Source organism: Desulfosalsimonas sp., assembly GCF_055149105.1.
In genome coordinates, this window is sequence record NZ_JBSRLA010000008.1 from 1 (window position 1) to 57,671 (window position 57,671).

Genomic DNA, 57,671 nt, shown 5'->3' on the forward strand with positions numbered 1-57,671 from the left:
CTTCTAAGTAACTTCGTTCAAGGTTCAAAGTTCAAGGTTCAAGGTTCAAAAGAATAAAATCAAAGCTTTTAAGCATGCGGCAAAAAGTTATTTGCAGTGTTCGGTCCTGGCTGCGGCCCGGGGGGAACACTTCTAAATAACTTCAAAAAAGTTGCTGTTCGTGCTTGGCTCTAAAATTTTCGCATGATGCCGACCCGGTGGCGGTTTGCTCCCTGCTGACCGCTTGCGCGCTCAATGCGACTCGCAACCCACCCCCGGGCCGGCATCATGGCCGACTGTGTGCAAAGTTTCACACCAAGGAGGTCCGGAGCAACACATATAAACAACTTCAGAAAAAGTTACTGGTATAGCCCGGCCGCAGGGTTTCCTTCCTGTCAGCTCACGGTGACGGCAATGCCGTTTAACACGGCTGTGGCAGACAGGGGATCCACTGCCCCCGGCACAATGCGGTTGGTGTTGACACCCGGATTTGCCCCGGCCACCTGCATCTGCATTCCTTCCATGTCATGGCCCCATCCGTGGGGCAGGCTCACCACCCCTTCCATGACCCGGTCTGTGATTTCCACCGGCGCGCTCACGCTGCCGGCATCTGATGTGATCTGTGCTGTCTGCCCGTTTTGGAGTCCCAGCCGGGCGGCATCTTCGGGGTTGACCTGCAGGGTGCACGGGTTTTTTGCCGATAAAGCCGGTATGTTGTGCATCCAGGAATTGTTGGTGCGCAAATGCCGACGCCCGATCAGGCGCAGGGGCCGGCCCGTGTCTGAACTGGTTTCCTCCGGATTTCCCAGATCTGCCATGGCCTTTTGAAACACGTCAGCAAGCAAATGGATTTTTCCGTCCGGGTTGGAAACAGCGCTGTCAATCCAGGATTCAAGGGGGCCCAGGTCCACGCCCCTGGGGCTGGCAAGCAGTTTGTCCAGGCTCAGCCCGTCTGGCTTAAGACCGAAATTGTCTCCGTAAGGGCCGATGCGCAAAAGCAGGTCCAAAACCCGTTCCGGTCCCCTGCGGCCGGAAAGCATGCCAATCAGGGAGTCCGGGCTGACCCCGGCTTTTTGCTCTCCGCCCATGGCCGAAATCACGCCGGCTGCCAGCTGGCTGACCATGGCATCGGCAATTTCTCCCGGATCGGCCGACGCCCCCCGGCCCTGGCCGATCAGGGCCAGGTGGGCCAGAATTTCCCATTTGTCTTTTTCTTCCGGCCCTTTTTCAAATATCGGCGGGCAATAGGCTGCAAAATTGCGCACAGACAGGCCGTGGAAGAAAACATCGTAATGGCCGTGGCTCAAAATTGAAGCCGGCGGCAGGATTACATCGGCCCTGCGGGTGGACTCGTTAATGTAGTAATCTACGCTGACCATGAAATCAAGCCCGGCCATGGCCGCATCCAGGCGGTCGCTTTCAGGCACGGCCACCACCGGATTGCCGGCCACTGTGACAAGAGCCCGGATTTGCCCGTCTCCCGGGGTCTCCATTTCTTCGGCCATCAGTGCCGCCGGCAGTTCCCCGCAGACTTCCGGTGCATCCGACACCCTTGAGCGCCACCGGCCGGTGGCAAAGCCCTTTCTGGCAATGCTGCCGTCAGGCACGTGGGGGGCTTTGGGAAAACCCGTGCCGCCTTTGGCATCCAGGTTGCCGGTGAGGATGTTGATGACCTCGATGAGCCAGGAGCAAAGGGTTCCAAAGGCGGCGGTGCAGGTTCCCATGCGGCCGTAGACCGCACATTTATCAGCCTGGCCGATTTTTTCAGCCAGGAGGGTGATCTCATCTTCGGCCACCCCGCACAGGGGTGCAGCCGCCTGGGGGGTCCAGGGGGAAACCGCTTCCTTGAGGGCGGAAATGTCTGCGGGACCCAGAAAATCAGATAGATGCCCGGGTTTGACCATATCCCGGGCAAACAGCACGTTGACAATGGCACACAGCATGTACACATCTGTTCCCGGCCGGATAAACAAATGCTGGTCTGCGGCCTCTGCGGTTCGGGTTCTGGCCGGGTCGATGACAATCATTTTGCCGCCCCGGCTCTGCAGGTCCCGGACCCGGCCCGGCATGTCCGGGGCGGTCATGAGACTGCCGTTGGAAACATACGGGTTGGCCCCGAAGACCACAAACAAATCCGTGCGGTCGATATCCGGCACAGGGATTCGGCCCGGGTGCCCGTAGAGCCATCCGCAGGCGGCCATCTTGGGCATCTGGTCCACCGTGGAGGCGGAGTAGAAGTTTTTGGTTTTAAATGCCTTTGCCATGGGGCGGACAAACATGCCGCCGGCCATGGTGTGGGTATTGGGGTTGCCCAGGTATATGGCCACGCTGTCGTTTCCATGGGCCTTTCGGATGCGGGTGAGGTTTTCTTCCACCAGGGCCAGGGCCTCGTCCCAGCCCGCCTTTCGAAATTGGCCGTTTTCCCGGATCATGGGAGAGGTCAGACGGTCCGGGTCTTCGTGGAGGTCTTTTAGGGCAATGCCCTTTGGGCAGCAAAATCCCTTGCTCATGGGATGCTGCTGATCTCCCCGGATTTTTTCCACGCGGTTTTCCGACAGGGTGATTTCCAGGCCGCAGCCGGCCTCGCACAGGGGACAGGTCCGAAAAGCAGTGGTTTGGGTCATTTTTGCTCCTGCAAAAGAAGTAGATGGTTGGCAATGGATTGCTGGCAATAGCGCCTGATGCAAACGAAACAAAAAAAATCATACCACGTCAAAAGTGAAAATCAAAAGCGGAAAAAGGTCTCTTCCAGGTTTTTCGCAAGGGCAGGAATGGGGGCGGGTTTGTTTGCCTGCGGATCGCTTTGGCCGATTGTCCCGGGGCTTTGGCTGGAATTTTAAAAACTCGGGCTGATCGCCCTCAGACAGTTTAAAATTCCGGACGCCAAAGCCCCGGGACAATCTTTTGGCCAAACCGCTCCAATGCAGTCAAACAAACCCGCCCCCACCCCTGCCCATGAACAACTCAAAGTAAGCTTGAAAAAATGCATTGTTGTGATGGCCTGTCAAATTGGATGGTTTCGTAAAAAAGTAAGTTTTTAGATGGCGCTGGAAAAAGATTACAGCAGAAGATATACAGTGGTTTCCAGGTTGGGCATATACTCAGCGCTGCCAGGCAAGTCCGCGGGCGGGGGCGGTTTGTAAGCGACATTGAGCGTTTCCGGGATACACTCAGCCAATGCCGAAGCGAGTAAATTTCAAATTGTCCGGGGCTGGATGGATGAAACCCGGAAACGGTCAGGAGCAAAAAAACCGGCCCCGACTGCGGGCTTGCCTCCCTTAGATTGCGGGATTCTGTGTCGGCCCGGACTTCGCGATAGCTTCCCCCGAACGTTGCGTTTTGGAAAGGGGCGTATTATGATGCCTTGGGGTTTTTGGGATTAAATTGCAACCGGGTGTGGTGGATCAACATGCGTTTTTTCAGGGACGGAAATCTGCTGATCCTGCTTGCGGTGGTCATGTTTGCGGTCACCGGCGGCAGCCTTGTGGGCCCGATTCTGCCGGAGATGATCAACCTGGAGGGGGCCACGGGCAGAAACGTGGGCCTGGCCCTGAGCGCCTACACCTTTGCCGCCATGGTGGCTACCCCGCTTCTGGGACCGGTGGCTGACCGGTTTGGCAGAAAAAAGGTGATTGTTCCCTCGGTGATGCTGTTTGGGGCGGCCGGACTGCTGATCACCTTTACCCGGTCGTTCTGGGTTGTGCTGGTATGGCGGGCCCTTCAGGGAATCGCCGTGGGGGGCATGATGAATACCGTGGTGGCGGCCATCGGGGATATGTATGAGGAGCCGGACCGGACCCGGGCCATGGGATACCGGATAACGGTGCAGGGGCTGACAAACGCCACCGTGCCGTTTGTCTCCGGGGCCATTGCCGTGTTTGCCTGGTTTCTGCCCTTTTACATCCACGCCGCGGCCATGGTGCTTGCAATTGTTGCGGGTTTTCGGCTAAAGGAGCCGGGCAGAAGCGCCCGGACCCCGGGATACATGATCAAGGCCCTGGCCGCCATTGCCAACACCCGGGCGGTCTGGCTGTTTTTTTCAAATTTTATGGGATTTGTTCTGCTCTACGGCATTGTGGTCTACATGCCGATTCTCGTGGTGCGCGACTTCGGGCTCACCACCCTGCATTCCGGGCTGGCCATATCCGCTGCCGCCGGAGTGTCGGGCCTGGTGGCCTCCCGGGCCGGGGCCGTGAGCCGGCATTTTTGCGAGCAAACCCGGGTGATTTGGGGATTTGCCTGCTGCGGGATAAGCCACCTGCTCACGGGCTTTGCCGGAAGTTATCCGCTTCTGCTGGTGTTTATGGGGGTGTGGGGCCTGGGATTCGGGGTTCTGATGCCCACGCTCAATTCCGCTGCCGCCGGTCTGGTGGCAACTGAGCTGCGCGCCGGGGTGCTGTCGGTGTTCACCCTGCTGATTTACCTGGGCCAGACCGTATCCCCGCTGTTTCTTGCCTTGTTTGTAACAGATACCGCCGTACGGGGCGCATTTTTTGCCGGAAGCGCAATTGCGGTGATTCCGTTTTTGTTTGCCGTTTATATGCGCATGTTCGGCTCCCTGCCGGCCCGCAGCCCCTAAAGGCCTTCTACGGCACCGGCATGACCGCAAAGATAAATGTGCTCCAGATGCAGTGGGAGATGATCACCGGGGACAGATCCTTGAACCGCCAGTACATAATCCCCCAGAAGGCCCCGGCAACACCGGCTGCGGCCGTGAGCATGAAGTTGCCCGAGCTGATATGCACGCCCGCGTAACAAAGGGTTGCCAGAAGCCATCCGCCTGCCCCGCCAAAGCGCACCATGAGCTGGCGCTGCAGATAGCCCCGCCAGTAAATTTCCTCGCACGGTCCGGTAATGAAAAAAAGCAAAAGAATGATGAGCCATTGGGGCGTGCCTTCGCCTTTGTCGTAAATGGCCCCGATCTGGTCGCCGGCAAAGGGCAGCAGGGCCGTTGAAAGGGTTTTTCCGGCCCAGAAAAGCAGATACAGCAAAGCCGCAGATACCAGACCGATGGCAATACTGCGCCAGTTAATGCGAAAATCCATGAGCCGGGCGGGCTGGAGGAAAAACGAGAGCACGGCCAGGACAAAAGCGGAAAACGCGATTTTAAACCAGAACACCCCGAACTGCAGGTAAAAGGTCATCCACCACAGCAGGGCGGCAAGGACCACGGTTGCGGCCACGGGTTTCCAGGCAAAGCGGTACTGATTCATAAAAGGGCCTCGGCAATCAGAGAGATCAGCAGCAGCACGCCAAACACCGTGTCGAGCCGGGCTGTGCGCGCATCTGCGTCCTTGGGGATTGTTTCCGACATGATCCGCAGGATGCTGACGGCAATGGGTATGGAGAAAAACACCATCAAAGACCACCACGAGAGAATCCCGGCGAGAATCATCACCAGAATGCTGAGGTAAGCTGCGGCAATCAGGGCGGCATACAGGTAAAAACCCTTTTGCGCCCCCAGCACGATGGCGATTGTGCGGATGCGGCGGCTTTTGTCATGGGCGATATCGCGCAGATTATTGGCCAGCAGCACCAGGGCCACGATGGTGCCAAAGGGGATGCTGATCCACAATGCATGGGCGCTGAATTGCTGATGCTGGACATAATAGGTGCCCTCCACCATGAGCGGTCCCCACATGAGAAACACCGAAAATTCGCCCAGGGCGATGTACTTGTAGCTCACTGGCGGGGCCGTGTAGGCCAGGCTGGCCAGCACGCCCACAACACCGATGGTCAGAATCGGCCAGCCCCTTTCGGCAGCCAGCCACAGGCCAATGCCCGCGCCAATGGCAAAAAGCAGACAGGATGCGGCCAGCACGCTTTTGGGCCGCAGTTTTCCCTCCACCAGCGGGTGCGGCCGGTACTGGGCAGTGGCGGCCGCAACCGTGTCCACGCCCTTTTGCACGTCATAATAGTCATTGATCAGGTTTGTGGCGGCATGCAGAAAAACCGCACCCAGCAGAGTGGCGGCAAAAAGCGTCCAGGAAAAAGGCCCGTCAATGGCCGCCACAGCTCCTCCCACGCCGATGGAAATAGCGGTCATGATAAACGACCAGGGGCGGCTGGCCAGAAACCAGTTGCGGTAAAGTTCCGTCACTTGCAAAAAAACCTGTTGTTTGGCGTCAATCCGGCAACATCCGGAAATCCCCGGATTTTTGATAAACAGGAAACATACGCCAAGTACACCCGGGCGTCAAGCGCAAAAATCCCGATACCCGGAAGCCTGCCGGCAGCTTCTGTGCTGCATCCGGCGGAAAACCCCCTTTCATAGGCAGTTTCTATGATTGTGAAAAGTTTGATCGAAATTAGCGATTTGACACATAAATAATCTTGATCATAGATATATCTTAAAACTCAGAGGAGCTGCGCACGCGGCCAAACAGGAGTGATGTGTCTTAACCGAGCGCCGGAAAAGGGGTGACTGAATGAAAAATGTTTTTGCCACAAGATGGGGGATCATCGCTGTGGGCGCGGTGATCGGAGCGGGGGCCGCGATGCTTCAGTATCTTGGAAATCCGGGCAACATGGGCATTTGCGTTGCCTGCTTTGAAAGAGATATTGCCGGGGCCGTGGGTTTTCACAGGGCTGCTGTGGTGCAATATATGCGTCCGGAAATCATCGGTTTCGTGCTGGGGTCTCTGGCTGCGGCCCTGGCTTTTAGAGAATTCCGGCCGCGGGGTGGATCAGCGCCCATTGTCCGGTTTTTTCTGGGCGTGTTTGCCATGATCGGAGCTCTGGTGTTTCTGGGATGTCCGTGGCGGGCCATGCTTCGGCTGGCCGGCGGGGACGGAAATGCCATTTTGGGACTCATCGGGCTGATTGCCGGCATTTGGATCGGCACGCGGTTTTTGAAAAAAGGCTACAGTCTGGGCCGGACCCAGAAGCTTGCTCCTGGGGCGGGCTGGGTGCTGCCGGCTGTTTTTGCCGCTCTTTTTGTGCTCATGCTGATCTATCCCCGGGCAGAGGGCGCGGAGAAAACCGGGATTTTGTTTTACAGCGTCAAGGGCCCGGGTGCCATGTACGCCCCCCTGGCGGTTTCTGTTATCGCCGGCCTGGTTATCGGTTTTATCGCCCAGAGAAGCCGGTTTTGCACCATGGGTGCCTTCCGGGACCTGATTTTGTTTAAGCAGGTGCATCTGTTCTCCGGGGTGGTGGCCCTGGTGATCTCCGCCGGGCTCGTCAACCTGATCCTCGGCCAGTTTCAACCGGGTTTTGCCGGCCAGCCCGTGGCCCATACCCAGCATGTATGGAACGCCATGGGCATGGTGCTGGCGGGTCTGGCCTTTGCTTTGGCGGGGGGGTGTCCGGGCCGGCAGTTGTTTTTGTCCGGTGAGGGCGACGGGGATGCGGCCATATTCGTGCTGGGCATGATCGTGGGCGCGGCTGTCTCCCACAATTTCGGCCTGGCCAGTTCACCGGCCGGCGTGGGGCCCCACGGGATTGCCGCGGTTGTCATCGGCCTGGCTGTCTGCCTGGTCATCGGGTTTACCATGAAACAGCCCCAAACAGGAGGCGCAAGATGAGTCAAACAGTGGATGCACGGGGACTTTCCTGCCCCCAGCCGGTTTTGATGGCCCTGGATGCCATCAAAAAATCACAGGAGACGGAAATGGAGGTGTTCGTGGATACCGAGGCCTCCCGGGAAAACGTCAGCCGGGCCGTTGAAAGCCAGGGATGGAAAGTGGAAAGCATTGCCACCGAAGGGGAAACCTTTCGCCTGGAAATCCGGAAAGCCGCAAAATAAGGAATCCATATTTGGGACTGTTGTCCTTTTTTCGCAAAGAGAACAAACAGCCTCCGGTCTCTCTGCGGGACAGGGGGATTCTGGTGTTTGAAAACACCAGTGAGGTGATCGGCGCGGAAAATGTTCTGAAAAAGGGAGGCTGGCGCATCCGGGTCATGGGGCCGCCCCCGGAAATCCGCACCGGCTGCGATCTGGTCATCGAGTTTCCCCTGGTTTCGGAGCTGGAAATCGTCCGCACCCTGGAAGAAGCCGAAATCACGCCCCTGCAGGTGGTTGCCGTGTCAGACGGGCTGCTTGAACCGGTCAATGTTTTTTTTACCACTGATTACGGCGAGTTTGTGATGGTTCAGGCCGCCAACATGAAAATCACCGTGGACAAGCGGGATTTGACAGTTGTCAATATCTCGGGCGGGGGTTGTCCGGACGTGCCGTATTTAGCTGCGCAAATGGTGGGCCGACGGCTTGACCAGGCTCCGGAGCCGCGCAGCATCGGCCACACCCTGTGCGGATATGCCCTGCAGCTGGCCTTTGAGGAGATCACGCGAAAATGTTTGCCATAGTGGGCACCGTGCCCGAGCAAGACTTTCCCCTGGTTTGCGGGCAGGCCCGGGTATCGGAACAAAACCTGTTTATTGACAATCATTGCGTTGCGGTCAATCGGGGGACACCGGCACTTTTGGCAACCGCGGCAAAGGCGTGCGCCTTTTTTGGCGCAGATCCGCCCATGGCTTACCTGGCCGGGGATATCGGCAGGGGCGGGGGAAGCCGTAAGGTCTATGCGTATCTGGAGCAAAGCCTCGGCCAATGCCGCTATGAAAGCATAACGTTTCATTACATCCAGCCGGATGTGGACTGGCACAACAGGGTTTTGTTTGCTGTTGAAAACATGCATCCGCGCCCGGTGCTGATCGCGGATGCCGGGTTTATGTATGCAGCCAAGATGAGCGGACAGGCGGCCGCTTATGACGTGTTCACCCCGGATATGGGGGAACTGGCTTTTCTGGCGGATCCGGAAGCCCCTCACCCTTTTTATACACGGGGATTTATCTTTCATGAACCGTACAGGGCAAAGGAACTGATTGCATCAGCCTATGCGCACCGCAATGCATCCAGGTATCTTCTGGTCAAGGGGAAAACCGATATTGCCGCAGATGAAAACGGCATTCTTGACACTGTCAGCCAGCCTGTGGTGCCTGCCATGGAGGCCATCGGCGGCACCGGCGATATCATTACCGGCCTGATCGCGGCTTTTACCGGCCTGGGAAAAGATCCCCTGACAGCATGCATTCAGGCATCGGCTGTCAGCCGCCTGGCCGGAAAACTGGCAAATCCGGATCCCGGAACCCGGGTCATGGACATCATTGAGCAAATACCCGCCGCACTGAAGCGGTTTTTTGAAGAAAAATGAATAGGTTGGACAAATCTGTAAAAATCACCCCGCAGATGACCGTGCTTGACGTGGTCAGCCATTACCGAAAGGCAGAAGCCGTTTTTAAGCGCTACGATGCTGCGGCCGGAGAATGCATCTGCTGCAATGCCCTTTTTGACTCCCTGGGCGATGTGGCAGACAAATATTGTCTGGATCTTGCCCGGCTGATCACGGATCTGGAGCAGGCCGTCCGGGAGGATTGAAGAAATCGACTTTTCTTCTAAGCAACATCAGAAAGGAGTTTTTTTATGTTCCGCAGAATCTTTTTTGTTTTTCTCTGTTTGTGCACGGCTGTTTTCAGCCTCCAGCCGGTATGGGCCGGGTCATCTGATTTATCGGCATTTGACGGGTTGTCCGGCAGGTTGACCATTGCCGGCGGCACGGCGCATATCCCGGTGATGAAACAGGCCGCCCGGCAGATCATGGAGCATAATCCGGATATCGCCATCACCGTGGCCGGCGGCGGCTCCGGGGTGGGGGTCCAGAAAGTCGGTGCCGGTCTGGTGGATATCGGAAACACCGGACGGGCCTTAAGCGAGAAGGAGCGCGACAAGTTCGGGCTCAAATCCTATGCTTTTGCCGTGGACGGTGTCGGCCTTGCTGTTCATCCGGACAATCCCGTAAACAATTTGAGCAAAGACCAGGTTAAAGGCATTTTTGCCGGCGAGATTGGTTCCTGGAAGCAAGTTGGGGGAGCTGATCGGCAGATCAACCTGTATACCCGGGATGAGGCCAGCGGAACCCGGAGCGTTTTCTGGAAAAAAGCCCTGGACAAGGGCCCGGTGGCTGTGGAGGCCAATGTGATCCAGTCCAACGGGGCCATGAAAGTGGCGATCTCCAGGGACCCTGATGCCATCGGCTATCTCAGCATCGGTCACATGGACGACTCGGTTTCCGGGGTGGCCATCGACGGTGTTTCCCCTACCCGGGAAAACGCTAAAGAAGGGTCTTATCCGGTGGTGCGGAAGCTGTACATGAATACAAAGGGCGAGCCCGGCAAGCTGGCCAGGACGTTTATTGATTACCTGCAGGGTCCCCGGGGCGCGCATATCGTTTCTGAAAACGGCTTTATTCCCGCCGGGCAATAGGGTTTCCATAACATCAGGATTGGGTTTGGCGTGCATTTTTCGGAAACCTTCAGCCGCATGCTGCTTTATACAGCCGCAATTGTCAGCTTGGCCTGCGTGATGGCGGTATTTGCTTTTCTGGTGTATTTTGCCTGGCCGGTCTTGGCCGGGGGTGAATGGAAGGACCTGCTCAGCTTGAACTGGCGGCCTTTCCAGGGTCACTACGGGATCCTTCCCATGATCCTGGGATCAATGTATCTCACCGTACTGGCCATGCTGGTGGCATGCCCCCTGGCCGCCGGGGTCTGTCTGTTTTGCTCCGGGCTCGGGCCGGGGCCGGCGGCAGGGGCGGTCAAAGCCCTGGTGCGCTTTATGTCCGGCATCCCCACGGTTGTTTACGGGTTTGTTGCCGCCTTTACCCTGGTACCGTTTCTGCGCAGTCATTTTTCAGGCAGTACGGGCTACTGCCTGCTTGCTGCAGGCCTGATCCTGGGTTTTCTCATATTGCCCACCATCGTGCTCATCGGGTTAAGCGCCCTGGAGCGGGTGGATCAGGAACTGTCTCTGACCTGCAGCGCCCTGGGGCTGTCCAGGGTGCAATCGCTGATTCATGTGATTTTTCCGGCTGCGTGGCCCGGGCTTTTGGCTGCGGTGCTGCTTGGCTTTGCCCGGGCGGTGGGAGACACCCTGATTGCCCTGATGCTGGCCGGAAATGCGCCCCAGCTTCCCGGTTCCCTGTTTGATTCCATCCGGACCCTCACCGCCCATATTGCCCTGGTGGTGGCCACCGACAGCCAAAGCCAGGCCTACCGCTCGGTTTTTGCTGCCGGATGCCTGCTGTTTTTCATTGCAGCAGCGGTCAATATCACGGTTTTCCGGGTGCAGCAAAAATTCGGGGGGCTTTCGCGTGACGGGTAAAGACAGGCTGATTTATTTTTTAGCCTGGAGTTGTGCCCTGGTGACAACAACCGTGGTCTGCGGCCTGCTGGGCTTTATCGCCTGGCAGGGCGGGGCTGTGCTTGGCCCGGCGCTGTTTTTCGGAGATGCGCCGGCATGGCCGGCCATTTCCGGCCAGGTACCGGTGTGGGACGGAATATGGCCGGCATGCGTGGGAACGCTTGTTCTGGTTCTGCTGGCCGCATCCCTGGCCCTTCCCTTTGGCCTGGGCTGCGGACTGTATCTGGCGATTCTGGCAAAGGGCCGGAAAAAGGCGTTCTGCAGCCTTTGCATCAATCAGCTGGCCGGCACACCGTCCATTGTCATGGGCCTTTTCGGCTTTGCCATGATTCTTTTTCTGCGGCGGACCTTTGTGCCCGGGGCCAATACCTGTCTTTTGCTTGCAGGAGTTTGCCTGGCGGTTTTGATTCTGCCGTATATCGTGCGCGCCACCCAGAATGCCGTGGAAGCCATCCCTCTGACCCAGCGGCTCATCGGCCCGTCTCTGGGCCTGACCCTGTGGCAGAACATGGTTTACAGTATACTGCCCCAGGCCTCCAGGGGGATTTTGGGAGGTGTGATTCTGGCCGTGGGCCGGGCGGCCGAGGATACAGCCGTGATTCTTTTAACCGGTGTTGTGGCCAATGCCGGACTTCCCCGGGGAGTGCTGGGGCCTTTTGAGGCCCTGCCGTTTACCATTTATTATCTGGCGGCTGAATACCGGAGTCAGTCTGAACTGCAGACGGGCTTTGGCGCCTGCCTTGAGCTTTTGATCCTGACCGCTTTGCTTTTTGTGTCTGCACGATGGATTCAGCGGAAAATCGAAAATACATGGTATTAAAAACAAAAAAGCCGTTTCTGGAGACAAAGGACCTGACTGTCGGCTTTGGCGGGCAGGTGGTGCTTGACGGAGTCAGCCTGGCTGCGGATGCCGGGGGAATCGTCTGTCTGCTGGGCCGTTCAGGTTCCGGAAAAACCACGTTTCTGCGCACATTAAACCGGCTCAACGATGAAATGGGCGCTGTCACCAAAGGATCGGTGAATCTTTTTATGGACGGCAGGTGGTGTAATATCCTCGCACCCCGCACCGACCTGCTCAATCTCCGGCGCAAGGTGGGCATGGTGTTTCAAACGCCCAACCTGATGCCGGTTTCCATTGCCAAAAATATTCTTGTTCCCCTCAGGCTTACCTCCGGGCTTGGTAAAAAGCAGTGCCGTGCCCGGATGCACAAGGTGCTGGAACAAACACAGCTTTGGCAGGAGGTCAGCCACCGGCTCGATGAGCCGGCCCTTTCCCTTTCCGGCGGCCAGCAGCAGCGTCTTTGCCTGGCCCGCTGCCTGGCCCTGGAGCCGCAGATTCTGCTTTTGGATGAACCCACGGCATCTCTTGATTTCAAAGCCGGCCGGCGCATCGAGGAACTGCTGATCCACCTGGCCAAATCCTATCCCATGCTGGTGGTCTCCCACAGTCCGGCCCAGGCAGAACGTCTGGCCCAAGCCGCCTTTGTTTTTGACTCCGGCAAAGTGGTGCACAAACTGGACAAATCAAGCATTCACCGGCATCTGCTCGAAGAATGCATCACCGGCTCTGCGAAATGAGCCTGTCCGGTGAGATTGTCCTGCCCTTCGGTTTCCCGGCCTTTCTGCTTTTACAAGGTTTTCAAGTGTAATTAAAAATTTGCTGTTTCGTCATAAAGGTGAAACATGCAGGTGCGATTTTGAGAATCGAAAATATCGCGGCAGCGATAAAACACCGTAAAAACGTAAACCTGGAATTTCACGCAGGCAGTTTCATCGCCCTTCTGGGCAAATCCGGTGCAGGGAAATCCACGCTCCTGCGCTGCTTAAACCATCTAAACCAGCCTTCCACCGGCTTTCTGGAAACACAGGGTGTTGGAAGGGTCAACAATCGCAGTCTTTTGCGCAGGCACCGCCGCCAGACCTCAATGATTTTTCAGCAGCACCAGCTCATTGCCCGGCACACAGCCCTGAAAAACGTGCTTACAGCCCGCGTTAGCAGGTATTCATGGATCAGGGGAATGGCTCCTTTTCCCCGGGCCGACAGGCTATTTGCCTGCCAGTGCCTTGAACGTGTTGGTCTGCTTTCCAAGGCCATGGAAAGAGTTGACAATCTTTCAGGCGGCCAGCAGCAGCGGGTGGGCATTGCCCGCGCCCTTGCACAGGAACCCCGTATTATTCTGGCAGACGAGCCTGTTGCCAGTCTGGATCCCGGCTCTTCCAGGGCCGTGCTTTCCCAGCTTCGTAGAATATGCCGGGAAGACGGTCTGTTGATGGTGGTAAGCCTTCACCAGGTGGAACTGGCATGTGAGTATGCAGATCGGATCATCGCCCTTTCAGATGGTCATATTGTTTTTGACGGCTCTGCCAACTGCCTGGATCAAAACCGGCTTGAGCAGATTTACGGGTGCAGTGATATTGCCGCAACCGAATCCTGGACAGAACAGAGGGCAGAAAATCTTATCGCCGCCTGAAGATACCCATGGCGGTAATCCCAGGTTTTTGATCACAAAAAAGCACAAGGAGAAACATCATGAATTATCGCACCCTCTCAATTGGTTTGATTATTGTTTTCTTTGCCCTGACAGCCCTTACGGGGGCCAGCGCCGGAGAGGCCAATCCTGAAAAATTAAGAGTCGCCCTTCTGCCAGATGAAAATGCCTCTGAGGTGATCAAGAAAAACAAACCGTTAAAAGCGTATCTGGAAAAAACAATCGGAAAAAAAATTGAACTGGTGGTGACCACGGACTACTCCTCCATGATTGAAGCCATGCGCCACGGCCGGCTTGAGCTGGCTTATTTCGGGCCCCTGTCCTATGTTCTTGCCCGTTCAAAAAGCAATATAGAAGCATTTGCAGCTCTGAGCAAAAAAGGATCCACCACTTATCATGCAGTTGTCATAGGCAATATCGAAAAGGGTGTAAACTCAATTGAAGATATTCGTGGAAAGGACATGGCCTATGGCGATCCGGCATCCACCTCCAGCCATCTGATCCCCAAATCCATGCTTGAAGACAAGGGCCTTTCCGCCCGGAACGATTACAAGGAGCATTTTCTCGGGGCCCATGACGCTGTGGCCTTAAGTGTCCAGAACGGCCGGGCCCAGGCCGGGGGGCTGTCAAAGCCCATTTTTGAGACCCTGGTTCGCAATGGGAAAATCGACAAAAGCAAAGTCAAGGTACTGGCCGTGTCCAAACCTTTTCCCCAATACCCCTGGACCATGCGGTCAGACCTGGCCCCGGGCCTGAAAGAAAAAATCAGAAATACTTTCTGGAATCTCAGTGATCCTGAAGTTTTGGCGGGATTTAAGGGTGCTACGGAATTCGGTCAAATGAGCGATGAAGACTATGATGTTGTCCGCGAACTGGCCAGTGTTCTCAATCTGGACCTTGACCGAATGTAGGATCTAAACTGAGCGATTTTTAAATTTGGCGCAGGCAGCCGGTGGCTAAAACGGCCTGCTGCCTGCGGCATATCAGATAAGGACTATTTTCAATGTCTTCAGACACTGCCTATGGCACCATAGTGGAACAGGAGCAGAAACAATGGAACCGTGCCATGCTAAACATCGGCATGGTGGTTATTGCCGTGACAGGCTCGCTATTCTATACGGGAATGCTGGACATGGGACGGCTCGCCGACGGGGTTCCAAGCATTGTTTCCCTCGTGCTCGAAGGCCTGCCCCCGGATTTCAGCAACTGGCGCGACTGGCTGGTTCCTCTTGCCGAAACCTTTGCAATGAGCATGGCCGGAACCGCCATCGCAGTTATTCTTTCCGTGCCGCTTGGGCTCCTGGCCGCGCGGAACATAGCCCCGCACCCGGTTATTCGCTCTGCGGCGCGCGGGATGCTAAACATTCTGCGCTCCATTCCGGAACTTATCATGGGCATTATTTTTGTTGCAGCAGTGGGCTTCGGCCCGTTGCCCGGCGTGCTGGCCCTGGGCCTTCATTCCGTGGGAATGGTGGGCAAATTTTTTGCCGAATCCATAGAACACGTTGCCGAGGAACCCGTGGAAGCAGTGCGCGCAACAGGCGCCGGGGCTTTGCAGGTGGTTTTTCACGGGGTGATGCCCCAGGTCATTCCCCAGATGATGGATGTTTCCATCTATCGCTGGGAATACAATTTTCGCGCTTCAACGGTAATGGGTATGGTGGGAGCGGGCGGCATAGGCTTTGAATTAATGGCGTCCCTGCGCATCATGCTCTATCAGGAAGTCCTCGCCATCCTGATGGTTATTCTTCTGATGGTGACCCTGGTGGATTGGTTTGGCACCTTTTTGCGAAAGCGTTTCAAATAGGAAAAGACATGTCCCGGCAAACAAATAACAAACCCATTGTCGTTCTCACCCACTGGGTGCACCCCGAAGTGATCGGGTTTCTGGCTGAAAAATGCACGGTAATTGCCAATCAGAGCTCTGAGTCCCTGCCATTCCCCGAACTCATGGATCGTCTTCGTTCCGCGGCCGGAGTGATGGTCTTTATGCCTGACTCAGTGAATCAGGAATTTTTGGAGGCATGCCCTGATCTTCAAATAGTGGCGGCAGCCCTGAAAGGCTATGACAATTTTGATGTAAACGCCTGTACCCGGAAAGGAGTTTGGTTCAGCATTGTTCCTGACCTGCTCACCGTCCCCACCGCAGAGCTTGCCCTGGGCCTGGCCCTGGGCGTGATGCGCCATTTCCGGCACGGGGACGCTTTTATCAGGAGCGATCAATTTCGGGGATGGAGGCCCAGGTTTTACGGATCATCCCTGTCCGGCAGCACTATCGGCCTTTACGGCATGGGCGCACTGGGCAAAGCACTGGCCATCCGCTTGTCAGCCTTTGCGCCAGGCCGGATTCTTTACCACGATATCAACCCTCTTCAGACAGATCAGGAGCAGAACCTTAATATAGACTTTGCCTCCCCGGAAGAGCTTTTGTCCTCCTCTGACCTGATTTTTCAGTTAACTCCCCTGACCACTCAGACATTCCATCTTATCGACGCCAACGCCCTTCAAATGATGAAAGACGGGGCTTTTCTTGTAAATGTCTCACGCGGATCTGTTGTGGATGAACATGCAGTGGCCCAGGCCCTGGAATCGGGAAAGCTTGCCGGTTATGCAGCCGATGTATTCGAGATGGAGGAATGGACCCGGCCCGATCGCCCCGAAAAAATACCTGAAAAACTCCTGGAAAATCCTAACTCCACTTTGTTTACCCCGCACCTGGGCTCGGCCGTGGACAAGGTACGCTTTGACATTGCCATGCAGGCTGCACGAAATATAATAGCCGCCTTTGAGGGAAAAACCCCGCCAGATGCCATCAACCATCCTGTTTTGGAACGTTAATTGGGCTTAAAAGACCCCCATGGGTGTGATTGCAGTGAAATCATGGATCCCTGCATGAAAGGTGCGCGGATTTTCCGCGACTTAGTCAATGCCTTCGTATCGAAAAATTCCATATCCGTGCAATCTATAATAGATATTAACTATTTGATTGAATGAAAATAACTATGATATTGGAACAGAATGAATTTTTGGGTGCTGGTTTTGGTCAAAAGTTCAACAAAAGACCTGCAGTCCATCATTTTACGTGTCAGCAGTTTTAAATTTTTTCAAGGGAGTCAGATATGAGCAACGATTACCGCCCCATGTGGAAAGAGCTGGGTTTGGATCCGGATGCGCACGACGCGCTGCTAAATGTTTTAAACCAGGGCTACGGCGATATGTACCTGTCCCGGCAAAACCGGCCCGAAACCATGGGATATTTTGATTTTGTCATGAGCGAGGTCCACGGGCTGCGCATCCGGGAGCTTCTGGATGAAAAGGACCAGGGCCGGAAAATCGTGGGCTCATACTGTGTGTTTGTGCCAGAGGAAATCGTGCTGGCCGCAGGCGCCACCCTGGTGGGCCTGTGCTCGGGTGCGGATTTTGCCCTGGAAGAAGTGGAAAACTGGCTTCCCAGAAATACCTGCGCGCTGATCAAGTCGTCTTTCGGGTTTAAGCTGGGAAAGGTGTGTCCCTACCTGGAATGCGCGGATATGATTGTTGGCGAAAACACCTGCGACGGCAAGAAAAAGGCCTATGAAACCTTTTCAAGCCTGGTGGAAAACCTCTATGTCATGGATCTGCCCCAGGTCAAGTCAGATCCCGGAAAGGCGCTTTTGGCCGCTGAATTTGACCGGTTCCGGCAGGCCATGGAACATCTCACCGGAAAACCGATCACGGCCGAATCCCTGAAATATGGAATTGAAACCGTCAATGCCAAGCGCGTGGCCCTGCATCGTCTCTATGCCCTGCGGCATGCCGATCCCGCCCCCATATCGGGCCTGGATGCCCTGCTGGCCAATCAGGTCTCGTTTTACGACAATCCGGCCCGGTTTACCGAATCCGTGCACAAGATCTGCGATGAACTGGAAAGCCGGATCGCGGAAAAAAAGGGGGTGTTTCCGGAAAAAACACCGCGGATCCTGGTCTCGGGCTGTCCGCAGGCCGTGCCCAACTGGAAGCTGCACCATATTGTGGAGACTTCCGGCGCGGTGATCGTTGGAGAGGAATCCTGCGTGGGCGAGCGCGGCACCCGCAACCTGACCGATGATACGGGCGGGACCCTGGAGGAAATGATGGAAGCCATCGTGGACCGGTATTTTCAAATCGATTGCGCCATTTTCACCCCAAACGCCGACCGGCTGGATCATATCCGGCAGATGGCCGCCGATTACAACGCCGATGCTCTGATCCACTACAGCCTACAGTTCTGCCAGCCCTATCTCATGGAATCATTGCCTGTGGAAAATACCCTGAAGAATGAAGGCCTTCCTGCCCTGCGCATTGAAACCGACTACAGCATGCAGGATGCCGGCCAGCTCAAAACCCGCGTCGAGGCATTTATCGAGCAGTTGAGATAAGATGCCCTGTGTCAATAATTACAAGGACCTTCAAGGTCTGCCATCTCCGCATTTATGGTTTTAGCTTCATTCACCGGTCACAGCTTTTCTTTGGCAGCAGTGTACCGGTGAAACAGCCGGATGCCAAGCCCATGAGAGCAGGGTCAGATTCCCCGGCCTTTCTTAGGTAGTCCCGGACATAATAGGGCAGGGCTAAACTGAAAAGATACCGGTTAAAATCGGATTCCGCTTGTTGTCCGGATATGTTCCAGGCTTCGGCAGCGCGCCTGAACTGCTCGAATTCAGAGGTTTCAGTTGCCCTGGCCAGAAAAAAAAGCATTTCCTGTTCAGTGGGCTTCCGGGTTGCATTCCTGCGCTTTTCCATGATGTGAAGCCCGACCAGAAGCCCGGCCATTGCCACGGCTGCTATTAAAAATTCAAGGTTCATTGCATTTTATTCCTTTTTTGTTATTCCGGTCTTTCAATTTGAATTAAAAATAAAATAGGAATTTGATCCGGGCTATTCAAGAGACAGAAAAGCAGCGGTTTTTCAACTGCCGGATCGGTACCATTGAAGAACTGGACGCAAGCGGCATCAAGGCGGGATTTGCCGGTTGGATGCCAATCCATTCGGTGAAAGCGGCACCCAGAAGTCCGAGGACCAGGGCAAAACTGAGTTCACCGGCCGGCCATCGGGTATAGGCCTGGATAAACGGCAGTATCCTGTGAATCAGCCAGCGGCCAACCGTCAGCATCGCCGAAATAAAAACCAGCGTCAGGATAATGGTGAGCATGACAGGCGTGTGGTTTCCTGACGCCTCGCCCATAAGCCCCAGTATTATGGCAAAAATGATCCAGCCGACAATATCGTTGAAAATGGCCGCGCTGATGACCACCATGCCCAGATCGCTGCGGTAAAGATCCATGTCTATGAGGGTTTTGGCGATAATGGGCAGGGCTGAAATGGACATGGCAATGGCCAGAAACAGGGCAAATATCATGGCGTCAGCATCCGCGTGCCGCCCCAGGGCCTCGGGAATGATCAACGCCGCGGTCAGTGGCGACTTGGCAGAACAACACGGCTACAAAATGCTCCCATGAATTGAACTTTTTGGCAAAACGCTCGGATTGATGGTGGTATACAAGCTCATGAATTTTTTTCCGGTCAATCAAAGCTATCAGTTGACTGAAGAGGCTCGCGTGCTTTATTATGGGTCATCCTCCTTGGTTCTGGGTATTTATTGTTTTTTGGTCGAAACAACATTACCCACAAGGAGGATTTTTTTTCAAGCCCCTTCATCTCCGGGCCCAACTCGTTAAACTAGGAAATTCCGTTTTTGGATAAGAGTGATTAAAAATATGAAAAATCGGGCATCGCAAATAAATCTGCAACCAAAGCCTTTATGTTAAAGCAACCCTTTACGAACTTTATACAGTTCATGAAGGGTTGCTTTTTTATTGTCTAAAAATTGATAAGCCTGTAAAAAGTCTTTTTTACAGGCAGTGTTAAGTTTTAAGTGATTAAGTATTAAGTAAAATCAAAAAGTTATTTTTTTATTGGTTGGCGATTATACCAGTTTTAGGACTTTTTACGACTGCATCAAAATTGATGGTGACGTAAAAGTCCAATATCTGCGTTACGCGCAATTTCTCAGAATTTCACGTACGGATAAGTACGCTGCATTCTTCGAAATTGCGCAAGCCTTGATCTTGAGTTTTTTACGGCACCATCAAAAATTGACAGTCAGCGTGGCATAAAGGGAAAGTGGCAGTGCCGGTGAATATCTGCGTTCTGTCGTACCAGCCGTATAGTCTGCATATTCTTTATCCAGCAGGTTCACTATATCCAGTGCCGCCAGGTAATTTGCGTTTTGCCCGAAACGATAGGAAACCTGCGCGTCAACACGTTCCCAGGACTCACTTTTGTGTTCATTGGCATCATCGAGATAGTACCCATCTTCGTAATGATAGCGCAATCGCCCCCCAAATCCCCTTGGCGGAGTATATCTGATTTCAGCGTTAAATATGTTTTTGGGCACGCTTCGCAGCGTTTTACCGGAAAGATCTTTTCCGTCTGAAACAAATCGATCGTAAGTGGCATCCACATAACCGTAATCAAGATACAGGTGACCATAATCATATGCGCTGTAATCCAGGGTGATTTCTACGCCGTCTCGCGTTGTTGAACCAACGTTTTCATATTCGTCTGTGATCCGGTTTAGAATATAGTCCTTATCGGTCTCCAGCCTGTATACATTGAATCCGAGTGCAAGGTCCATTGAGGGGAAAATTCGAACCCCGCTCTCGTATTGAGTTCGTTCCTGAGGGTCCCAGTCTTCCTGGCGGAACGCAGCCTGCTCGGAAAAACCGGGCATAAGAGCAAATCCTTCACTGTAATTGCCGTACAATTCCAGGCGGTTTTCCAGAAAAGTCAGGACAACTCCGCCCTTGGGGCTGAAAATGTTCTGCTCTTCCATGGAAAAAGTTTCACCGCCATCCAGATAATCTGTCATGTCTCCCTGAAAGTGATCATATCTTCCTCCAAGGACCACTCGCAACGGCTCCAGGATCTGATAGCTGCCCTGTGTGTAAAGGGAAAAGGTATGCATTTCGATATTATAATCCCAGAACTTCGGGCCTTTTTCCCTTCCGGTACCTGCCAGGAGCCGCCAGCGGTTGCGATCATCATCCTCGAACATGTAGTCAGTGCCGACAGTAAAGCGCAATTTCCGCCCGGCCAGGGAGCCGGCGAAATTATAGCTTCCCCCCGTGCCAATTACATCGCGCTCGAACGTGCGTAAATTTCCTACAATCTCATCATCGTCCAGGTTGCTCGGATCATTGGCATACCATCGACTAAACTCCTGGCTGTATCCCCATGTATTAAAAAGAATCTTTGCGTTGGGTGTAATCTGGTAGTCGAGGTCCAGGCGTGCTTCCTGCCGGCTTTTTCTGCCTCCGTTGGTTTCGCTTACCGCCTGTGTTCGGTCCCGCTTGTAATCTTCTTCACCGAGATAGCCAGGTGCATCCCAGTCCGAGTCAAAAGCCCGGGCACTCAGCCGGATATCCAGTGTATCGGTTGCGTGGTACGTAGAACGAACAGCGGCATTCTGCCGGTCCCACTTGGAATTGTCCTGGTAGCCGTCGGTATGGTAGGTTTGAATGGAATAGACATGATCCCAGTTTTCATTGGAAAATCCGCCTACGAAATTGGCTTCGTAGGTGTTATGGGCACCATATTGAAGTTTTAATTGATTCTGATCTACACGTTTCTTTGTATAAAAAGCAAGGGTTCCGGCCGAGGCATAATTTCCGTAAAGTGCCGATGAAGGGCCTTTTATGAGTTCAACCCGCTGCAATTCTTCCGGGTTGATCACATTGGTATCAGCGTATCCATCGCCTTCGTTTAAGGGAATGCCGTCAAGAAAAATGGCTGTATTGGAACCGTGGGAATTGCCACTGAATCCGCGCATAATAAAATTGGCGGCTGTTCCTCCCTGGCTGTACTGAATGACGCTGACGCCCGGAGATAATGTCACTATATCCAGGGGTGTGACAAAAACCCGGTTGGTGATATCTTCATGGTGCAATACGGTGGCGGAAGTGGTTTCCAGGTCCTTTTGAGTCGTTTCTCCGCGAACCACCACATCACCAAGCTGGGCGGCGTCATTTGTCGTTTCATGCTTTTTTCTTTCTGTCGCTTCACTGTTTGCGTAGGCATTGGCCATGCAGCAAAAGCCTATTGCTGTTATATAAAGCAAAATTCGGATTGAGCGAAAAAACGTTTTTCGCATATAGCCTCCTCGGCTTGTTTCTGCTGGTTTTGGCCAATTGGGCAAGCTCCTGCAGACTTTTTTTCGGCGCATAAGCACTGCCCAATTGGCCCTGATAAACAAAGATGCCACTACTGGATTTCAAAGGTCAGGGTTGCTGTAAAACTGTATTCGTCGCATTTCTCGGGATTGGGGTACTCATCCCTGTGGTTGACTTTCACCAGCCATGCACCGGAACTGTGGGCCTGAATATCAGCTTTTCCTTCAGCATCGGTTTGGGTGGAGTAGGCATAGGTATGGCTTTTGTCAGAAAAATCGGCATAAGTGGCAAACACCTGTGCTTTGGGTAAGGGCTTGCCATGAAACAATACCTGGATCGGTACGGAATCGCCTTTTTTTAAGCGAGCCGGGTTGCCCAATGGAAGAATTTCCAGGTCATGGCCTAACCAATTAGATAAGTGATGGTCCTGACCGGAGCCGAGATTGATAATGGACTTGCTGTATTTGAGGGAATGGGTGCAGCTGATGGCATTTTTTACATCCACTTTGGATTTTCCCCCTTGATATCCTTGGGTGGTTTTTGTCCAGTATCTGCCATTCATTGTGACAACTGCGATATATGCACCGTTTTCTGCCGGCGTCTGAAGGGGCTTGTATGCTGTATCGGCAGCGCCCGCAATATCGATTCGCTTTCCATCCGGGCCCAGCATATAGGCTTCATCCAGGTACTCGTCGGCAAGAAAATCCGTGGCCGGGAATTGATGGCCATAACCCAGTGTCATGGTCACCTCTTTGCCGGGCGATGATTGATATGTTGCGGGTTCAATCCACAAATCATGTGCAAGGAGTGCAGATGCGTTCACCATAAAGAATATTATCCATACAAAAGCAATCCAACTGGAGCGCAGACAGGTACGTATCATTATTCTTCCTTTCAAAAGATATAGGTTTAACAATTCAGTATTTTCCCGTGATATGCGGTTGTGTTTCTGTATCTTCGGCTATCCGAAAACATTTTTTTATGCCCGGCGTACAGCCCGGCCGCATGGCTTGTCGCAAATCATAGAAAATACTTTTTTGCCCTGGAAGGATTCTGTTTTGCTCAGATGTATTGAAAAATATAATGGGATCATGGTAGGGTTAAACCAGAATCTCCCTTGCTTCCGAGGGGGTTCACGGGGGAGGCGGTTCAATCTCTTGCCGGAGGAAGCCGCCTCCTCCAAACTATTTTTTTTGAGACACCCGGTAAATTCGCTTTAATCCCTCCTTTCATTTTTTTGTTAAAAAAAAAGCCATAAAGGAACCAAACCTTACGGTCGTGCCTTCATGGCTTTGTATTCTTGCTATGAACCAAAAAATTTCGGAGTGTTTCAGGTCAGCTTCAGCCGACATTCAATTTTCTACGTTTCTTCGCATAAACATCGCATCAAGTCAAGTGCTATTTGGTGGTATTTGATGTTTGAGTTGAGAAAAACGGTTACGCTATAGGGGCCAAATCTTTAATCTTGACAGTTAATTTGAAAAGACAGTCCACATCTTGTCAGGATTAAAGATCTCATAACAGACTGTTGTCGGCTTTGCCGATTGTTGTGGAACATCAGGGGCAGAAGCAGTGCATTTTCCGCTTATGATACTGCTTATCTGGATCTTGCAATGAGAAACATCTGCCCCGTCGGGACCTTGGATCAAAAACCTCTTGAAGCCGCAAAAAACTCGATATACCAGTTTTATTGACGTATCGGGCAACTGGTCTAAAGAGCTCTAAGGAATGATAACCCGGTCTAAAGTTTTTATGGCCCGTCAGGCCTTTTTTGTATTGTTTTGGAAAGACAAGGCGCTGCCAGGCAAGCCCGGGGGCGGTGGCGGTTTTTGAAGCGACATTGAGCGTTTTTGCCAAAAAATCAGTTGGATTGAGGTTATAAAGGGCCGTGTTTTGAAATTGTCCCAATAGGCACTTGAGCAATACCGTAAAAACGGTCAGGAGCGAAAAAACCGGCGCCGGCCGCAGGGCTTGCCTCCCACAGAAGCGATGGCAGGGTGTGCCGGGCATAAGTGGGTTGTCATGGGGCATTGGTTTTTGTATGGTGGCTGCAATTGTCTCTGACTTTTTTGCTTTTTCAAGGAGTGCCTGAATGGTTGAATGGAAAGACAAGGCTGCGCACCTGGCCTCAAAATACATCAACGGCACCGGCTGCCACGTTTTTCTCACCGGCCGGGCCGGCACGGGCAAGACCACGTTTTTGCACGACATCCGCAGGCGCACCCACAAAAACACCATTGTGGCCGCGCCCACGGGCATTGCCGCCATCAATGCCGAAGGCGTGACCCTTCATTCCCTGTTCCAGCTGCCCTTTGGCGCATTTATACCCACGGACCGGCCGCCCGGGGATTCGGCCCTGGACTTTGAGCTCAACACGCCTCAGTCTTTGCGCCGGAATCTCAAGATGCACACCACCAAGCGCAACATGCTCAGAAAGCTGGAACTGCTGATCATCGACGAGGTCAGTATGCTGCGCGCCGATCTGCTCGACGCCATTGATGCGGTGCTGCGGATGGTCCGAAGGCGGCGCGATGAGGTCTTCGGCGGGGTCCAGATTCTTTTTATCGGCGATTTGCAGCAGCTGCCGCCGGTGGTCAAAAACAACGAATGGCAGGTGTTAAATGAATTTTACACAACCCCGTTTTTTTTCGGGGCCCGGGCCCTGCAGCAAAGAAGTCCCGTTTATATAGAGCTGTCCCACATTTACCGGCAAAGCGACGAGACCTTTATTTCCGTTTTAAATCACCTGCGCGACGGCCGGCTAACGGATGCAGACATCGAATGCCTCAACGGCTGCTGCCGGCCCGGATTTGCGCCTGAAGCCGACGATGGCTACGTCTATCTGACCACCCACAACCGCAAGGCAGACCGGATCAACCAGGCTGAACTGGAAAAGCTGCCCGGAAAACTTTTTGAATACAGCGCCCGGGTCAAGGGCACATTCGATGCCCGCACCTATCCGGTCGAACCGGTGCTGGCCCTGAAAAAAGGCGCCCAGGTCATGTTTATCAAAAATGATCCCACAGGAGAGCAGCGGTTTTTCAACGGCCGGATCGGCACGGTTGAAGAACTGGATGCCGGCGGCATAAAGGTGGGCTTTGGCGGCCAGAGCCCCTCGGTATGGGTGGAGCCGCATACCTGGGAAAACAAGCGCTATGCCCTGAACAAGGAAACAAATGAAATCGCGGAAAAAACCGTTGGCACATTTGTGCACTTTCCCCTGAAGCTGGCCTGGGCCATTACCATTCACAAAAGCCAGGGCCTGACCTTTGACCGGGCGGTCATTGACGTGGACGGGGCATTTGCCGCCGGCCAGGTCTACGTGGCCTTATCCCGGCTCACCTCCCTGGAGGGTCTTGTGCTGACCAGCCCTTTCCGGTTCCGGCAAATGGACCGGGACCCGGCCCTGGACGCATTTGTCCGGCAGAAAAAAGAGCCCGAAGACCTGGAGCAATCCCTGCACCCGGCCTGCCTGGATTATTTGGCCCGCACCGTCAGGGATGCCTTTGATTTTTCCGGCCTGGTGCGGGAAATGGATTTTCATGTGCGCACCTACACCAAGGATGCGGCCCATTCCAAAAAACAGGCGCACCTGGACTGGGCCCGGTCCCTGCAGGCGGATCTGGGGCCGGTCCGGGAAGTGGGCGGCAAGTTCGTAAGACAACTGGACCGGATACTGGCCGACGATGGTGCTGATGGCGGCCTGGATTATCTGGCACAGCGGGTGGAGGCGGCCAAAGGATATTTTGAGCCGGTTTTCACCGGGTTCTGCGAACGCATCCGCCGGCACCTGTCTGAACTCAAAACCCAAAAAACCGGGTTGAAAAAATATATCACGGAAATTGAAACACTGGATCAGCAGTTTTCCGGACAGTTGCAGAAAATCGAAAAAGCAGCCGCCTTAATCAATACATTTGGCGGCGGAAAGGAGCTCACAAAAGCCGATCTGCCCGGTGCACAGCCGGAAAAGCCCGGGTCCGGATCTTCGGCCAAAGCCGGTGCGCCCAAAAACAAATCCAAACCCGGGAAAAAAACCGACACCAAAACCCTGACCCTTCAACTTTACCGCCAGGGCAAAACAGTGGACGAAATCGCCGAAGACCGCTCCCTGCACCCCCGCACCATCGAGGGCCATCTGGCCCACTGGATCGAACAGGGCGAAATTGCGGCCACGGAACTGGTATCAAAGGCGGATCTGGAGGAAATCAGCAAGGCCTTCAAGGAGCTGCAAACCCCTTATCTCAAGCCGGTTCACGAATTTTTTTCCGGCAGACATGATTATGCAACTCTTAAATTTGTCGCAGCTTTTTTACAGCACCGGCAAAAAGAATAACCCCCGGCGCCGGGGCGGAGATTTTAGTGGTCCGGCAACCGGGATGCCGGCTTCCCTGCCCAAAAGGTGTATGCTGCCAGCCGCGTTTGGCACAAGGCCCATGACAAGGTGGAAAAGCGATAAGCGTTATTGCTTTACAGTCCAGCTGGTTATGTTTTCGTAGTCCTCTCCCCGTATCTGAAACTGTTCCATGAGCACACGGGTTAATCCTTCGGGTATACTGCCCGAAAAGCGGACGTTGGCAAGGGTGTGGTCTTTATCGTCTGTTCCTTTCACATCAACGGTCACGGTTTCTGATTCCCCGTTATTCGTTACATGAGCCCTGAGGGTAACCAGATAGGTTGTCTTGCCTTTTTCCACATACACGGGCTCGATTTTTTCAACTTGTACCCGCTTTGTTTCGTTCTGGGCAAAAGCCGGAGAAATGCCTGTGTGCAAAAACAGTCCGAAAAAGACCGGCAGAACGATCATAAATGTAATTATTTTGGGTAGATAGAGTTTTTTCCGCATATTCCCGCAAGTCCTTGTTTGAAATTTTTACGAAACGAACCAAAAACCAACTATAAAGCAAGAAAATAATTTGTTTGTCAAGATAAATTTTTCAAGGCATAATCCTCTGAAAAAATACAAAATCATTAAATTTTCACGGCCCGGGACCTTTTCCGGAAAAAACCGGCAGGCATGCGCGTGACAGGTATTTTATGAGTTTTTTCAGGGAAGTATTATCAGGGCCCCGCAGGTATGAGGCCCGGTGACCTCGCCGATGATGCCGGCCTCAATTCCTTGTTCTTGGAGGATCCTGACCAGTTTTGACGCTTTTGATTCGGGCAGGGCCAGCAGCAGCCCCCCCGAGGTCTGGGGGTCAAAGAGAAGATCGGTTAAAATGGGATCAAGTTCCGGGGCAAAGTCAATACTGGGTTCGAAGAATTTCTTGTTGGCATAGGCCCCGGCCGGAAACAGCCCCATGCGCCCGAATTCCAGGGCCGACGCGATTACCGGGACCGCTGACACGGACAGGGAAATTTCTTTTTTTGAGGCCCGGGCCATTTCCAGCAGGTGCCCGGCAAGGCCGAATCCGGTTACGTCGGTGCACGCCCGCGGAGAAAATCCCTCTGCGGCCAGAGCTGTGGTTTTGTTTAATCGGGTGGTGATGGCAATGAGTTCACTGATTGTTTTATCGTCTGCCAGTTTGCCCTTGACAGCCGTGGCCAGAATTCCGGTTCCAATGGGTTTGGTCAGAATAATCTGATCGCCGGCAGCCGCCCCGCTGTTTTTCCAGACCGCATCCGGGTGTACCACTCCGGTTACAGACAAGCCGTATTTGAATTCCGCGTCATCCACGGAATGGCCGCCCACAAGCACGGCGCCGGATTCATGGATCACTTCCAGGCCCCCGGCCAGGGTGTCTTTTAACACGCTTTCAGGCAGGTCATCGGATGGAAAACACACGATGTTCATGGCCGTCAGGGGTCGGCCGCCCATGGCGTAAATGTCGCTCAATGCATTGGCTGCGGCAATCCGGCCGAAATCATAGGGTGAGTCAATGATGGGCGTGAAAAAATCCAGGGTCTGGATCAGGGCCGTATCATGGCTTAACTGATAGACCCCCGCGTCATCCGAGGTCTCCATTCCCACCAGAAGACGCGGATCGGTTTTGACGGGCAATTGTTGCACCACCCGGTCCAGCAACTCCGGACCCAGCTTGCCCGCTCAGCCCGAAGCCCGGGTTTTTTCGGTCAGCAGATATTTGGGAGTTGCGTTGTCAGCCATTGGCATTCCCGCAGGGTTTGAGCATTGATGGCACCGTAAAAGTCCAATGTCTGCGTTACGCGCGATTTCTCAGAGTTTCACGTACTGATAACTATTCTGCATTCTTCGAAATCGCGCAAGCCTTGATCTTGAACTTTTTACGAGCGCGTCAGCATTAAGATCATTAGAAACAATAAAACGGCAGCGGCATGATTGTAAAATAAAATATTTCAGGAAAATCGTAGCCGGCAATGGGCTTGGATGTAAAATGGATTATTTCAATAACATTTCCAGTATTCATTTAAAACATCGATTCAAAGCTTGTTATGGTTAATTATAGATAATATAAATAATTTTCCAACAATATATCGATATTATCAAATTGACATCTTTTTTGTGTTTTTATAAGAATTGATGACACCGTAAAAAGTCTGATTTCAAATGGTGCCGTAAAAAGTTCAAGATCAAGGCTTGCGCAATTTGGAAGAATGCAGCGTACTTATCTGTACGTGAAATTCTGAGAAATTGCGCGTAACGCAGATATTGAACTTTTTACGGTGCCATCAATAATAACTGTCTGAGGGCGGCGGTTTCTTGATTAAAGGAAAGCCGCTGTCCGGACGCATTTCAGAGAGCAATAGATATGGGCTACTGGTTTTTGCACGGCACATGACACTTCAGCAGCGATGCTGCCCGGTGCGGGCAGCCATGGGGTGTCAGCCGGAAAACCGGTAACAGCTGATTTCTGATCACTTTTTCTTTACCCGGTATTGACCCCCCCCTGCTTTATTACCCGGATTAACTCCGTCCTAAACCAAGCGCGCCATTGAAGTTTGCCTGCAGCCTGATGTTGTGCAGACGTTTCTGCCCCTGGCCCTGCCTTCCGGCCCTTGTGTACAGGCAAGGTCGCCGATGGGTCCGGAAAGCGGCTGTGTGGATTTTGGCAAAATCAAATAAACCTGAGTGAGGAGGAAAAATGCCTGATGGATCAGTTGGCAGTGTAATGATTGTCGGAGGGGGCGTCTGCGGTGTTCAAAGCGCTCTGGATCTGGCCAATTCAGGATATAAAGTCTATCTGGTGGAAAATAAGCCCGCCATAGGCGGTGCCATGTCTCAGCTCGACAAAACCTTTCCCACAAATGATTGTTCCATGTGCATTTTGTCTCCCCAGCTTGTGGAAGCCGGCAGGCACAGAAATATAGAGCTTTTGACCCTTTCTGAACTGGAGTCTGTTTCCGGCGGGGCCGGATGTTTTACCGTAAGGGTGCGGAAACGGGCCCGGAGCGTGGATGCTCAACAGTGCACCGGCTGCGGAAACTGTATTGAAGCCTGTCCTGTGCAGCAACATCAACTTTAAGAAAGGAGTTCTTATGTCCACATGGGAACCAAAAATAGCGGCCTTTTTTTGCAACTGGTGTACCTACGGCGCAGCTGATCTGGCAGGTGTCAGCCGTATGCAGTATCCCACGGGTATCCGGGTGATCCGCCTTCCCTGCAGCGGTCGGGTCAGTCCGAAGTTCATTCTTGCGGCATTGCGCAGCGGTGTGGACGGGGTCTGGGTGTCCGGATGCCACCCCGGCGACTGCCATTACATAGAGGGCAATTATTACGCAAGGCGCAAATTTGCACTTCTTAAAAATCTTCTGGAGCACATGGGAATTGAGCCCGGCCGCCTGCACTTTTCCTGGATCTCTTCGGCCGAGTCCACCAAGTTTGTTGAGGTTGCTGAGTTTGTCGTTGATTCTGTGAAAAAACTGGGGCCGGCCAATCGAATGATCAAGGAGCCGCCCGCGGCTGTTTTGTTTTAAAAGAGCCGTCTTTTTTACGGCAAATCCCTTTTGGGGCAGAAGCTCAAATACAGGGGCAATGGTGCTGGGCACCCCGCGGTCTTCAAAACCGCCGGCTTCGTCTGAAAAACGAAGAGGAGGTTCGATTCCCCTTGCCCCTTCCACTGGCTGGAAGACACAATGAACAGGTATTTTACCATCGGGGTTGCCGGTCATGCAGGTCACGGGAAAACCGCACTGGTGCAATCTCTGACAGGCATGAAACCAGATAAAGTCCGAGCGGGAAAAGACAAAAATCAATCCTCTCAATGCCTGATTGCCCCCTTGCAGTTTGCGTCCGGATTTCAGGCGGCCTTCGTGGATGTGCCGGCAAACCCGTCATATCTCAAAAACATGGTCCGGGGGCTGTATCCGGTGGATATGGCAATAATTGCTGTGGCCGCAGATGATGGGGTCATGCCTCAAACCCGGGAGCATCTTCAGATTGTTCAATGTCTGGGCATACACGCAGGACTGATTGTACTGACCAAAACCGATCTGGCTGACGAAGAGATCTGCTCGCTGGCTGAAATGGAAATCAACGATTTAACGGAAAACACATTTCTTGCGGATGCTCCGGTTTGCCGGTTTTCAACAACCCGGCCGGACAAATGGGGGCACCTTCTTGAAACCATAGAATCATGTGCTAAAAAATTGCCGCCCCGGCAAGCTGACCTTCCCTTTCGTCTCTGGATCGATCAGGTCAAGCAGTCAGCCGGTTTTGGAACAATAGTGACCGGAACCATTCTTCAGGGCAGGATCCGGGTAAATGAAACGGTGAAGATAGAACCCGAAGGCCGGCAAAGCCGGGTCCGGTTTATGGAAACCCATGGCATAAGAACAGGTTCGGCCGCAGCGGGTCAGCGGGTTGGAATCAATCTGCATAAAATCGCCTTTCAGTCGGTAAAAAAGGGAATGGTGCTCACGTCTCCGGAAACCGGAAGTGTTTGCCGGTTTATTAACGCGGAAACGGGGCTGTGGGAAAACGCTGGCCGGCCTGTAAACAGCCGGATCCGCATGCGGCTTTTTATCGGCACTGCCGTTGTAAGCGCCATGCTGGTTTTTATGGATACGGATTTTCTGGAGCCCGGCAGGAAATGTCTGGTCCAGTTTCGTCTCAACCGGCCTGTTTCATGCATGCCGGGAGACAGATTTGCAGTGTCTTTTTTAAATGACAACAGGCTGGTCGGAGGCGGGCGGGTGCTTGCGCCAAGTGATGAAAAATTCCGCAAAGCCAAAGCTTCCAGCCAGATCGCATGCCTGAAGGCCCTTCAGGAAAATGACAGCTCCGGATACCTTGGTGCAGTCCTTGACCGTTATCCGAATACACCGTTTTCCCCCGCAGACCTGGCGGATCGGTCCTTGTTCCCGGAATCCGTGTTTGAGGATGAAATCCGGCGCGGGCTTGGAAAAGACAAACTGATCCGGGTGGGTGACGGCGTGGTTAAAAGGCAGCAATATGAAAAACTGCTGCGGGAGGTAAGGGCTCTTTTTAAAAAACCGTCAGTCGGTCAAAAATCCATACAACCACGGTTTCATATCAGAGAGGTGGCTGACCGGCTGGGAATTTTGGGGGAATCGGAGGTTTTGCATCATGTGATGGCCCGGCTGTGCGCTCAGGGGCATCTTTGCCTGTTTAAAGGTTATTATCAGGTTCCCGCCCATTCTGTAAGGTTATCCGCTGATTATAAAAACCTGGCTTCAAGCGTCATGGAGTTTGCCAATGAGTGCGGATTAAAACCTTTTACAGCCGGCCATTTCAACAAAACTCACAATGATCAGTATGAAAAAGCAAGGGTGGAAAAAATCCTGCGGTTTTTGGTTTCGCAAAATAAATTGATTCCACTTGAAGGAGGAAAGTTTATCACTCCGGATGCTGTCAGGCAGATTCGCGAACGAATGGTGTCGTTTATCAAAGAGCAGGGAAAATTTTCAATCCGTGATTGTCACGATGTCTTCGGCTACGGCCGTTCCCAGGCCGTGGCGGTGCTGGAATACCTTGACGAAACAGGCATGACAAAGCGGCTGGAAAATTTCAGGGTCCTGGGCCCTGATGCCGGTTTGCCTGAATTTCAGCAGCAGAAATAAATTGATTATGGCCAAAATGCTTTAAGGAGATTTTAAATGGAACCCTTTGTTCTGGAAAAAGAAAAAAAAGAGCGATTCCTGGATCGTATTCGTGACATGGTGCCCGGCGGCGACCGCCTGGACCTTTGTCTGACCTGCGGCGCATGTGCATCAGGATGTCCGGCCACCGGCCTTGAAGGAATGGATCCGCGTAAATTTTTGCGCCTGGCGGTTCTGGGCCTTGATGATCAGATCGCCGGCCATCCGTGGGTATGGATGTGCTCCATGTGCATGCGCTGTACTCATGCCTGCCCAATGGGGATCAATATCGGGGCCATGGTATATGAAGCCCGCAATCTATGGCCCCGGGACCAGAGACCAAAGGGTATCCTGGGGTCCTGCGACATGGCCCTTCGCAATTCCAGCGGCAGTGCCATGGGCATTTCAGAGGATGATTTTGAATGGGTGATCGAAGACATCCTCGGGGAAGTCCGGGAAACCCAGCCGGCATGGAAAGACCTGCAGGCGCCTGTGGACAAAAAAGGGGCGCATTTTTTTCTGAGCCAGAATTCCAGGGAACCCGGAATTGAGCCCGAGGAAATGGTTCCTTTATGGAAAATCCTCCACATTGCCGGTGTTGACTGGACATACAGCAAACGGGGTTGGGGCGGAGAAAATTACTGCATGTTTCTGGCAGATGACCAGAGCTGGGAAAAAGTGACCCGAAACACCATAGAGTCTGCAATGGATCTGGGCTGCAAGGTGTATCTCAACACCGAATGCGGCCATTCCACTTATTCAGTGTGGATGGGCCAGAAAAAATTCAATATTGATACGCCCCTTCAGATCGAACCCATTGTGCCCCATTATGCCCGATGGATCCGGGAAGGCAGGCTAAATCCAAACTCTGAGTGGAACCGCGATCTGAAAATCAAGTTTACAGTGCAGGATCCCTGCCAGCAGGTCAGAAAAAGCTTTGGTGATCCCCTGGCCGAAGATCTGCGGTTTGTTGTCAAAGCCTGTGTGGGGGAAGAAAATTTCATTGATATGGTCCCGAATCGTTCCAATAACTATTGCTGCGGCGGGGGCGGCGGTTACCTGCAGTCCGGGTATAACGAGGCGCGCCTGAAATATGGGGAGCTTAAAAAAGACCAGATTCTGGCAACAGGGGCACATTATTGTGTAACTCCTTGTCATAACTGTCATGACCAGATCCATAAACTCGCAGAACATTACCAGTGCGGATATCACACCATTCATCTCTGGACCTTGCTCGCCTTGTCCCTGGGCGTTCTGGGTGAAAATGAACGCACCTACCTGGGAGAGGATCTGCAGGATGTCAAACTGCCGGAAGCCTGATGCCGGAAAAGTTGTCAATAACGTGTAAAAACGAATGCAATGGAGGCTCTTGTGAATCATCAGGACCAGCCCGTTGGAGCTGTAATGGTCATTGGGGGAGGAATAGCCGGAATCCAGGCTTCTCTGGATATGGCTGATTCAGGTTTCCGGGTATACCTTGTGGAGGAAAAGCCGGCAATAGGCGGGGTTATGGCCCAGCTGGACAAGACTTTTCCCACAAATGACTGCGCCATGTGTGTGATATCCCCGAAATTGGTTGAAGCCGGCCGGCATCTCAATATCGAGCTTTTGTCTTATGCGCGGGTGCGTTCGGTGTCCGGAAGCGCCGGGGACTTTAACGTGGAAGTTTTGCAGCAGCCCCGGTACGTGGATATGGAAAAGTGTACCTCATGCGGAGAGTGCGGGCAAGTATGTCCGGTTGAACGCCCTGATGATTTCAATCAGGGACTGGGCAGCCGCAAGGCAATATACAAGCTCTATCCCCAGGGCATGCCCGCTGCCTACGCAATTGAAAAACGATCCATTGCCCCGTGCAAGGCGACCTGTCCGGCCCATGTCAGCATTCAGGGCTATATTGCCTTAATCAACCAGGGTAAATACAGGGAAGCTGTCGCGCTTTTCCGGGACGCCCATCCGTTTCCGGGGGTCTGCGGCCGGGTCTGCCATCATCCCTGCGAAAGCGCCTGCACCAGAAACGACTATGACCAGCCCCTGGCCATCCGGGAGCTTCATCGTTTTCTGGCTGACTGGGAAACCCAGGCGGGCGAAAAAGTCCTTCCTCAGGCAGGAGAAAAAAAACGCGACGAAAAAGTGGCTGTTATCGGTTCAGGCCCGGCAGGCCTTGCCGCAGCTTCTTTTCTGGCCCGCAGGGGCTATGGTGTTACCATTTTTGAAAAACTGCCTGTTGCCGGCGGCATGATGGCCGTGGGCATTCCTGAGTACCGGCTTCCCAGGGACATTCTCCTGCGGGAAATCGATATCATTTCCGAGCAGGGCGTTGAAATAAAGACAGAAGTGACTTTCGGCAAAGACATCACTTTTGACAGCCTGAAGGCAGACGGCTATTCGGCAGTGTTTATGGCCATAGGACTTCACAAGGGCCGCAGCCTCGGTATTGAAAACGAGGATGCCGAGGGCGTGCTTCAGGGCGTTGATTTCCTGAGGGAAACAGCCCTGGGAAATGATGTGCCCGTCGGCAAGGATGTACTTGTAATCGGCGGCGGAAATGTGGCCATTGACGTGGCATTGACGGCCAAACGAAAAGGGGCTGAAAATGTGACCATGGTTTGTCTGGAAAAACGCGAAGAAATGCCGGCCTGGGAATATGAGATTGAAGAGGCCCTGGAAAGTGACATCAAAATTGTCAACTCCTACGGACCAAAAAGTTTTTTCATAAACAAGGAAAACAAATTTTCCGGCATCGAGTTTAAGACCTGCACTGCGGTTTTTGACCGGGACGGACGGTTTAACCCGGGGTATGACGAAAATGCCTGTGAGGCCTTTTTTGGCGACACCGTGATTGTGGCCATCGGCCAGGCAGCAGACACCTCGGATCTTCAAGATCAGAATGTTCCCATGAACCCTGTGGGCCTGGAAGGCGATCCAATTACCTTGCAGAGTCCCATGGAATGGGTTTTTTCCGGGGGCGACGCCTTTTACGGGCCCAAGTCTGTGGTGGATGCCGTGGCCTGCGGCAGAGAGGCGGCTGAAAGCATTCACCGCTATATCAGCGGCCTGGATCTGCATGAAGGCAGAAAAAAGGAATGGACCTATGAAAAGCCCGACATCATCAACGTAGCTCACAAGGAGCGCACCCCTGTTAAGTGTCTGGATCCCGAAGCCAGGGAATGCAATTTTCTGGAGGTTTCTTTCGGCTACAACGAAGACGAGGCCCGCACGGAAGCCGAGCGTTGTCTGAAGTGCGGCATCTGCTCTGAATGCTACCAGTGTGTCAAGGCATGCCTTGCCGGCGCTGTGGATCATTCCATGGAAGCACAAACCCGTGTGATCAATGTGGGCGGCATTATACTGGCTCCCGGTTTTACGGCATTTGATCCATCCGGTTTGGATACGTATGCTTATGCAAAACATCCCAATGTTGTCACCAGCCTGGAATTCGAACGCATCCTGTCGGCTTCAGGCCCCTTCCGGGGCCACCTGGTCAGGCCCATGGATCACAGGGAACCGGAAAAGATAGCCTGGATTCAATGCGTGGGCTCCAGAGATATCAATAAGTGCGACCATTCCTATTGCTCATCGGTTTGCTGCATGTATGCCGGAAAACAGGCGGTTATAGCAAAAGAGCACAGTCCGAATGACCTGGACACGGCAATTTTTTTCATGGATATGCGGACTTTTGGTAAGGAATTTGAGCGCTATTATCAACGGGCAAAGACCGAAAGCGGGGTCAGGTTTATCCGTTCCAGGGTCCATACGGTGGCGCCCGTGGAAAACGGGCGCCTCAGTCTTCGCCATGCCACTGATTCTGGGGATCTGATTGAAGAATCTTTTGATATGGTGGTTCTTTCAGTCGGCCTGGAGGCGGATAAAAGCCTTGCAGACCTTGCCGGCCGCCTGGGTATTGAATTAAACAACCATGGTTTTGCTCAAACCAGTGCCCTTGCGCCTGTCTGCACATCCAAGGATGGCATTTTTGCATGCGGCGCCTTTCAGGAGCCAAAAGATATTCCGGCTTCTGTCATGGAAGCTTCAGCAGCAGCCTGCCTTGCCACAGAAAGACTTTCAGCCCGACGTCATACCCAGACCATGTCTGTGAACCTGCCTGCCGAGACAGATGTTTCCAAGGCGCCTCCAAGGGTGGGCGTATTTGTATGCAACTGCGGCATCAATATCGGAGGTATTGCCGATGTGCCGGCCGTTCGTGATTATGCGGCAACGCTTGAGAATGTGGTTCACGTGGAAGACAATTTATTTACCTGCTCCCAGGATACCCAGGACAAGATGAAAAACGTGATTATTGAAAAGGGTATCAATCGTGTTGTGGTGGCATCCTGCTCCCCCAGAACCCATGAAGCCCTGTTTCAGGAAACCATCCGCGAAGCCGGACTTAATCCGTACTTGTTTGAAATGGCCAATATTCGCGATCAAAACACCTGGGTGCACATGAACGAGCCTGAGCGGGCTACAAAAAAGGCAAAAGCCCTGGTGCGCATGGCCGTTGCCAAAGCTGTTTGCACAGAGCCTCTGCATCAGGTGGACATGGCGGTAACGCCCGCGGCCCTGGTGGTGGGCGGGGGGATTGCAGGAATGGAGGCCGCCCTTGGCATCGCCAGGCAGGGGTTTAGTGCGCATCTTGCAGAAAAGACCGGCCGCCTTGGAGGTGTGGGCCTTAAGCTGAACACCACCTGGTTAAGCGAGCCTGTTGGATCTTATGTGGCGGAACTGATCCGTGAGGTGACCGGCCATCCTCTGATCCGGACTTATCTCAATGCCGAACCGGTTGAAACCAGTGGCGTAATCGGCAATTTTTCAACCAGACTGATCAGTAAAGACAGCAAAGGCGCCCCGGTTTCAATAAACATTTCCCATGGTGTCACCATCCTGGCCACTGGTGGAAAGGAATACAAGCCGGTTGAATATTTATACGGCCAGCACTCCGGAATCATGACGCATCTGGACCTGGATGCCGCCCTGCGGACCGGTGCTTCGAAAATTGACGATGCCGCAACTGCAGTGTTTATTCAGTGTGTGGGCGCCAGAAACGAAGAAAGGCCTTATTGCAGCAAAGTCTGCTGCACTCACAGCATAAAAAGCGCCCTTGCCCTCAAGGAGCGAAATCCGGATATCTGTATATATGTTTGTTACCGGGATATCCGCACTTACGGTTTTCGCGAGGATCTTTACCGCCGGGCCCGCAATGCCGGCATTGTCTTTATACGCTATGATGCTGATAATCCACCCGCGGTACGGCAAACAGATGAGGGCTGTCTCCATCTGACCATATCAGATCATGTGCTGCAGATCCCCTTGGAACTCCGTCCGGATCTGCTTGTGCTGGCTGCAGCGGTCATACCAAACGAAAACAGGGAACTGTTTGAATTGTTGAAGGTGCCTGTCAATTCCGATGGTTTTCTTGTGGAAGCGCACGCAAAACTCCGACCCGTGGATTTTGCTTCGGAAGGCATTTTTATGGCGGGCCTTGGGCATTGCCCAAAGCCTGTTGAAGAAAGTATCGCCCAGGCAAAAGCGGTTGTGTCCCGGGCCGCAACCATACTTTCAAGAAAAAACATTGCAGTGGGCGGCGTGGTGGCGGATTTGCAGGAGCCTTCACGTTGCGCCTGCTGCCTGGTTTGTGTGAGAAGCTGTCCCTATGGGGTGCCGTATGTACAAGACGGGCGGGCGCATATCAATCCGGCAGAATGTCACGGGTGCGGGGTGTGCGCAGCTGAATGCCCTGCCGGTGTTATTACCCTGAAACATTTTACAGACAGGCAGATCCTGGCAAAACAATCTTGTCTGGTGGCATAGATTAATTGATGGGAAACCTTTGTGAACAGGATAAGACCACCGGCAATTTAAGTTCGGTGCATCGGAAACGGAGGAAGAATGACAACCGGTTTTGAACCTGAGATATTGATGTTTTGTTGCAGATATTGCGCCTATGCCGCAGCTGATCTTGCAGGGTCCATGCGGCTGACGTATCCGGCCAATATAAAAATTCTCCAGGTCCCGTGTACCGGGCGGGTTGATGTCATTCATCTGCTAAAGGCTTTGGAAAGCGGTGTGGATGGCGTTTTTGTGGCCGGATGCTTGAAAGGTGAATGTCATTTTCTGCAAGGCAATCTCCGGGCGGAAAAAAGAGTGTTTGCGGTCAAACAGATTCTTTGTGCCATTGGCATGGATCCGGAAAGGGTTGGCATGTACAACCTTTCATCTGCCATGGGGCCTCGGTTTGCAGAGATCGCAGATGAGATTGTAAAAAAGATAAGTGATCTGGGGCCGAATCTGATTAAAAGCGCGGCGCACAAAAACGTCACTGTTCACAGAATCTGAAAGACAAACCATATGTCAAAACCACTTGTCGGAGCTGTAATGGTAGTGGGCGGCGGCGTTGCCGGAATTCAGGCCGCGCTGGACCTCGCTGATTCGGGGTATAAGGTTTTTCTGGTGGAAAAGAGTGCTTCCATCGGGGGGGTTATGGCCCGGCTGGACAAAACTTTTCCCACAAATGATTGTTCCATGTGTATTCTTTCGCCCAAGCTGGTCGAGGTGGGGCGCCATATCAATATAGAGCTTTTGACCCTCTCAGAGGTAAACACCATATCAGGCGAGGAAGGCAACTTTGAAGTAAGTATAACCCGGCACCCACGATATGTGGATATGGACAAATGCATCGCCTGCGGTCTCTGTGCTGAAAAATGTCCCACCAGCGTTCCCGATTCTTACGACGGCAACCTTGCCAGCCGCAAAGCCATCTATGTTCAGTATGCCCAGGCAGTGCCGCTTAAGTATGCCATAGATCCTGAGTCCTGCATTAAGCTGACCAAGGGCAAATGCGGAATCTGCCGGAAAAAATGTCCGACTGGTGCGGTTGACTATGAGGATACAAGAAAAGATATTTTCCTTAATGTCGGTGCCGTGGTGATTTCCCAGGGCGCTGAAACCTTCGACCCGGCCGTACACGACACCTTCGGGTATAAAAAATATCCCAATATTGTCACAAGCCTTGAGTTTGAGAGAATCCTTTCGGCATCCGGCCCTTACGGGGGCCATCTCGTCCGGCCCTCGGACGAAAAGGAACCGGAAAAAATTGCCTGGCTCCAGTGCATAGGTTCCAGGGACGCGCATATCGGGGCCAGAGGTTATTGCTCCGGGGTGTGCTGTACCTATGCCATCAAAGAGGCGATGCTGGCAAAGGAGCACAGCAAGTCAGGCCTTGATACGGCAATTTTCTACATTGATATCCGAACAAACGGCAAAGACTTTGAAAAATACTATAACCGGGCAAAGGAGGAAGCGGGCATCCGGTTTATCAAAAGCAAAGTCACAGAAGCGCTCCCGGTGGACGGCACCGGCGGGCACCTGATCCGCTATATCAATGAATCCGGGAAAAGGTGCGAAGAAGAATTTGACATGGTCGTTCTTTCAGTGGGTCTGGGTGTCACAAATCAGGGGGCTGAGCTTGGCAAAAAACTCGGTGTGGATCTCAACCATTACAACTTTGCGGAAACAAGCAGTTTTTCCCCGGTTGAAAGCTCTGTTGCCGGAATTTATGTATGCGGGGCCTTCCAGGGTCCCAAGGATATCCCGTCATCTGTTATTGATTCAAGTGCGGCTGCAGGAGTGGCGGGTTCAAGGCTTTCCGGCTCAAGATGGCGCCTGACAAAGACAAAGGAAGTGAAAAAGGAAAAAAATGTTGCCGGGGATCGGCCCCGTATCGGTGTATTTGTTTGCTGCTGCGGCACCAATATTGCCGGGGTGGTGGATGTGACAGCAGTTGTTGAGTCTGCAGAGAAACTACCCAATGTGGTTTACGCTGAACAAAACATGTTCAGCTGCGCCCAGGGTACCCAGGACAAAATTGCGGAACTTATCCGGGAAAAAGATCTCAACCGCATTGTGGTGGCGGCCTGCTCGCCCAAGACCCATGAACCCCTTTTTCAGGAAACGCTTCAAAGCGCCGGTATCAACAAATATCTTTTTGAAATGGTCAATATCCGAAATCAGTGCTCCTGGGTCCACAAACAGGCACCGGAAGAAGCCACGCAAAAGGCTATGGATCTGGTGAAAATGTCTGTGGCAAAAGCAGCCCGGGTGCAACCCCTAAAAGAGCCGATCCTGCAGATAAACCAGCGGGCAATGGTTATCGGAGGGGGTATTGCCGGAATGATTGCCGCAGATAATCTGGCCCAACAAGGTTATGCGGTGGATCTTGTGGAACGCCAGGCCCGCCTGGGGGGCAATGCCCTGTCCTTGTATAAAACCTGGAAAGGCGAAGACATTGCCGGCTTTGTAAAGGAGATGGTGGAAAAAGTTGAAAAAAATCCAGGCATAACAGTGCACGCCGGCTCGACCATCAAAAAGGTGGACGGGTTTGTGGGCGCCTTTGGAACGACCCTAGAAAAAGAGGGCTGCCGGGAGGTCCTTGATCACGGTGTGACAATAATTGCCTCGGGTGCCTCGGAGCTTAAACCCGAAGGTCAGTATCTGTATGGAACAGATGACAGGGTGATAACCGGCCTTGAACTCCAAGCCCGCCTTGCCCGCAGGGATGAATCATTGGATAACGTAGAGACAGCCGTTTTTATCCAGTGCGTTGGCTCCAGGATTCCCGAAAGGCCATATTGCTCAAAGCTGTGCTGCGCCCAGTCCATAAGAAGCGCCCTTGAGCTCAAAGAAAACAAACCTGAAACCGAAGTTTTTATCATCTACAGGGACATGCGCCCCTATGGATTAAGAGAGGATCTCTACAGGGAAGCAAGGCAAAAAGGGATCAGGTTTCTTCGTTACAATTTTGACAAAGGCTTAGATGTAACCAATGGAAAGGGCTGCCTTAAGGTAAGTTTCACAGATTTTGTATTAAGGCGCAAAATGGTACTTTCCCCGGATATGCTTGTTCTTGCCGCTGCCATAGTACGGGAGAAAAACGATCCCCTGGCAAGATTTTTCAAAGTAACCCAGAATGACGACGGCTTTTACGTTGAGGCCCACCTGAAATTAAGGCCTGTGGATTTTGCCACAGACGGGGTCTTTCTATGCGGTCTGGCCCACGGCCCCAAACCCGTGGACGAATCAATCGCACAGGCCCAGGCTGCAGCCGCAAGGGCGGTAACGCTTCTTTCAGCCGGATCCATTCCGGTAAGCGGCACCGTGGCCCAGGTTAATCCCCGGCTTTGCAGCAGCTGCGGGGTCTGTGTGTCTGTATGCCCCTATTCCGCCCCCAGGTTTAGTGAAAAAACCGACAAGGCTGAAATTGAATCCGCTCTGTGCAAGGGCTGCGGATTGTGCGCGGCTTCCTGCCGCTCGGGGGCCATTGCACTGAAGGGCTTTGATGACCAACAGATAACATCGATGATCATGTGTGCCTGATCAAGTGCGATTGAACGGCAAACAATGATTGAAAAAATGGATGAATGCGGTCTTCAGGCCGTTTTGTCTGTTTGTTTGTGCATGTGCTCATGGGGTTGGGCCTCATGGCCGGCATGATCGTGCTCGTGGTACCGGCGCGGGGCATGGTCGTGGCTTTGGTCCCGGCCCGGATGGGTGTGAACAAACCGGTGGGCATGGGTGTGGGTATGCTCGTGGAGATGTTCGTGCACCATGTCTCCGTGCCGGTGAGGGTGGGTGTGCAGGTGCTGATGCTCGTGGGTGTGCTCATGTTCGTGCTGCAGGGCCCGGATGTCTCTGGTGCACCTGAGCCTGTACATGCAGGACAATCCGTTTAAATCCCCGAGCCTTTGGTCTTCCATGAAGGCCTGCATGGGCAGGTCTTCCATGATCCTTCCCTGGTGCATCACCAGGGTTCGGCGGGTGAGCTGTTGGATAAAGAAGATGTCGTGGCTCACAAGCAAAAGGGTTGTGTGGAGCTTTTGCAGAATGTCGAGCAGCAGTTGTTCCCCCCGGGGGTCAAGGCCTGCTGTGGGCTCGTCTAAAATCAGCAGTTCCGGCTCCATGACCAGAACACAGGCCAGGGCCAGCCGCCGGCGTTCTCCCCCGGACAGATGCAGGGGGACGCGGTCTTCATAGCCTTCCATATGCACCATCGAAAGGGCTTCGGAGACCCGGGCTGCAGTTTCGGCCCGGGTGCAGCCCAGTTGGCGCAGGCCGAATGACAGTTCCTCCCGAACGGTTGAGCAGAAAAGCTGGTCTGCGCAATCCTGGAAAACCATGCCGATTTTGCGCCATATGCGCTTTCGTGTCCGCCCGGTGACGGTTTTTCCGTCGTAGAGATACTCTCCCCGTCCCTGACACAGGCCCGTGAGACAAGACAGAAGGGTGCTTTTGCCCGCACCGTTTTCACCCACAATGGAAATGCGTTCGCCTTTGCGGATCAGCAGGTCAATGCCCTGCAGGGCTGGGGTGCCGTCGGGATAGCGGTAGCAATAGTTCTGCAGCTGCACAAGTGCCCGGCCCGGGTCTTTTGCCGAAACCGGCCGGAGCCGGCAGCTGGCATCATCCGGACCGGCATCGGGACTTTCAGGTGCAACCACCAGTCGGAAGGAAAAATCCAGGCCGTGTTCGCGCAGGGTCCGGCGCTGGGAGACCAGTTCGCGCATGGTATAGTCGTGCTGCACCATCCCGTGGTTCAGGACGATGGCCCGCTGGCAGAGCTCATATAAAAAAATCAGATCATGGCTGATGCAGATCAGGGTGCCGGAAAAATCCTTGAGCAGGTCCAAAAATACCTGTTCCTGGCCGGGATCCAGGTTGGCCGTGGGTTCGTCGAGCAGCAGCACTTGGGGTTCCATGGCCAGAAGGCCGGCCAGGGCGGCGCGCTTTTTCTGGCCAAAGCTCAGGTTGTGGGGCGCCTTGTAGGCCAGGTGCAAAAGCCCCACCCGGTCAAGGGCCCGGCCGGCGGCCAGCTGGGCTTCCTGTTGGGGCAAACCCTGCTGTCGGGGGCCGAAGGCCGCATCTTCAATTATCGTATGCATGAAAAGCTGATCGTCCGGGTCCTGAAACAGCACCCCGATTTCCAGCCGGCCGCGATCCAGGTTTTCTCCTGCAAGGGGCTTGTCCCTGTACCGGACTTGCCCGCCGGCAGGGGCAAGCAGTCCTGAGAGCAGTTTTATCAGGGTTGTTTTTCCCGAACCGTTCTGCCCCGCCAGTGCGACGCGCTCGCCCGGGCGGATTTCCGCGCTGACCCCGGACAATGCCGCAGTACCGTCGGGATACTGATAGGACAAACCACAGACCTTAAAGAGCAAAGGGCCTGAAGCCGGCCGGGGTTCTCTTATTTCATGGGTTTCATGCATCCGTACCCCTATAATATGATCCGGTCCCAGACCACCAGCGCCGCGGCAACAGTCAGCCAGGCAAGGCAGATAAACAGGTCGGATGCGCACAGGCGCAGCTTTACGGGTTCCGGAAACCGGCCCTGATAGCCCCTGGCGCGCATGGCGTCAAATACCCGTTCGGTACGTTCAAAACTGCGCACAAACAGCATCCCCAAAAAATTGGCCACAGTGCGCAGGGTTGCAGTGTCTGTGCGCTTGCGAAAGCCGCGTACCTGCATGCCCGCTGACATGCGCCGGGCTTCATGGCTGAACACGTGAACGTAGCGGTTGCTCAACAACACCATCTGGGCCGCCATCTCCGGCACGCCGAGCCGGCAGAGTCCGTGGAGGGTAACCGGCAAAGGCGCGGTTGACAGCAGGGGTTCCATGAGCATGGCAATGGCAACAGCCCTGGCGGCGATGGTTGCTGCAAGTAACAGGCCCCGAAAATTAAGGGTCAGCCACTCCACACCGCCAAACACCACCAGGGTGTCTCCGGAATGGGGGGGCACGGTAAACGGCATCACCACCAGCAGCATGCCCAGAAAACCGGCAAGCGCCAGCAAGCGCAGCATCAGCCGGGCAGCCGGCACCCTTATCATCACAGCCACGGAGAGGGATATGACCACTGCCGCCAATGCTGCAGCAAGGTGGTCAAGGGAGGCCACCACAAAACTGAAAATCAGGATGGTGACGATCTTGCAGCGCACGTCCCATTTGTGCAGAAAAGACCCCCCCTGTTTTTCATCTGCCAGGGGCGGTACGGACCAGTCCGGATCCCGGTCTGCTGCGGTTTTTCTCCGGGCGGTTCTGCGCAAGCCCGCCACACCGGCCCAGAGGGCGGTTATGGGCAGGATCACCAGCAGGGGCAGATACCAAAGGGGGATATGATGGATAATTTCAGTCATGAGATTCTTTTTTGGGAGTCACAAGCCCTGTTTCCAGCAGTTCCGGTTTTACCCGGAACAGAAATCCGATGGTAAGGGCGCTGACCGCCCCTTCAATAACAATGACCGGCACATGGGCCGCCATGGCAATTTTTGCCACGCCGAAAAAATCCTCGCCCCCGGCGGCCAGAAAGCCGGCCAGAAAAACGGCCGCCATGGCCGTACCCGTTGCCCCGGCAGCGGCTCCGGCAGCCGCGTGTCTCATATGGGTGTTGCCTTTTAGCGCCTGAAACAGCCATCCGCAGGCAATGGCCGGCAGCCCCATCATCAGGGCATTGGCGCCCAGGGCCGTCAGCCCCCCGAACTGAAACAGCAGGCATTGCAAAAGCAGGCCCAGCCCTATTGCAATAAAGGCAACAGGGCCCAGCAGAGCCCCGGCCAGCCCGGGCAGGAGCAGGTGGGCGCTTGTGGGTCCCAAAGGGATGTGCACCAGGGAGGCCACGAAAAACGCGGAAGTCACCACCGCCACCTTGGGAAGCTGATCGCTTGTGGTACGGCGCGCACTCCAGGCGGCCAGCGCGGCGGATACCGCATATCCGCCCAGGGTCACGGAAACCGGAAGCACCCCGTCAGAAATGTGCATGATCTATCCTTTCCGGCGCGCAGCCACCAGGGCCGCGGCTCCGAACAGGCCCAGGATGTACCCGATGCCGGCAAACACCTCCCGGATGCCGGGTTCATCCATCCGGGCGCCAAGGGCGGCAATCTCCCGGCGGACTTGCCTGAGTTCTGCGGATAACTGGCGGTTTTGTTTCTCCAGAAGTTCTGTTACAGCCTTGCAGTCTGTTTCCCCGGGGCTTTGGGCACAGGTCGGGCCCGGTGCTGCCGCAAGCAATACAAGGAGCACGAAAATAATCGCGCTGGTTCGCATCATGGCTTCTCCCCGGATTTTATTTCAGCTTCCACCCTGGATTTTTTCAGGATAAAGCTGCTTTTATGTCCCATTCCGGCGTCAATGACAATCCTGAAATCATCGGCTTTGGGGATTTCAAACGCAAAAAGGCCCTGTTTGTCGGTCTCGCCTTCTGCCACCAGGTTATCGCTGCTGTCATATACTTTCAGCCGGCCGTTTGCAACCGGGTCACCGTTTTGAAAATAGCTTTCCGTGTAGATTTTTCCGCTGTCCGCATAGGCAAACACGCTGACCTTGTGGGCCGATGCGCTTGCGGCAAACAAAAGCAAACACGCTGCGGCCGCTGCAAGAAAATATGTTCGGGTTTTCATCATTGCCTCCGTTTTCGGGTGTTATTTCACGTCCCGGGTCCGGACCCAGTATACGGCGCCGATTTCCACATTTTTTTCCTCCCCCTTGTGCTGCCGGGTCCAGTCTGCTTCAGTCAGGGCGGAAAAGCCCCACCACCCGGCTTTGGGCATGGCATAGGTGAAAACCCCGCCGGCATCGGCACGGACAACCTGGGTGACATAGGGCGAAAAAGGTGGCTCGATATACCCGCTGTCTCCGGCGGATTCGTTGAGATATTCCACCTCCACTTCAGCGTGTGCTGCGGGCTGGCCGTTTACCAGCACCCGGCCGGTAAATACGTTGCCCGTCCACAGGCCGTAGGGCCGGGTCAGGGGCACGATTTCGGTTTCCAGGCCCACGGGCTGGTCCCAGCCCTGCTCCAGTGCGTAGGCGTTTACGCAGACCTTGGTGTAATGCTTTATAAACAGATCCTCTGCCGGCTCCCAGTAGGCTTTGGGCTCGGTGTAAAACGTATAATCCCCGGGCCGCTGGATGGGGTAGAGGGCTTTCCAGAAGGTATCGTTTTTTTTCTGGCCCGGACTTTTGCCGCCAGCCGGTTTCAGGCGCCCTGTGAGATCGGTTTTTTTGCCATTGTGCATCACCCCGAAGGTTTCGGGTTTTTCCATTTCCATATACTCCATCTCCACGGGGTGGAGGAACTTGATTTCAAGGGCGAGGTCTCCCTCGTGCTGTTGGGTGACAATGTCTTCTGAGGGAATAATGGCACCGAAATGGGCTTGCCCGGGTACGGGTGCAAAGATGACAACTGCTGCGATCAGGGCGGCCAGGGTTGAAAACCATTTGCGCATGGGGTGTTTTCCTTTCCTTGGGTTGAATCAAAAAAAGCCACAAAGGCGCTTTATTGTAAAGCAAGAGCCTTCGTGGCTTTGTAGGCGGCACATCAATTTTGCTTAAACCGCAAAATCCAGATGCGTTTCTGAAAGAAATGGAAAAAAGAGCCTGCAAGCCCTATCAAACGACTTCAGCCGCAGATTTTGCACTGTTTATAGCCGGTCCTGCCGTCAATGTCAAGACCCAAAATTATTATCGGAAAATTTCCGGCGGCGGGGTAAATCCGCCCAGAACATCGGCAAACAGCTCTCCGGCTTTAATCGGGGTGCGGTCTTCAAGATAAGGGCCCACGATCTGGATGCCCACGGGCAGGCCGTTGTTTGTAAAGCCTGCGGGAACAACCGTGGAAGGCAGGCAAGCCACCCCGATAAGACCGGCCCATCCCATCAGGTTCATGTAGGGCAGCGGCTGTCCGTTTACGTTGATACGCCGGTCATAAACATACTGGTGATCGTGTTCGATTGCCGGCACGGCCGCCGCCGGGCAGATCAGCACGTCAAATTCGCCGAAAAAATCCGCCCATTTCTGCCGGATTTGCTGGCGCTGTCGGTTTCTCATTTCCCAGTCCCGGTAAAGCTGGGTGGCCCCCCGAAGATGTCTGGCCAGGTAGGACTGGTCGTCTGCGGAAAGGTTTTTTACATTCCCGCGCCATTTGGCAAAATACTTCTCAGGCGTGTCTGTGCCCATGACCCCGGCCAGAAGGCTTAAGAAACAGTCATGGCTTTGGGCAAAATCCACATCCGGCCGCCTTCTGCGGATATCCGCGCCATTGCCGGCAAGGTTGTCCACTGCGGCCTGGATGACATCTGCCACTGAATTGTCTACCGGACACGCAGGATCATCTAACCAGAGTCCGATTTTCAGCTCCTTTAAACTGTTTTTACGGGCCTCGGGCAGCCGGATTTGCCAGGCGCGTCTTTGGGCCGGCTCAGGGGCAACCAGGATCTCCATTGCCAGGGAAATGTCCTGAATGCTTCGGGCCAGGGGGCCCACCACCATTATGTCGGTACTGCTGCCGTGCTCGCCGGTGAAAAGGCCCGGTGCCGGCGGGATGTGTCCTTTCTGCGGAACAATGCCGTAGCTGGGTTTGTGGCCGTAAATTCCACAGAAATGAGCCGGCGTGCGGATGGATCCGCCGATATCGCTTCCGATCTCCAGGCAGGTGAGCCCTGCAGACAGGGCGGCTGCCGCCCCGCCTGACGATCCGCCGGGGGTGCGCTGGGTGTTCCAGGGGTTGCTGGTTTGGCCGTAGACCTTGTTGAAGGTCTGCAGGTCGCCGCCGTAGAGGGGAACGTTGGTTTTGCCGAAAATCACGGCCCCTGCATCCAGATAGGCCCGGACCACTTCGGCGTTGTTTCCGGGCATGTGGTTCTGCAATGCCGGTGCCCCTGAGGTGCAAGGCATGCCCTGGACTTCCAGCGTATCCTTGATGGTTACGGGCACCCCGTGAATCGGTCCCCATGAAAGGCCCCGGGCCAGGGCTTCGTCTGCCTGCTGAGCCCGTTTTCGTGCGGCCTCCGGACAGGTCTGGACAATGGCGTTTAGCTGCGGGTTAAATTGTTCGACCCGCTTTAGGTATAAATCCAGCATCTCCGCGGCAGAAATCCGGCCGTCCCGGATCGCGGCGGCGGCTTGGACGGCGCTTTGAAAAGCCGGCTCGTTCATTTCAACACCTTTCAGGCCTGCCGGGGCAGCAGGGAAACAAAGGCACTGCCGGGACCGGTGTGCACGGATATCGTGGCGCCGGCTTCTGCCATGGGGATGCTGTCAGCCGGCTTGCCCACGGCTGCGGCCAGCTTTTCCCGGGTTACCATAACCTCTTCAAGGTTGCCGGCATAGCCCATCAAGATTTCACATTTTCCGTTAAACCGGTTGAAAGCTTCCTCGGCCATTGAAACCAGACGCTTTAAAGCGGGCTTTTTGCCCCGGTGCCGGTCAATCGGATTCAGCCGGCCTTCCTTGAGTTCAATGATGGGCTTGAAATCGAGCATATTGCCCACAAATGCGTCAAATGCATTAACCCGCCCGCCTTTTTTGAGCCAGACCAGATTGTCCACAGTAAAGCTCAGAAAAGCATTTTTTTTGTAAGGTTCCAGGGCTTTTTCCAGGGAGGCCGGAGATGTTCCGTTTCGGAGAAATTCTGCTGCCTTTTTAACCACAAGCGCAAGGCTGACGGCCACATTTTCCAGGTCCAGAATGTGGACCCGGGCGGCGTCTTTTTCGCCCATAAACTGCCGGGCTGCACAGGCGCTTTTGTAGTTTCCGGAAATATGTTTGGACAGATGAAAAGAAACCACCTCGTCGTACTTCTGCAGCAGGCGGTCGTAGAGCTGAGTGCATTCAAAGGGATAAAACGGGGTGGTGTAGACCTCTTTTTTTTTCCGCAGATTTTTGAGTACCTCAGCGTTGCTGATGGTTTTGCCGTGGAGGTGATCCTTGCCGTTTACAAATATGTGGACCGGCAAAATATTTAAGCCCAGCTGTTCCGCCATTCCCGGGGGGAAATCAGCGGTGGAATCGCAAACCAACGCAATTTTTTTTGCCATACAAAAACTCCTTTCCATTAATAAGGACCGCACGGGCCGTCCCTTGCAGTGCAGATCAGTGTACCTATATTTTCATGCAATTTTCAAAGGTTGTGTTTTATAGCAATTTTGTATACACTTGTAAAGAATTTGCCGGACAGCACCGAAAAGTGTCAAAAGCAGGGTTGCAAAACAGTGCTTCCGGGTGTGTTATTTGATTTCAGGGGTTGAAATTTTTCCAGCAAACCGGTATTTTATTTTGAGATTATGCGCACCGGACAAGCTTTGGGGTTGTCAGCCGGGGCGCACATTTGAAAGGCAGCAGGAAAAAACATATGCTTTATACACCCTATGAATACCGGCGCTGCATGCGCTGCCTGAAGCGTTCCCGGTCCGGGAAAACAGCGGTAAAAAAGCCGGCCGGCGCATTTCTGGCTGTCGTCCTGTTTTTGTGCGCGTATCTGGCGTTTCAGGATATACATGCTTCTTTGGTCAATAATCCGCGTCCTGGTGCCGGCACGGAAAAAAACGCGGCCCGGGCGGATACAGACCGCGACTTGGACAAAAAACGGCTCGACCCTGTCCGGGCCGATGTTTCGGCGCCGGCCAACCGCCAGGATTCATCGGAACCGGCGGCCATGGAAAGCCATCCCGGTGCCCGGCAGGTATGGGATCAGGATTTTGCCTCCAGTCTCGAGAAAATCAGGGTTACGGTGGCCGCAGGGGACACGCTTTTTCAGATTCTGCGCAAAAACGGCCTGGCCGGCCGGGAGGCTTATGATTTGACACAGGCAATGCGGCCGGTTTTTAATCCGGCGCAACTGCGCCAGGGCCAGGAACTGTCCATGGGTTTTGTCAGGGGGCCTCAGGGAAGCGACATGCTGCAGGTGTTAACGCTTTCACTGGATGCCAAAACCAAGGTTGAGGTAATGCGCGGCAATGACCACTGTTTCAAAGCCCGCAGGGTGGAGCGTCAATTGCAGAAACGTCCGGCCCGGTTTGCTGCAGAGGTCAGTTCCAGCCTTTACCAGGCGGCCCGGGATCAGGGGTTGCCCATTTCGGTATTAATGAAACTGATCCGGGTTTATTCCTATGATGTGGATTTTCAGCGTGACCTGCACTCCGGAGACCGGGTTGAAATTTTATACGAGGAAAAAACCACCCCCGAAGGCCGGCGGGTTGAAGCCGGAGATATTCTGTACGCCGCCATTCGGACCAATGGCAGGACCCTTCGGGTATACAGGCATGAAACACAGGACGGAAATGCCAGGTTTTTTGATTCCGAGGGCAACAGTGTGCGCAAGGCTTTGATGGTCACCCCCATTGACGGTGCTGCCATCAGTTCGGGATACGGCATGCGCAGGCACCCGATTCTCGGATACAATAGGATGCATAAGGGGCTGGATTTTGCAGCCCCGAGGGGCACGCCCATTATGGCAGGCGGGGACGGGGTTGTCACCTATGCCGGTCCCCGGGGCTCTTACGGCAACTATGTGCATATCCGGCATCCCAATAACTATGAAACCGTGTATGCCCACATGAGCAGGCATGCCGACGGTATTCAATCCGGCAAACGGGTCAAACAGGGCGAGACCATCGGCTATGTCGGCTCCACCGGCAGATCCACCGGACCGCACCTGCATTATGAAATCCGGCATGCCGGCAAAAGCATTAATCCCTCCACTCTGAAAGCTCCGCCGGGCCGCGGCCTGGAAGGCGATGAAATGCAAAGATTTCTGGCTACCAAGGGGCATCTGGAAAACCTCTATGCTTCTCTTGCCGATTCGTCAAAACTGGCCATGGCTGACGCGCCTGGCAAGCAAAAGAAATTCCCGGCAAAAAATTAAAAGCGCGCACTGTTTCTTCCTGATCGCAATGCAGATTCCGAAAAACGGCAAAATCACCTTTGACGACGAGCCAAAAAAGCCCTAGTTTTATCACATATTGTTGCCGGGATTTGTTGGACAATATTGGGGCGCTGATGCCGGGCGCTGAAAGCACACTTCAACCTGCCGGAAAAGGGATGCATCCTTATGGGAAACCTGAGTTTCAGTTCAAGAATGCACAGGATTGTCGTTGTTGTTGTTATTCTTTTTTTGCTTGGGGTTCTGGCGTTTTTGGCATGGCATCGGTTCATGCAGTGGCATGAAGACCGGGTGGATTCGGCTGTCCGGCAGGAACGGCAAAAGCAGGAGCAAAAACGGGAGCAGATCGAGCAGAAACAGGTGCTTGACTGGCTGGAAAAAAAATCCGGCCGTCGCGAATCCGAAGAACTCTCTGAGTCCCGGATGCGGGAAGTCTTTGGGGAGCCGGTGTTGAGTGAAAGCCCTGGCATGGAATCCCGAAGTTCCTCCTGCCGCCGGCTTGAGCGCAAAATCGAGGCGTTTTTTGCCTACCTGGATAAAAAGCGGAATGTCGGGTCCAGGGGCTCTGAACAGAAACAGAAATCCTATGATGTCTTTGAACAGATCCTGGCGGACCTGATTGCCAAACCGCCTCTGATCAATGATGAAACCCGGGACCTGGTGAGCCTGATGCGCAATCAGGCCCATTTTTTCCGCACCCTGAACAAACAGCGGGTGGAACTGGTCCTGGAAATCCTGCAGTCGGAAAAGGACGTGGTGGAGCCGGCAATGGCTGATTTTTACGATTACTACGTCTATAAGCAGTGCTGCAGGCAGAGTTCAAAGGATTGTATTTCGGAGGAAAGCCTGTATCGTTATGCCGGGTTTTTCCTTGATACCCTCTCGGGCAAGAGCTATCTGATGCGCCGGCATCCCGTGGTGCGCACTTTGATTCGGTACTACTCCGTGCTGATCCTTGATCTGGCCAATGAGCAGGGATTAAACCGCCACGGCATTGACATCCGGCCTCATATCAAGCTGGTGTTAAATGATGTTGCGGTCCAGGAAGACCTGATTTTTCAGCAGCGGTATATCCGCCAATTGCGGGATCTTCAGGAAAAATACCAGTTCTGACAGCTGTCGGCGGGGATAGGGAGGCCCGAGAAAAACCGGGAGTTCTGAAACGTAAAAAGCCTTTTGAAAACCATAACAGATTAAGGGGTATGGTGATGACGGAACAATGGGAAAAGGATCTGTCCTGCGCGGTTTCCTGCACCCGGTGCAATGCCGCCCTTGGCGCCGCTGACCGGCGCATTCTTTCAGTTTACACCCATGCACCCATCTGCATGGCCTGCAAGAAAAAAGAGGAAAGCCGGCCGGATTACGAGGAAACCTCCCGGCAGATGATCGGGCAGTGCATGGCTGAAACCGAGGCCGCCTGGTCGGATCCGGGGGGGTATTGCTTTTATCATTTTTATCCGTTTACCTGTGAATAAAAGCCAGGCCTGTCTCAGCCGGGCCTCCGCCCGCTGTAAAGGGTGGCGATACCAGCGGATAGTCCCTTCCAGCCCACATCTTCAAACCCGGCGCTTTCCATGAGCCCGGCAAAAGCCCGGGGCCTGGGAAAGCTGAGTACGGACTCGGGCAGATACTGGTAAGCCCGCATGTTTTGGGAAAAAAGCCCCCCCACGGCCGGCAGGATTTTTTTGAAGTAAAGCAGGTACAATTCCCGCAGTATCCCGGGACGGGGTGTGGACAGTTCAAGTACGGCCATCATCCCGCCGGGCCGCAGCAGTCTGAAAAATTGTTCCAGGGCCAGGTCCCGCCGGGCGATGTTTCTGATGCCGAACGCAATGGAGATACCGTCAAAGCTTTGCTCTGCAAATGGCGGGTGCAGGACGTCTGCAGCCAGCAGCAGGCCGTTTGGGTTTCTGCCCGCCTGCCTGGTTTTCCTGGCGGCAATGCCCAGCATTTCTGTTGAAAAATCAATGCCGCAAACCCGGGCGCCGGGTTTCTGGCGCCATATTTCAAGCATCACGTCTCCGGTGCCGCAGGCCGCATCCAGGACCCTGGCGTTTTGGCCAAGATCCATGGCTGCCACAAGCCGCCGCCGCCAATAGACATCCTGCCGCATGCTCAGCAGCCGGTTTAAAAAATCGTAATAAGGCGCAATGGCGCCAAACATGCCTTTGACAAAGCCCGGAGGATTATTTTTGCTCATTGACAATTCCATTTGATGCATTATTGTCCTGTTGTTACATCCTGGTGTATTTATCTTGCCGCCTTTGGCTTGATACTTTTCATAGCACAACATGTACAGGTTGCAAAAGCCTTGCTTTGTTTCCGCGAAATTTGATAAGAAATTCGTTGCACCGCAACAGCGGGCGACAAAACCCACAACAGAAAACCGGTTAACCAGATATGAGTGAAAAACGGGACTATTACGAGGTTCTCGGCGTTGACAGAAACGTTGATTCCGCTGAATTAAAAACCAAGTACCGTAAAATTGCCCTGAAGTATCATCCGGATCGAAATCCCGGTGATCAAGAGGCTGAAGAGCGATTCAAGGAAGCCGCAGAAGCCTATGAGGTGCTTTCCAATCCGGAAAAGCGGCAGCTTTATGACCAGTTTGGCCACCAGGCATTTGAAAACGGCGGCAGAGGCGGCCAGGCCGGCGGATTTCGGGATTTTGAGGATATTTTTTCCAGCTTTGGCGACATTTTCGAGGATTTTTTCGGATTCCGCGCCAGTGGCCGTGGTGGACAAACCCGTGCCAGGCGGGGCTCGGATCTGCGCTATGACTTAAAAATTGATTTTAACGATGCCGCTTTTGGCAGGGAAACCGAGCTGGACCTGGAGAAAATGGTGGTGTGCGACGAATGCCATGGCTCCGGCGCCAAGCCCGGCACCGAGGCCCGCACCTGTGATCAGTGCAGGGGCACCGGACAATTCGTGCGCAGCCAGGGCTTTTTCTCCGTTAAAAGTGTTTGTCCCCGGTGCCGGGGCCAGGGCACCATCATCACCGATCCTTGCCCCAAATGTCAGGGGCAGAAACAGGTGGTGGCACGAAAAAAAGTGGAATTGAAAATACCGGCCGGCGTGGACAACGACTCCCGGCTGCGGCTGGCCGGAGAAGGCGAGCCCGGGGTCAACGGCGGTCCTCCCGGGGATCTGTACGTGTTCATCCATGTAAAGCCCCATGAAACCTTTGAGCGCCGGGGAAACGACGTTGTCTGCAAGGTGGAGCTTTCATTTGTTCAGGCGGCCCTGGGAGATGAAATTGTGGTGCCTACGCTCACGGGTGAAGAAACCATCCAGGTGCCCAAAGGCACCCAGTACGGCGATACCATCAGCCTGACCAATTACGGGATCCCGTCTTTGCGCACGGGCCTGCCAGGCGATCAGATCGTGGAGGTGATCCTTAAAACCCCCAGAAACATGAGCAAGCGTCAGGAAGAGCTCATGCACGAGTATCTTGAGCTGGAATCTGAAAAACTGACATCCAGGATCAAACGGATTTTCACCAAAACCGGGGGCGGGTCGGCAAAGTCCGCAAAATCGGCCAAAGCCGCCAAGTCCTGATGAGCCTGTAAAAAGTCTTTTTTACAGGCAGTGTTAAGGTTTAAGTGATTAAGTGTTAAGTAAAATCAATAAGTTATTTGTTTATTGGTTGGCGGTTATCTCCGATTTGAGACTTCCAAGGAACCCCGGCCGCAGGGCTTCCTTCCTGCAACAACAGCGGACGCGGTAACCTGACAAAAGGAATTGCTTAGATGTACGAACTCAAAGTGGTCAACCGGTTTGCCGCCGCTCACCAGTTGAAGATGGTCACGGAAAAATGCGAAAACCTCCATGGCCACAACTGGAAGGTGGAGCTTTTCGTGGCTGGGGAAAAACTGCAGGATTCCGGGGTGTTAATGGATTTCGGCATCATCAAGAAACGGCTCGGTGCAATCATTGACAGCCTGGATCACAAGTTTTTAAACGAACTGCCGGCCTTTGCCGATGCCAATCCCTCTTCGGAAACCATTGCCCGCTACATTGCCGATGCCTTTACCGAGCGCATTGAGCCCGGAGAAGGGATTTTTGTCTCCCGGGTCCATGTCTGGGAATCCGATGACGCGTGCGCGGCTTACTGGCCGTCCCGGTAGGCGGCCAGCAGTTCGGTGCGGGTGACAATGGAGCGGACTTCGGGCACGGCTTTTTGGATATTTTCCGCTCCCCCTTCCTCGCGGTCCACCAGCAGTACCACGCAATCCACGAAAAGCCCTTCGCTTCGGGCCCTTTCTATGGCCTTCAGTGATGATCCGCCCGTGGTGGCCACGTCTTCAACGATTGCCACCCGCTGTCCGGCCGACAGATCCCCCTCAATCCACTTGACAATGCCGTGGTCCTTTTGGGTTTTGCGGATGGAAAAGGCCGCAAACGGTGCGCCCCGGGTTCCCGAGATCAGGGATGCGGCCACTGCAATGGGGTCTGCGCCGAATGTCATGCCGCCCACCGCTTCAATGGAGCGGTCTTTTAAAGCGTCAAACACAAGGTGCCCGATGAGATAAAGCCCCCGGGAACTGAGCGTGACAGGTTTGCAATTGATGTAATAATGGCTCGTTTGTCCTGAGGCCAGCTTGAAAACCGGCTCTTCGGAGAATTGAAATGATTTTTTGCACAAAAGGTCAATGAGTTCGTTTTTCATGGGTTACGCCTGCTTTCCGGGCTTTTGGGCTGTTGTCATATGTTTTGCGATGTTTTCGGGTTTCCCGGCCGGGAGAAAGAGTTGATTTCAAGTGCGAATTCCGATAAAAATATCCCCCACTGATTGGAAGAAGCCGTATCAAATAAGCCTCAGTGGGGGTGTGTCAGGAAAAACCGGAGCAGCCCTCCCTGCACGATTGAATTGAGCAATAACAGGAAACAGGCCTGCCGTCAATATAAACCATGACTCAAACAGACCCCCTGGACAACCGGATTATCCGCTTCTACCAGGTTTCCAAGCATTTTGGAGACAGCTGGGCCCTGCACGATTTGAGCTTTGACGTGGAGACAAACGAGTTTTTGTTTATCACCGGCCCCAGCGGTGCGGGCAAATCCACCCTGATCAAGCTGTTGTACATGGGAGAGCGCATGAGCAGCGGATATGCCATTGTCGACGGCATGAACCTCACCCGCATGCACCGCCGGCAGATCCCGGTGCTGCGCCGAAAAATCGGGGTGATTTTTCAGGATTTCAAGCTGATTGCCCATCTCAATGTTTTCCGGAACGTGGCCCTGGTCATGGAAGCGGCCGGGTTTAAGTCCCGCACCGAGATTCGCCGTCGGGTCGAGGACCTGCTGGAACTGGTGGGCCTGGCAGATCAGGCAAAGGCCTACCCTCCGACCCTGTCCGGCGGGGAAAAGCAGCGGGCGGCCGTGGCCCGGGCCATGGTGGGCAAGCCCAGGATCATCCTGGCTGACGAGCCCACCGCGAGCCTGGATCCGGATGCGGCCGAAAGGGTGCTGCGGCTTTTGTGCGCCGCCCATGCCAGGGGGGCCACGGTGCTGATCACCACCCATGACCGGGAGCTGATTTCCCGGTTTGACACCCGGGTGATCCGGCTGCAAGGCGGGCGGCAGGTGGCTGATGCTGCCGGAAATGCCGGCGGGGAGTGTCCATGATGGATATGTTTCGCCGGGCTGCGGCCGATTTTGTCCGCCACCGCTTTCTTCACGGCACCTGCTTTCTCACCGTTTCCCTGGCCGTGTTCATTGTCAGCGCATTTGGCCTGTTTCTGGTCAATGCCGGCGCGCTCATGGACGCCTGGCAGCAGGGCGTGCGCATCACAGCCTATCTTAAATCCGATATCTCCGGGCAGCAGGCCCTGGCCCTGGCCGATGAACTGGAGCAAAAACCGGAGGTGGCTTCGGTATCCCATGTTTCCGGAGAAGAGGGCCTTCAGTGGCTCAAGGAGCAGATTGGGGGGCAGACGGATCTGCTGGCCGATCTTTCGGAAAACCCCCTGCCCGATGCCCTGGAAATCCGCCCGGAACAGGGTTTGAGCGGCGCGGATGCCTTTGATGCGCTTGCCAAAGCCGTTGCCGCCAGGGCAGAAGTTGCAGACGTGGAGTACGGGCGCAACTGGCTTCACCGCTTTTACGGGGTTTATAATCTGTTCCGCATGACCGCGGCCGTGATGGCGGCCCTGGTGATTGTGGCCATCATGTTTATCGGGGCCAATACGTTCAGGCTGATCCTTTATTCGCGCCAGGAGGAAATCGAGATCACCCGGATCATTGGGGCGGATGAAGAATTTGTGAAATACCCCCTTTATCTGGAATCAATGCTGCTGGGGTTTTGCGGGGCTGTGGCGGGCCTGGCCCTTTTGTATGCGGCCTTTTTGTCGGTGATGCCCCAGGTTTCTCCCGGAGGTCTGCTGCCGGTGTTTCAGATCCGCTTTCTTTCCCTTGGATGGATTTTTATGATCCTTATGGCGAGCATGTTTGTGGGGTGGGTAGGATGCTGGTTCACCGTCCGTCGATTCCTTCGTATTTAAGATTCATTGTGCTCTGTCTGGCTGTGGTTTTTGCCGCAGCCCCGGCATACGGCACCCGGCTGCAGCAGTACGCGGTGGTGCAGACCGACAGGTTAAACGTGCGCGCCGCCCCGGACACAGACGCCCGGGTCATCCGGGTGCTGGAAAAAAACGAGCGCGTGCGTGTGCTCATGGAAAAAGGGGATTGGCTGCAGGTGGCAGCCGGCGAAACCCTGGGTTATATTTACGGCCACGGCAAATATGTGGAAAGATTCGCCGAGCACCGGGTCACGGATCAAACAGATAAGGAGCTGGAACTGGCCATGGCCCGGGCGCGGGAAATCGAGCGCCGTATCCGGGAAAAGCAAAAAGAACTAAAGGCGGTTTCCCAAAAAAAAAGCGTGCTGACAAAAGACCTGGAAACCCTGGACCGGGAGGCCGCCCAAAATCGGCGGAAGCTGCAGTCCCTGATGAAAGAGGCTGAAGAAACCGGCGCCAGGATACGCATGCTTGAAAACGAGGCCCGGCAACTGCGCCGGGACCTGGAGCAGCGAAAGACCCATGCCAATGATCGTATCATTGCCTTGTACAAGCTCTGCCGGCTGGGGCG

51 protein-coding genes, 1 tRNA gene and 1 pseudogene (1 of these 53 running past the window's edge) are annotated in these 57,671 nt (G+C 54.0%); 32 read left to right on the plus strand and 21 right to left on the minus strand.

The features are described 5' to 3' along the window. Window positions 1-374 precede the first annotated feature (374 nt). Window positions 375-2,603, minus strand: coding sequence for a molybdopterin-dependent oxidoreductase (locus ACTCIA_RS02955; protein WP_463000315.1), 2,229 nt, complete (start codon window positions 2,601-2,603; stop codon window positions 375-377). 785 nt (window positions 2,604-3,388) lie between these two features. Between ACTCIA_RS02955 and ACTCIA_RS02960 the strand changes: the two genes are divergently transcribed. Further along, window positions 3,389-4,558: an MFS transporter gene (locus ACTCIA_RS02960; RefSeq protein ID WP_463000316.1), complete on the plus strand. Its 1,170-nt coding sequence runs from the start codon at window positions 3,389-3,391 to the stop codon at window positions 4,556-4,558. 7 nt (window positions 4,559-4,565) lie between these two features. Here the strand turns inward: ACTCIA_RS02960 and ACTCIA_RS02965 are convergent, their stop codons facing one another. Further along, entirely contained in the window at window positions 4,566-5,192 is a 627-nt protein-coding gene (locus ACTCIA_RS02965) for a lysostaphin resistance A-like protein (protein WP_463000317.1), read from the minus strand. After that, window positions 5,189-6,079, minus strand: a complete 891-nt coding sequence (gene menA / locus ACTCIA_RS02970) for a 1,4-dihydroxy-2-naphthoate octaprenyltransferase (RefSeq protein ID WP_463000318.1) — start codon at window positions 6,077-6,079, stop codon at window positions 5,189-5,191. The genes ACTCIA_RS02965 and menA overlap by 4 nt, the downstream gene beginning before the upstream one ends. Before the next feature lie 328 nt (window positions 6,080-6,407). Between menA and yedE the strand changes: the two genes are divergently transcribed. The 14 genes from yedE to ACTCIA_RS03040 all read left to right on the plus strand — a co-directional run bounded on the left by yedE (window position 6,408) and on the right by ACTCIA_RS03040 (window position 18,065). Continuing rightward, entirely contained in the window at window positions 6,408-7,505 is a 1,098-nt protein-coding gene (gene yedE / locus ACTCIA_RS02975) for a YedE family putative selenium transporter (RefSeq protein WP_463000319.1), read from the plus strand. Then, entirely contained in the window at window positions 7,502-7,726 is a 225-nt protein-coding gene (locus ACTCIA_RS02980; RefSeq protein WP_463000320.1) for a sulfurtransferase TusA family protein, read from the plus strand. The genes yedE and ACTCIA_RS02980 overlap by 4 nt, the downstream gene beginning before the upstream one ends. 11 nt (window positions 7,727-7,737) lie before the next feature. Then, complete coding sequence (locus tag ACTCIA_RS02985) at window positions 7,738-8,286, plus strand: DUF3343 domain-containing protein (RefSeq protein WP_463000321.1); 549 nt, start codon at window positions 7,738-7,740, stop codon at window positions 8,284-8,286. Beyond that, window positions 8,274-9,134 (plus strand): NAD(P)H-hydrate dehydratase, encoded by an 861-nt coding sequence (locus ACTCIA_RS02990; protein ID WP_463000322.1) that lies wholly within the window; start codon window positions 8,274-8,276, stop codon window positions 9,132-9,134. Before ACTCIA_RS02985 ends, ACTCIA_RS02990 begins: the two co-directional genes overlap by 13 nt. Next, window positions 9,131-9,358, plus strand: coding sequence for a hypothetical protein (locus ACTCIA_RS02995; RefSeq protein WP_463000323.1), 228 nt, complete (start codon window positions 9,131-9,133; stop codon window positions 9,356-9,358). The genes ACTCIA_RS02990 and ACTCIA_RS02995 overlap by 4 nt, the downstream gene beginning before the upstream one ends. A gap of 45 nt (window positions 9,359-9,403) precedes the next feature. Continuing rightward, window positions 9,404-10,243, plus strand: coding sequence for a phosphate ABC transporter substrate-binding protein (locus ACTCIA_RS03000; RefSeq protein ID WP_463000324.1), 840 nt, complete (start codon window positions 9,404-9,406; stop codon window positions 10,241-10,243). Window positions 10,244-10,273: 30 nt separating this feature from the next. Then, a complete protein-coding gene (locus ACTCIA_RS03005) occupies window positions 10,274-11,140 on the plus strand; it encodes a PstC family ABC transporter permease (RefSeq protein WP_463000325.1) in 867 nt (288 codons plus the stop codon). Between the two features lie 40 nt (window positions 11,141-11,180). Continuing rightward, on the plus strand, window positions 11,181-11,999 hold the full coding sequence (locus ACTCIA_RS03010) for a PstA family ABC transporter permease (protein ID WP_463000326.1): 819 nt from the start codon (window positions 11,181-11,183) through the stop codon (window positions 11,997-11,999). Continuing rightward, window positions 11,990-12,757, plus strand: a complete 768-nt coding sequence (locus ACTCIA_RS03015; protein ID WP_463000327.1) for a phosphate ABC transporter ATP-binding protein — start codon at window positions 11,990-11,992, stop codon at window positions 12,755-12,757. Before ACTCIA_RS03010 ends, ACTCIA_RS03015 begins: the two co-directional genes overlap by 10 nt. Window positions 12,758-12,876: 119 nt before the next feature. Then, window positions 12,877-13,650: a phosphonate ABC transporter ATP-binding protein gene (gene phnC / locus ACTCIA_RS03020; protein WP_463000328.1), complete on the plus strand. Its 774-nt coding sequence runs from the start codon at window positions 12,877-12,879 to the stop codon at window positions 13,648-13,650. Window positions 13,651-13,709: 59 nt separating this feature from the next. Continuing rightward, window positions 13,710-14,579, plus strand: coding sequence for a phosphate/phosphite/phosphonate ABC transporter substrate-binding protein (gene phnD / locus ACTCIA_RS03025; RefSeq protein WP_463000329.1), 870 nt, complete (start codon window positions 13,710-13,712; stop codon window positions 14,577-14,579). 92 nt (window positions 14,580-14,671) lie between these two features. Continuing rightward, window positions 14,672-15,475 carry a phosphonate ABC transporter, permease protein PhnE gene (gene phnE / locus ACTCIA_RS03030; RefSeq protein WP_463000330.1) on the plus strand — a complete coding sequence of 268 codons (804 nt, stop codon included), beginning with the start codon at window positions 14,672-14,674 and terminating at the stop codon, window positions 15,473-15,475. Between the two features lie 8 nt (window positions 15,476-15,483). Beyond that, the gene (locus ACTCIA_RS03035; RefSeq protein WP_463000331.1) at window positions 15,484-16,506 is read left to right on the plus strand and encodes a phosphonate dehydrogenase; all 1,023 of its coding nucleotides are present in this window, start codon (window positions 15,484-15,486) and stop codon (window positions 16,504-16,506) included. A gap of 281 nt (window positions 16,507-16,787) precedes the next feature. After that, window positions 16,788-18,065, plus strand: a complete 1,278-nt coding sequence (locus ACTCIA_RS03040; RefSeq protein ID WP_463000332.1) for a double-cubane-cluster-containing anaerobic reductase — start codon at window positions 16,788-16,790, stop codon at window positions 18,063-18,065. Window positions 18,066-18,135: 70 nt separating this feature from the next. Here ACTCIA_RS03040 and ACTCIA_RS03045 read toward each other — a convergent pair whose 3' ends face one another. The 6 genes from ACTCIA_RS03045 to ACTCIA_RS03070 form a co-directional block, all read right to left on the minus strand. Further along, a complete protein-coding gene (locus ACTCIA_RS03045; protein ID WP_463000333.1) occupies window positions 18,136-18,492 on the minus strand; it encodes a hypothetical protein in 357 nt (118 codons plus the stop codon). A gap of 76 nt (window positions 18,493-18,568) precedes the next feature. After that, a complete protein-coding gene (locus tag ACTCIA_RS03050; protein WP_463000334.1) occupies window positions 18,569-19,090 on the minus strand; it encodes a cation:proton antiporter in 522 nt (173 codons plus the stop codon). Continuing rightward, window positions 19,050-19,256 carry a DUF4372 domain-containing protein gene (locus ACTCIA_RS03055; RefSeq protein ID WP_463000384.1) on the minus strand — a complete coding sequence of 69 codons (207 nt, stop codon included), beginning with the start codon at window positions 19,254-19,256 and terminating at the stop codon, window positions 19,050-19,052. The genes ACTCIA_RS03050 and ACTCIA_RS03055 overlap by 41 nt, the downstream gene beginning before the upstream one ends. A gap of 518 nt (window positions 19,257-19,774) precedes the next feature. Further along, window positions 19,775-21,772: a TonB-dependent receptor gene (locus ACTCIA_RS03060; protein WP_463000335.1), complete on the minus strand. Its 1,998-nt coding sequence runs from the start codon at window positions 21,770-21,772 to the stop codon at window positions 19,775-19,777. A 176-nt stretch (window positions 21,773-21,948) separates the two neighbouring features. Then, entirely contained in the window at window positions 21,949-22,773 is an 825-nt protein-coding gene (locus tag ACTCIA_RS03065) for a DUF4198 domain-containing protein (RefSeq protein ID WP_463000336.1), read from the minus strand. Window positions 22,774-23,414: 641 nt separating this feature from the next. Further along, the gene (locus ACTCIA_RS03070; RefSeq protein WP_463000337.1) at window positions 23,415-23,969 is read right to left on the minus strand and encodes a hypothetical protein; all 555 of its coding nucleotides are present in this window, start codon (window positions 23,967-23,969) and stop codon (window positions 23,415-23,417) included. Between ACTCIA_RS03070 and ACTCIA_RS03075 the strand changes: the two genes are divergently transcribed. Continuing rightward, window positions 23,950-26,190 (plus strand): helix-turn-helix domain-containing protein, encoded by a 2,241-nt coding sequence (locus ACTCIA_RS03075; RefSeq protein ID WP_463000338.1) that lies wholly within the window; start codon window positions 23,950-23,952, stop codon window positions 26,188-26,190. The genes ACTCIA_RS03070 and ACTCIA_RS03075 overlap by 20 nt on opposite strands. Window positions 26,191-26,316: 126 nt before the next feature. Here ACTCIA_RS03075 and ACTCIA_RS03080 read toward each other — a convergent pair whose 3' ends face one another. Both ACTCIA_RS03080 and selD read right to left on the minus strand, forming a co-directional pair. Continuing rightward, a complete protein-coding gene (locus ACTCIA_RS03080; protein WP_463000339.1) occupies window positions 26,317-26,700 on the minus strand; it encodes a hypothetical protein in 384 nt (127 codons plus the stop codon). A gap of 201 nt (window positions 26,701-26,901) precedes the next feature. Continuing rightward, the gene (gene selD / locus ACTCIA_RS03085; RefSeq protein ID WP_463000340.1) at window positions 26,902-27,960 is read right to left on the minus strand and encodes a selenide, water dikinase SelD; all 1,059 of its coding nucleotides are present in this window, start codon (window positions 27,958-27,960) and stop codon (window positions 26,902-26,904) included. Between the two features lie 955 nt (window positions 27,961-28,915). On the opposite strand from selD, the pseudogene ACTCIA_RS03090 reads away from it, so the two are divergent. The 8 genes and pseudogenes from ACTCIA_RS03090 to ACTCIA_RS03125 all read left to right on the plus strand — a co-directional run. Continuing rightward, window positions 28,916-29,281: pseudogene (locus tag ACTCIA_RS03090) on the plus strand (FAD-dependent oxidoreductase); the annotation flags it as partial. A gap of 28 nt (window positions 29,282-29,309) precedes the next feature. Continuing rightward, a complete protein-coding gene (locus ACTCIA_RS03095; protein WP_463000341.1) occupies window positions 29,310-29,747 on the plus strand; it encodes a hydrogenase iron-sulfur subunit in 438 nt (145 codons plus the stop codon). A 51-nt stretch (window positions 29,748-29,798) separates the two neighbouring features. Beyond that, window positions 29,799-29,890: transfer RNA gene (locus ACTCIA_RS03100), tRNA-Sec, on the plus strand. Between the two features lie 16 nt (window positions 29,891-29,906). Then, complete coding sequence (locus ACTCIA_RS03105; protein WP_463000342.1) at window positions 29,907-31,853, plus strand: SelB domain-containing protein; 1,947 nt, start codon at window positions 29,907-29,909, stop codon at window positions 31,851-31,853. A 36-nt stretch (window positions 31,854-31,889) separates the two neighbouring features. After that, window positions 31,890-33,191: a (Fe-S)-binding protein gene (locus ACTCIA_RS03110; RefSeq protein WP_463000343.1), complete on the plus strand. Its 1,302-nt coding sequence runs from the start codon at window positions 31,890-31,892 to the stop codon at window positions 33,189-33,191. Between the two features lie 84 nt (window positions 33,192-33,275). Beyond that, window positions 33,276-37,679, plus strand: coding sequence for an FAD-dependent oxidoreductase (locus ACTCIA_RS03115; protein ID WP_463000385.1), 4,404 nt, complete (start codon window positions 33,276-33,278; stop codon window positions 37,677-37,679). A 78-nt stretch (window positions 37,680-37,757) separates the two neighbouring features. Next, window positions 37,758-38,204 carry a hydrogenase iron-sulfur subunit gene (locus tag ACTCIA_RS03120; protein ID WP_463000344.1) on the plus strand — a complete coding sequence of 149 codons (447 nt, stop codon included), beginning with the start codon at window positions 37,758-37,760 and terminating at the stop codon, window positions 38,202-38,204. Between the two features lie 12 nt (window positions 38,205-38,216). After that, on the plus strand, window positions 38,217-41,240 hold the full coding sequence (locus ACTCIA_RS03125; protein ID WP_463000345.1) for an FAD-dependent oxidoreductase: 3,024 nt from the start codon (window positions 38,217-38,219) through the stop codon (window positions 41,238-41,240). Between the two features lie 53 nt (window positions 41,241-41,293). Here ACTCIA_RS03125 and ACTCIA_RS03130 read toward each other — a convergent pair whose 3' ends face one another. The 8 genes from ACTCIA_RS03130 to ACTCIA_RS03165 all read right to left on the minus strand — a co-directional run bounded on the left by ACTCIA_RS03130 (window position 41,294) and on the right by ACTCIA_RS03165 (window position 48,732). Continuing rightward, complete coding sequence (locus ACTCIA_RS03130; protein WP_463000346.1) at window positions 41,294-43,123, minus strand: ABC transporter ATP-binding protein; 1,830 nt, start codon at window positions 43,121-43,123, stop codon at window positions 41,294-41,296. Between the two features lie 8 nt (window positions 43,124-43,131). After that, window positions 43,132-44,052, minus strand: coding sequence for a cobalt ECF transporter T component CbiQ (gene cbiQ / locus ACTCIA_RS03135; RefSeq protein ID WP_463000347.1), 921 nt, complete (start codon window positions 44,050-44,052; stop codon window positions 43,132-43,134). Continuing rightward, window positions 44,045-44,674, minus strand: a complete 630-nt coding sequence (gene cbiM / locus ACTCIA_RS03140; protein ID WP_463000348.1) for a cobalt transporter CbiM — start codon at window positions 44,672-44,674, stop codon at window positions 44,045-44,047. Before cbiM ends, cbiQ begins: the two co-directional genes overlap by 8 nt. 3 nt (window positions 44,675-44,677) lie before the next feature. Next, entirely contained in the window at window positions 44,678-44,965 is a 288-nt protein-coding gene (locus ACTCIA_RS03145; protein ID WP_463000349.1) for a hypothetical protein, read from the minus strand. Next, window positions 44,962-45,315 carry a carboxypeptidase regulatory-like domain-containing protein gene (locus tag ACTCIA_RS03150; RefSeq protein ID WP_463000350.1) on the minus strand — a complete coding sequence of 118 codons (354 nt, stop codon included), beginning with the start codon at window positions 45,313-45,315 and terminating at the stop codon, window positions 44,962-44,964. Before ACTCIA_RS03150 ends, ACTCIA_RS03145 begins: the two co-directional genes overlap by 4 nt. 21 nt (window positions 45,316-45,336) lie before the next feature. Next, a complete protein-coding gene (locus tag ACTCIA_RS03155; RefSeq protein WP_463000351.1) occupies window positions 45,337-46,143 on the minus strand; it encodes a DUF4198 domain-containing protein in 807 nt (268 codons plus the stop codon). A gap of 235 nt (window positions 46,144-46,378) precedes the next feature. Continuing rightward, window positions 46,379-47,851, minus strand: coding sequence for an amidase (locus ACTCIA_RS03160; RefSeq protein WP_463000352.1), 1,473 nt, complete (start codon window positions 47,849-47,851; stop codon window positions 46,379-46,381). A gap of 11 nt (window positions 47,852-47,862) precedes the next feature. Beyond that, window positions 47,863-48,732: a DegV family protein gene (locus ACTCIA_RS03165; RefSeq protein WP_463000353.1), complete on the minus strand. Its 870-nt coding sequence runs from the start codon at window positions 48,730-48,732 to the stop codon at window positions 47,863-47,865. A gap of 314 nt (window positions 48,733-49,046) precedes the next feature. Between ACTCIA_RS03165 and ACTCIA_RS03170 the strand changes: the two genes are divergently transcribed. The 3 genes from ACTCIA_RS03170 to ACTCIA_RS03180 all read left to right on the plus strand — a co-directional run bounded on the left by ACTCIA_RS03170 (window position 49,047) and on the right by ACTCIA_RS03180 (window position 52,051). Continuing rightward, a complete protein-coding gene (locus ACTCIA_RS03170) occupies window positions 49,047-50,558 on the plus strand; it encodes a peptidoglycan DD-metalloendopeptidase family protein (protein WP_463000354.1) in 1,512 nt (503 codons plus the stop codon). Window positions 50,559-50,846: 288 nt separating this feature from the next. Beyond that, complete coding sequence (locus tag ACTCIA_RS03175) at window positions 50,847-51,689, plus strand: hypothetical protein (RefSeq protein WP_463000355.1); 843 nt, start codon at window positions 50,847-50,849, stop codon at window positions 51,687-51,689. A 95-nt stretch (window positions 51,690-51,784) separates the two neighbouring features. Next, window positions 51,785-52,051, plus strand: a complete 267-nt coding sequence (locus ACTCIA_RS03180) for a hypothetical protein (protein ID WP_463000356.1) — start codon at window positions 51,785-51,787, stop codon at window positions 52,049-52,051. Window positions 52,052-52,065: 14 nt separating this feature from the next. Here ACTCIA_RS03180 and ubiE read toward each other — a convergent pair whose 3' ends face one another. Further along, window positions 52,066-52,776, minus strand: a complete 711-nt coding sequence (ubiE, locus tag ACTCIA_RS03185; protein ID WP_463000357.1) for a bifunctional demethylmenaquinone methyltransferase/2-methoxy-6-polyprenyl-1,4-benzoquinol methylase UbiE — start codon at window positions 52,774-52,776, stop codon at window positions 52,066-52,068. Between the two features lie 200 nt (window positions 52,777-52,976). On the opposite strand from ubiE, the gene dnaJ reads away from it, so the two are divergent. After that, window positions 52,977-54,137, plus strand: coding sequence for a molecular chaperone DnaJ (gene dnaJ / locus ACTCIA_RS03190; RefSeq protein WP_463000358.1), 1,161 nt, complete (start codon window positions 52,977-52,979; stop codon window positions 54,135-54,137). Window positions 54,138-54,328: 191 nt separating this feature from the next. Next, window positions 54,329-54,706, plus strand: a complete 378-nt coding sequence (queD, locus tag ACTCIA_RS03195) for a 6-carboxytetrahydropterin synthase QueD (protein WP_410270149.1) — start codon at window positions 54,329-54,331, stop codon at window positions 54,704-54,706. On the opposite strand, the gene pyrE is transcribed toward queD, so the two are convergent. Continuing rightward, on the minus strand, window positions 54,688-55,248 hold the full coding sequence (gene pyrE, locus ACTCIA_RS03200) for an orotate phosphoribosyltransferase (RefSeq protein WP_463000359.1): 561 nt from the start codon (window positions 55,246-55,248) through the stop codon (window positions 54,688-54,690). The two genes, queD and pyrE, sit on opposite strands and share 19 nt — an antisense overlap. 242 nt (window positions 55,249-55,490) lie before the next feature. On the opposite strand from pyrE, the gene ftsE reads away from it, so the two are divergent. The 3 genes in view from ftsE to ACTCIA_RS03215 are tightly spaced (each overlapping or abutting the next) and all read left to right on the plus strand, a layout consistent with a single transcriptional unit that may run on beyond the window. After that, window positions 55,491-56,207 (plus strand): cell division ATP-binding protein FtsE, encoded by a 717-nt coding sequence (gene ftsE, locus ACTCIA_RS03205; protein WP_463000360.1) that lies wholly within the window; start codon window positions 55,491-55,493, stop codon window positions 56,205-56,207. Next, window positions 56,204-57,082, plus strand: coding sequence for a cell division protein FtsX (locus tag ACTCIA_RS03210; RefSeq protein ID WP_463000361.1), 879 nt, complete (start codon window positions 56,204-56,206; stop codon window positions 57,080-57,082). Before ftsE ends, ACTCIA_RS03210 begins: the two co-directional genes overlap by 4 nt. Next, window positions 57,046-57,671, plus strand: partial view of a peptidoglycan DD-metalloendopeptidase family protein gene (locus ACTCIA_RS03215; protein WP_463000362.1) — the 5' portion only. Its footprint extends 787 nt past the window's final position; only the first 626 of its 1,413 coding nucleotides appear in the window; its start codon is at window positions 57,046-57,048; the stop codon falls past the right edge of the window. Before ACTCIA_RS03210 ends, ACTCIA_RS03215 begins: the two co-directional genes overlap by 37 nt.

Coding starts and splice junctions, on each gene's coding strand:
- ACTCIA_RS02995 (WP_463000323.1), top strand. CDS start 9,131: ATGAATAGGTTGGACAAATCTGTAAAAATCACCCCGCAGATGACCGTG.
- cbiQ (WP_463000347.1), bottom strand. CDS start 44,052: ATGACTGAAATTATCCATCATATCCCCCTTTGGTATCTGCCCCTGCTG.
- ACTCIA_RS03150 (WP_463000350.1), bottom strand. CDS start 45,315: ATGAAAACCCGAACATATTTTCTTGCAGCGGCCGCAGCGTGTTTGCTT.
- ACTCIA_RS03015 (WP_463000327.1), top strand. CDS start 11,990: ATGGTATTAAAAACAAAAAAGCCGTTTCTGGAGACAAAGGACCTGACT.
- ACTCIA_RS03130 (WP_463000346.1), bottom strand. CDS start 43,123: ATGCATGAAACCCATGAAATAAGAGAACCCCGGCCGGCTTCAGGCCCT.
- ACTCIA_RS03075 (WP_463000338.1), top strand. CDS start 23,950: ATGGTTGAATGGAAAGACAAGGCTGCGCACCTGGCCTCAAAATACATC.
- ACTCIA_RS03170 (WP_463000354.1), top strand. CDS start 49,047: ATGCTTTATACACCCTATGAATACCGGCGCTGCATGCGCTGCCTGAAG.
- ACTCIA_RS03035 (WP_463000331.1), top strand. CDS start 15,484: ATGTCCCGGCAAACAAATAACAAACCCATTGTCGTTCTCACCCACTGG.
- ACTCIA_RS03000 (WP_463000324.1), top strand. CDS start 9,404: ATGTTCCGCAGAATCTTTTTTGTTTTTCTCTGTTTGTGCACGGCTGTT.
- ACTCIA_RS02955 (WP_463000315.1), bottom strand. CDS start 2,603: ATGACCCAAACCACTGCTTTTCGGACCTGTCCCCTGTGCGAGGCCGGC.
- ACTCIA_RS03105 (WP_463000342.1), top strand. CDS start 29,907: ATGAACAGGTATTTTACCATCGGGGTTGCCGGTCATGCAGGTCACGGG.
- ACTCIA_RS03180 (WP_463000356.1), top strand. CDS start 51,785: ATGACGGAACAATGGGAAAAGGATCTGTCCTGCGCGGTTTCCTGCACC.
- ACTCIA_RS02965 (WP_463000317.1), bottom strand. CDS start 5,192: ATGAATCAGTACCGCTTTGCCTGGAAACCCGTGGCCGCAACCGTGGTC.
- ACTCIA_RS03210 (WP_463000361.1), top strand. CDS start 56,204: ATGATGGATATGTTTCGCCGGGCTGCGGCCGATTTTGTCCGCCACCGC.
- ACTCIA_RS03095 (WP_463000341.1), top strand. CDS start 29,310: ATGTCCACATGGGAACCAAAAATAGCGGCCTTTTTTTGCAACTGGTGT.
- ACTCIA_RS03155 (WP_463000351.1), bottom strand. CDS start 46,143: ATGCGCAAATGGTTTTCAACCCTGGCCGCCCTGATCGCAGCAGTTGTC.
- ACTCIA_RS03120 (WP_463000344.1), top strand. CDS start 37,758: ATGACAACCGGTTTTGAACCTGAGATATTGATGTTTTGTTGCAGATAT.
- ACTCIA_RS03145 (WP_463000349.1), bottom strand. CDS start 44,965: ATGATGCGAACCAGCGCGATTATTTTCGTGCTCCTTGTATTGCTTGCG.
- cbiM (WP_463000348.1), bottom strand. CDS start 44,674: ATGCACATTTCTGACGGGGTGCTTCCGGTTTCCGTGACCCTGGGCGGA.
- ACTCIA_RS03080 (WP_463000339.1), bottom strand. CDS start 26,700: ATGCGGAAAAAACTCTATCTACCCAAAATAATTACATTTATGATCGTT.
- phnD (WP_463000329.1), top strand. CDS start 13,710: ATGAATTATCGCACCCTCTCAATTGGTTTGATTATTGTTTTCTTTGCC.
- ACTCIA_RS03110 (WP_463000343.1), top strand. CDS start 31,890: ATGGAACCCTTTGTTCTGGAAAAAGAAAAAAAAGAGCGATTCCTGGAT.
- phnE (WP_463000330.1), top strand. CDS start 14,672: ATGTCTTCAGACACTGCCTATGGCACCATAGTGGAACAGGAGCAGAAA.
- pyrE (WP_463000359.1), bottom strand. CDS start 55,248: ATGAAAAACGAACTCATTGACCTTTTGTGCAAAAAATCATTTCAATTC.
- ACTCIA_RS03125 (WP_463000345.1), top strand. CDS start 38,217: ATGTCAAAACCACTTGTCGGAGCTGTAATGGTAGTGGGCGGCGGCGTT.
- ACTCIA_RS03040 (WP_463000332.1), top strand. CDS start 16,788: ATGAGCAACGATTACCGCCCCATGTGGAAAGAGCTGGGTTTGGATCCG.
- ACTCIA_RS03060 (WP_463000335.1), bottom strand. CDS start 21,772: ATGGCCAATGCCTACGCAAACAGTGAAGCGACAGAAAGAAAAAAGCAT.
- ACTCIA_RS03175 (WP_463000355.1), top strand. CDS start 50,847: ATGCAGTGGCATGAAGACCGGGTGGATTCGGCTGTCCGGCAGGAACGG.
- ACTCIA_RS02980 (WP_463000320.1), top strand. CDS start 7,502: ATGAGTCAAACAGTGGATGCACGGGGACTTTCCTGCCCCCAGCCGGTT.
- ACTCIA_RS03045 (WP_463000333.1), bottom strand. CDS start 18,492: ATGAACCTTGAATTTTTAATAGCAGCCGTGGCAATGGCCGGGCTTCTG.
- yedE (WP_463000319.1), top strand. CDS start 6,408: ATGAAAAATGTTTTTGCCACAAGATGGGGGATCATCGCTGTGGGCGCG.
- ACTCIA_RS02960 (WP_463000316.1), top strand. CDS start 3,389: ATGCGTTTTTTCAGGGACGGAAATCTGCTGATCCTGCTTGCGGTGGTC.
- ACTCIA_RS02990 (WP_463000322.1), top strand. CDS start 8,274: ATGTTTGCCATAGTGGGCACCGTGCCCGAGCAAGACTTTCCCCTGGTT.
- ubiE (WP_463000357.1), bottom strand. CDS start 52,776: ATGAGCAAAAATAATCCTCCGGGCTTTGTCAAAGGCATGTTTGGCGCC.
- ACTCIA_RS03165 (WP_463000353.1), bottom strand. CDS start 48,732: ATGGCAAAAAAAATTGCGTTGGTTTGCGATTCCACCGCTGATTTCCCC.
- queD (WP_410270149.1), top strand. CDS start 54,329: ATGTACGAACTCAAAGTGGTCAACCGGTTTGCCGCCGCTCACCAGTTG.
- ftsE (WP_463000360.1), top strand. CDS start 55,491: ATGACTCAAACAGACCCCCTGGACAACCGGATTATCCGCTTCTACCAG.
- ACTCIA_RS03160 (WP_463000352.1), bottom strand. CDS start 47,851: ATGAACGAGCCGGCTTTTCAAAGCGCCGTCCAAGCCGCCGCCGCGATC.
- ACTCIA_RS03115 (WP_463000385.1), top strand. CDS start 33,276: ATGGTCATTGGGGGAGGAATAGCCGGAATCCAGGCTTCTCTGGATATG.
- dnaJ (WP_463000358.1), top strand. CDS start 52,977: ATGAGTGAAAAACGGGACTATTACGAGGTTCTCGGCGTTGACAGAAAC.